Origin of the sequence: Pseudomonas extremorientalis (assembly GCF_024584605.1) — a bacterium.
Classification (GTDB): domain Bacteria; phylum Pseudomonadota; class Gammaproteobacteria; order Pseudomonadales; family Pseudomonadaceae; genus Aquipseudomonas; species Aquipseudomonas extremorientalis.
This window is the reverse complement of record NZ_CP089519.1, coordinates 2355251-2412514: the sequence shown is the minus strand read 5'-3', so window position 1 is coordinate 2412514 and position 57264 is coordinate 2355251. Positions and strand designations below refer to the sequence as shown.

The following is a 57264-nucleotide window of genomic DNA, read 5'->3' as shown; positions in this document are numbered from 1 at the left end:
GTCTTCCCAGTCGCGCTTGATGTCGTAACGGCCATCGGCGTTGATGAATTGTGGATCATGGGGGCGACGATCAGCCGTCAGGGTGAAGATCACTGACCAGCCATTGACCGATACCACCGTACCATCCAGTTCACGCAAGGGCATGGTGTCCCAGATAAAGACCGTGTCACTCATGACAGGAAAGTCAGGACTCACTAACGGCTGTGTCGTCGTCGGGTCATTCTCATTAACTTTCAGCGCATCGGCCCGTGTCCAGCGAGTGGGTGTGTGATTCGCATGTTTCATGATGATGTCCTTTTGCTTACGCTTAAGTGACAAGCGAAGATTAAATAGCACATGACAGCCAACAACTTGATAGTGGCTGAAAGAGCAAGGGATAGTTGGCTCTGCAAGTGCGAAACAAGGTTTAACATGGAAGCCTGCCTGTCGCAACATGAAGAATTATTTAGATTAGAAAGGCCATCACTGTATTTATATCCTTGATATAAATACAGTGGCACCGGTATTAAGTGACCACTAAGTAGAAAGCTAGCTAATCAACTACCAAAGACCAGTGCAACCGACTGGGCGCCGGCATTCTTCTGGGTAAAATCCTTGGCTTGTGCGGCGGTCTTCAAGGTATAGCCATAGTTGGATGAGGCCGTCCACTGCGCCTTGGGCGACTTCTGATTAGTAATTGGCGGCACACTGTTGATGTCGGTGAAGGTCCCGGTGCCCTTGTCATCCAACATGCCTTTATTCTGGCTGCCTTCGCCAAAGTAGTTACTTTCAGAAAGGATGTTGGCATTTTGTGCCAGGGTAAAACCGAGGTGGAAGTTATTGATGTAGTTGTTGTACACATGAAAATAACCGTAACGCATCAAGCCAGGCGCACGCACTTCCATGTTATCGAAGCGGTTATGGCACAGTGTCAGGCGTGGGTAACCATTGAACGCGGCATTATTATCATCCGCCGGGTGACCGAAGATCAGACCATACTTATGACTGCCAAAGAAGCAGTGACTGATGGTGGCATAATCGGCCTTTTCCCCGATATACAGCAGTTTATCTTCGCTGCCGTCAGTGGTGGACCAGCTGTGCCCGACGAAAGAGCAATGGTCGATCCAATACTTGCTGCCGTAGTTCAAGTAGACCTGGATATCGTCATTGGCCTTGATACTTGCCGAGTGCTTGAAGATAAGATTCTGCAGAATGATGTTCTGCGACTGCGCCGTTGCACGCAGGTGAATATTCTCCAGGGTGCGGTCCTGGAACGAGCCAATCAGGGTCTTGTTGGCACCCATGTTGACTTTGGTCAGGCTCGACGCCGAGATATTACTGTTGATCACCAGTACCCGTGGGGTGGTGTCGCCGATATTGGCCTTGAGTTGATCGAGCGTGGTGATACTGACCACAGGGCCGGACCAGCCACCTGTCACTTTTGCCGCTTGGGCGAAACCGATCAGACCGGTGAGTCTGCTTTCTGGGTAGGACATGAGTTCCCTCTCTATCAATAAAAATGGCTCGGTAAGACGAGCCTGTGCATCAAGTTAATCCGTTAACTTGCACACAGTGTCTGGCAGGACTGAGGTTGCCGGTGTTGGTCGATCAGCGCTTAAACACTGTGTTTATATACAGTATTGTGCATTCGCCCGACCGTCAACCCTGAAGTGGAAAACAATCGAAAGTGGGAGGGGGCAAGCCCCTCCCACATTTGCCCTGCTGTGTTCTTTTGGCCGTTATTTGGACACCGGCATCGCAAACTCCGCGCCCTGCTCGATGCTTTCCGACCAGCGCTGCATGATCGACTTTTGCTTGGTATAGAAGCGCACGCCCTCGGTGCCATAGGCGTGCATGTCGCCGAACAAACTCTTTTTCCAACCACCAAAGCCATGCCAGGCCATCGGCACCGGGATCGGCACATTGATGCCGACCATGCCCACTTCAATGCGCCGTGCAAATTCGCGGGCGATGTTGCCGTCGCGGGTAAAGCAGCTGACGCCGTTGCCGAATTCGTGGTCGTTGACCAGCTTGATCGCCTCGGCAAAGTCATTCACGCGCACGCACGCCAGTACCGGGCCGAAGATTTCTTCGCGGTAGATGCTCATTTCCTGGGTGACGTGGTCGAACAGGGTCGCGCCGAGCCAGAAGCCATTTTCCAGGCCGGCTTCGGTCGGCACATAGTCGCGCCCATCGAGCAGCAACTGCGCGCCCGCCTGCACGCCTTGTTCGATGTAGCCGCTGATGCGCTCCAGGGCGGCGCGGGACACAATCGGGCCCATCTCGGCCTTGAGGTCGCGGCCGTCGGTGATGCGCAGGTGCCTGGCGCGCTCGGTCAGCGCCGCGATGACTTTGTCGCCCACATCGCCCACCAGCACCGCCACGGAGATGGCCATGCAGCGCTCGCCGGCACTGCCGTAGGCGGCGCCCATCAAGGCGTCGACGGTTTTGTCGAGATCGGCGTCGGGCATTACCACCATGTGGTTTTTTGCGCCGCCCAGGCCTTGCACGCGCTTGCCGTTGCGCGCACCGGTCTCGTAGATGTACTGGGCAATCGGCGTGGAGCCGACAAAGCTCACGGCCTTGACGTCCGGGTGCTCGATCAGCGCATCCACCGATTCCTTGTCGCCCTGCACCACGTTGAACACGCCTTTGGGCAGGCCGGCTTCGCGCAGCAGTTCGGCCATGAACAACGAGGCGCTCGGGTCGGTGGGGCTTGGCTTGAGGATGAAGGTGTTGCCCGCCGCGATGGCGATCGGGTACATCCACATCGGCACCATCACCGGGAAGTTGAACGGCGTCACACCCGCCACCACGCCCAGCGGTTGGCGCATCGTCCAGTTGTCCATGCCGCGGGAAACCTGGTCGGAATGCTCGCCCTTGAGCAGGTTGGGGATGCCGCAGGCAAACTCCAGGATATCGATGCCACGATCCACTTCGCCCTGGGCGTCGGTGAAGACCTTGCCGTGTTCGGCGACGATGATGCGCGCCAGGTCGTCCTTGCGCTCACGCAGCAGGTGCAGGTATTCGAACAGCACGCGGGCACGGCGGATCGGCGGGGTGTCGGCCCAACCGGCGAACGCGGCCTGGGCGGCGGCGACGGCTTCGGACACGGTCTGGCGGCTGGCCAGGGCGACGCGGCCGGTCTTTTCGCCGGTGGCCGGGTTGTAGACGTTCTGATAGCGATCGTCGCGGGACACGCGCTGGTCGTTGATGTAGTGCTCGATGGTGGTGGTCATGGCAGTAGATCCCAGGTGGATAGCGTTGGGGACCACGATAGGCTTTCGATTTGTTCCAAACCAGAGCAGAATCCAGAACTTATTGTCCAGCACAGCGAACAATCCACCCATGGAAAAATCCGAGATCGAAGGGCTGTGGACCCATATCCACTGGCTGTCGGTGCTGGAGGAACAAGGCACCTACACCGCCGCTGCCGCACGCCTTGGCGTGAGCAAGTCGGCGGTGAGCCAGCGTATTTCCGACCTGGAAAAAGCCACCGGCACGCGGCTGGTCACCCGCACCACGCGCAGCGTCAGGCTGACCGATGCGGGGCTGTCGTTGACCCGTGAAGTGCGCAGCGCCTATGAGCAGATCGCCCGCAGCTTTTCCTCGGTACGCGACTCGGTTGGCGAGATTCGCGGGCTGGTACGGCTGACCGCGCCGGTGGCGTTCGCCCGTCAGCAATTGGTGCCGTACTTGTCGGAATTCCTGCAACAGTACCCGCAGGTGCGCATTCAACTGGACGTGTCCGACGCCCTGAGTTCACTGGCCGCCGAAGGCTACGACCTGGCCGTGCGCCACGGCTTCCAGGTGCCGGAAACCCATGTGGCCTGGAAGCTGTGCGATACCGGCTCGGTGCTGGTCGCCACCCGGGAATACCTGCAACGCCACGGCGAACCGCGTGAACCCGGTGATCTATGCGCACATAACTGCCTGTTCTACCCTCGCGGCGCCGACCAACCGGCCTGGACCTTCGAGCGTGGCACTAAAAACGTCGAACGCCTCACCGTGCCCATCGCTGGCAGCTTCGCCACCAACAACAGCGAAGCCCTGCGTGATGCGGCCCTCAATCACCTGGGCATCGCCCTGCTCCCCGACTTCAGCGCCCACGCCGCCCTGGCCGGCGGCAAGCTGGTGCAGGTGCTCAAGGGCTGGACGCTCAAGGGCGCGTTTGCCGACGAGATCTATTTGATACGACCGTATTCGCCCCATGTGCCTAAGGCGGTGAGTGCGTTGGTGGGGTTTCTGAAAACTGAATTGTCGGGTGGGTTTCGCTTTACGAGGTGATCTTTTACGCTTGCCCAACGAAACTAAAAGTCCATAATAGACAAATTAGTTTACTTGCGGAGAACCCCATGTCCAGCACACCCCATGTGATCCACCAGGCCCAGGCCCGCGAATTGCTCGGAAAAGTCGATGTGCCGCAGATCCTGCGCAAGCTGTTCCAGGACCTGGCGGCCGGGCAAGCCGTGCAGCCAGCGCAGCAACTGGTGGAGTTCCCGCACGCCGCCGGCGACTTTATCAACTACCTGGGTGTGCTGGCCGAGGATGGGGTGTACGGGGTCAAGACCTCGCCCTATATCGTGGGTGAGCAAGGGCCACTGGTGACCGCGTGGACCTTGTTGATGTCGATGCAGACCGGCCAACCCCTGCTGCTGTGCGATGCGGCCGAACTGACCACGGCCCGCACTGCGGCCACCACAGCGCTGGCGGTGGAAGCATTGGCGCCTTTACCAGCAAGGCGCCTGGCGATCATTGGCAGCGGCAAGGTGGCGCAGGCGCATTTGCACTACGTCAAGCAACTGCGTGACTGGCAGCACATCAGCCTGTTTTCCCCCAGTCTGGGCAACGCCAGCGCCGAGGCTATCGCCCACCTCAAAAACCTGGACCCACGGGTGGTCATCGCCGACAGCTGCGAGGCGGCCGTGGACGACGCCGATGTGATCCTGCTGTGCACCTCGTCGGCCGGGCCGGTACTCGACCCTGCCCGCTTGAGCAAACCGGCGCTGATTACCTCGATCAGCACCAATGCGCCCCGCGCCCACGAAGTGCCGCCCCACAGCCTGAACGCGATGCAGGTGTTCTGCGACTATCGCCAGACCACCCCGGGCGCGGCGGGTGACATGCTGATCGCCGCCGAGCAACACGGGTGGGACCCGCGTGCCATCGTGGGGGACTTGCCCGAACTGCTCAGCGAATGGGTGCAACCTCCGACCTACGACCGTCATGTATTCTTCCGCTCCATCGGCCTGGGCCTGGAAGACATCGCCCTGGCCAATGCCCTCTGGAGACAGCTATGAACCACGCAGATTTCATCATCATCGGCGGCGGTATTGCCGGCGCTTCCACGGGGTTCTGGTTGTCGCAGCACGGCAAGGTGCGGGTGCTGGAGCGCGAAAGCCACCCGGCCTATCACTCCACCGGACGTTCGGCGGCACTGTTTACCGCCGCCTACGGCACCCCGCAGGTGCGGGCGCTGACCCTGGCCAGCCGGGCGTTTTTCGACAACCCGCCGCCCGGTTTCTGCGAACACCCGTTGCTCACGCCCCGGGGCGAAATGACCGTGGACTTCATCGGCGATGCGGCCGAGTTGAACACCCAGTATCAGAGCGCCAAGGCCACCGTGGCCGAGGTCGAACTGCTCAGCGCCGACGAGGCCTGTGCGAAGTTGCCGATCCTGCGCCGGGAAAAAGTCCACGGTGCGCTGTATGACCCCACCGCCAGCGACATCGACACCGACGCCCTGCACCAGGGCTACCTGCGCGGTATCCGCCGCAACGGTGGCCAGGTGCATACCGATAGCCACGTACTCGGCTTGAGCCGCGACAGCGACGGCGTCTGGCAGGTGCAAACCCAGGACACAACCTACACCGCGCCGGTCATCATCAACGCCGCCGGCGCCTGGGCCGACCACATCGGCGGTCTCGCCGGGGCCGCGTCCATCGGCTTGCAGCCCAAGCGGCGTTCGGCGTTCATCTTCGCCGGCCCCGACGGCGTCGACAGCCACCGCTGGCCGATGCTGGTGGCGCTGGACGAATCCTTCTACATGAAACCCGACGCCGGCATGTTCCTCGGTTCCCCGGCCAACGCCGACCCGGTGGCGCCTCAGGATATTCAGCCCGAAGAGCTGGACATCGCCATGGGCATCTACCAGATCGAAGAAGCCACCACCCTGACCATCCGCCGCCCGACCCGCACCTGGGCCGGCCTGCGCAGCTTCGTGCACGACGGTGATCTGCTCGCGGGTTTTGATCCGGTGGTACCGGGGCTGTTCTGGGTCGCGGCACAGGGCGGTTATGGCATCCAGACCTCACCGGCCATGGGCCAGGCCAGTGCCGCACTGGTGCGCGGCGCAGCGCTGCCGGAGGCGCTGACACGCTTCGGCCTCGACGCTGGTATGCTTTCCCTTGCCCGCCTGGAGCCCCATTGATGAACACCGCTGAACAAGACACCGTCATGCAGAACTTCCGCGCGATGGCCGACGCCATCGCCACGCTGTTCTTCCCCCACGCCGAAGCGGTGCTGCATGACCTGCGCTCGCAAAAAGTCGATTACATCGCCAATAACCTGTCCAAGCGCAGCATCGGCGATGACTCGGCGCTGGAGGACATGCTCGACGCCGACGTCAGCGAGGTCAATATCGGCCCGTACGAAAAGCTCAACTGGGATGGCCAGAAAATCCGCAGCCTGAGCACCGTGCTGCACGACCACAAGGGCCGACGCCTGGCGGTGCTGTGCATCAACCTGAATATTTCACTGTTTGAAAACGCCAAGGCGGCGCTGGACCTGTTCCTGTCGCCGAGCAAGCTGATCCCGCAGCCGGACTCGTTGTTTCGCGATGACTGGCAGGAGCGCATCAACACGTTTTTGCATGCCTGGATGCGCGAGCGGCAGTTGAGCCTGAATGTGCTGACACGCGACCACAAGCGTGAGCTGGTGCTGGCCCTGCACGCCGAGGGGGCGTTCAAGGGCAAGAGCGCGTCGAACTATGTGGCCAATGTACTGGGCATGGGGCGGGCGACGGTCTACAAGCATCTGAAGGAACTGAAGGGCTGAGGTGCGCACGACCGCATTTTGTGGCGAGCGGGCTTGCCCCGCGTTGGACTGCGTAGCAGGCCCATCTTTGGGGTCGCTTCGCAACCCAGCGCGGGGCAAGCCCGCTCGCCACAGCAAGCCCGCTCGCCACAACAAGTCCGTTGGCCTCAGGGGTTCTAATTGGCCGCGCGACAGCGCGCGTGTACCTCTCAATCGCCGTAGATATCGGCCTTGAAGTACTGCTGCGAAATCTTCTGGTACTCGCCACTGGCGCGAATGCCGTCAATGGCCGCATTCAACTGGCTGACCAATTCAGTATTGCCCTTGCGTACCGCGATGCCCGCGCCCTCGCCCACGTATTTCGGGTCCTTGAGTTCCGGGCCGACAAAGGCATAGCCCTTGCCACGGGGCATCTGCAGGAAATCATTCAAGGGGATGGTGTCGGCAAAGATCGCATCCAGTCGCCCGGCAGCCAGGTCCATGTAGATCTCTTCGTTATTGCCATAGCGCTTGACGTTGATGCCCTTGGGCTCGAACACCTCGGTGGCGTAGCGATCCGTGGTGGTCGCACGCTGCACCCCCACCGTCTTGCCCTTGAGGCTGGCGTACTGGTCATCCACCACCGCCCCCTCCTTCATCACCAGGCGCGATGAAGTGAAGTAGTACTTGTGGGTGAAATCCACCGACTTCTTGCGGTCTTCGTTGATGGTCATGGACGACAGCGCCATGTCGATTTTCTTGACCTTGAGGGACGGAATCAGACCGTCGAACTCACCTTCGACCCACACGCACTTGACCTTCATCTGCGTGCACAGCGCATTGCCGATGTCGTAGTCGAACCCGACGATCTTGCCTTCCTGGGTCTTGGAGGCGAACGGTGGGTAAGCCGCCTCGATACCGATGCGCAGGGTTTTCTCGGCGGCGACCAAGGGGCCGGATGCAAGCAGGCTAAAGGCCAGGGCGGTAATGAGGGAGCGTTTCTGCATGATCGTGGTCTCGCAAGTTGTTGTTGGTTTGGCAAGAGTGAGAAAGAGATGAATCGCGCACTTTTGTACTTATAATTCCATCTTGGACTTTTACGTCTCAATCGTCAATCTCACCGCTGCCTGGCGCGACACCCATGACTTTTTTGCACAACGCACCGGTGTTTTTGGGCGTTCTGCTCTGATTTATGCGTGCCTATACTCGGTCTAGCCTCTCGGCTAAACCGAGGGTCAGTCCCCACAACAATAATTAAGGACAGCCACCATGACCCAGCCCTTCCTGGCCGCTCGGGATTTTCTGCTCGCTCACCGCACCGACTACGCCACTGCCGTCCGGGACTTCCGTTGGCCGCAACTGGATGCATTCAACTGGGCCTTGGACTATTTCGACACGATGGCCGAGGGCAATGCGGCGCATGCGCTGTGGATCGTCGAGGAAGACGGCAGTGAGCAACGCTACAGCTTCCAGCAGCTGGCCACGCGCTCCAACCAGGTGGCCAATCACTTGCGCGCGCTCGGTGTACGTCGCGGTGACCGGGTGCTGTTGATGCTCGGCAACGATGTGGCGCTGTGGGACACCATGCTCGCCGCGTTCAAGCTCGGTGCCGTGGTCATTCCTGCCACCGCCCTGCTGAACCCCGACGACCTGCGCGACCGCATCGAGCGCGGGCAGGTGCGCCATCTGGTGGTCGGCGAGGCTCACGTGCCTAAATTCGACGGGCTGGCAGACGGTTGCAACCGCATCTGCGTGGGCGCGGCACCGCAGGGTTGGGTCGCCCACAACGCCGCCTTTGAATACCCCGAACAGTTCGAGGCCGAAGGCCGCACCCTGGCCACCGACCCGATGCTGCTCTATTTCACCTCCGGCACCACGTCCAAACCGAAGATGGTGCTGCACAGCCACCAGAGTTACCCGGTGGGCCACCTGTCGACCATGTACTGGATCGGCCTGCAGCCGGGCGATCTGCACCTGAATATCTCCTCGCCCGGTTGGGCCAAGCATGCCTGGAGTTGCCTGTTCGCCCCCTGGAATGCCGGTGCGTGCATCTTTATCCATAACGTCGCGCGGTTCAGCGCGCCGGCCCTGCTCAGTGCCTTGGAACGCTACGGCGTGACCAGCCTGTGTGCGCCGCCCACGGTATGGCGCATGCTGATCCAGGAGGATCTTGCCAGCTATAAATCGCGCCTGAGCCTGCGCGAATTGGTAGGCGCCGGTGAGCCGCTGAACCCGGAAATCATCGAGCAGATCCAGCACGCCTGGGGCCTGCCGTTGCGCGACGGTTTCGGCCAATCGGAAACCACCGCGCTGGTGGGCAATACCCCAGGCCAGGTGCTCAAGCCCGGTTCCATGGGCCGCCCGCTGCCGGGCTACCAGGTGGCCTTGCTCGACCCGGATGGCATTCCCGGCAGCGAAGGCGAAGTCGCCCTGCCCCTTGACGTGCGCCCTCTCGGCCTGATGCTCTGCTACGAAGACAGCCCGGAGAAAACCGCCGAGGTCATGCGTGACGGCTACTACCGCACCGGCGACACCGCGCAGGTCGACGCCGACGGCTACATCACCTTCGTCGGTCGCGCCGACGATGTGTTCAAGGCCTCCGACTACCGCATCAGCCCGTTCGAGCTGGAAAGCGCCTTGATCGAACACCCGGCGGTCATGGAAGTGGCCGTGGTGCCGAGCCCAGACCCGCTGCGCCTGGCGGTGCCCAAGGCGTTCCTGATCCTGGCCCACGATGCTGCGGGCGACGCCGAACTGGCCCGGCACATCCTGGCTTTTGCCCGCGAGCACCTGGCGCCGTACAAACGGGTGCGGCGTATCGAGTTCGTCAGCGAACTGCCCAAGACCATCTCCGGCAAGATCCGCCGCGTGGAGCTGCGGCAGATGGAGGTGGTGCGGCGCCAAAGTGACACACGGGGTGAACAGGAGTATTTCGAAGAAGACTTTGTGGTGAATACGCCCACGGTTTAAATGACTGTTACGGTAAAAATGTGGGAGGGGGCTTGCCCCCGATGATGGCTTGTCAGCCACAAATGTGCTGACTGATACACCGCCATCGGGGTAAGCCCCCTCCCACATTGTAAGTGCCTCTGAGTTATCGGGTCAGAAGTCCACTGTCGCCGACAGCTGCAAGGTACGCGGATAACCCGGCGAAAATGCACCGTACGACGCCACGCCCGACCAGTACTCACGGTCAAACACGTTCTGCACCGTAGCCCGGAAGGTAGTGGGCCGGCCTTCGATCTTGGTCGCATACCGCGCCCCCGCATCGATGCGCGTCCATGAATCCAGTGCCTGGGTGTTGGCCTGGTTGACGTATTGGCTGTCGGTGTAGATCGCACCTCCCGTGAGGGTAAAGCCTTCCAGCCACGGCGTGTCCCACTCGGCCCAGAGGTTGGCCTGGATATCCGGCACGCCCACGGGTTTGTTGCCCCGGTTGGCGGCAGTGGCGGACTTGGTCAGTTCGCCATCGAGGAACGTCACGCCGCCCATCAAGCGGGTGCCGGGCGCCACTTCGCCGAACATGCTCAGTTCGAGGCCGCGGTTACGCTGTTCGGCCTGCACCGAATACACGCCGTTGGCGCCCAGTTCGCCGCTGGGCTTTTCGATCTGGAACAGTGCAACGGTGGTCATGAAGGTGCCGTGTTCATACTTCACGCCCACTTCGTGTTGCTTGGATTCATACGGGGCGAAGGTTTCGCCGGCATTGCTCGCCGTGCCCGGTGCCGCATCACCTTTGCTGAGGCCCTCGACGTAGTTGTAGTAGAGCGACACGTCTTCCCACGGTTTGATGACCACCCCCAGCAGCGGCGTATTGGCGCTGGCGTCATAGCGCGAGCTGACCCCGCCGGTGCTGTTGTAGTTGCGCGATTCGATCGACTGGTGGCGCATGCCCAGGGTCAATTGCAGGCGATCATCCAGAAAGCCCAAGGTGTCACTGAGCGCAACGCCGGACAATTCGGTCTCGGAAATACGCAGTACCTTCGGCGCATTGATGTATTGCTTGGGCGTGTCCACCGGGTGGTAGATGTTCGAACGGATCTCCTTGCCGTTGGTGATGCCCCGCGACAGTTCATCCTGGTAACGGGTCGCCATCAGCGTGGTGATGTGGGTCACCGGGCCGGTGGCGAACAGCCCGCGCAGGCCCACATCGGCGGTCGAGCGGTCGACGTTGAATTTGTAGTAGCCGGGAATATTGCTGGTGTCGCCGGCGTCATTGAGGATGCGTGGCACCTGGTCGGACATGCGTTTCACATCCGACCTGCCGCCACCGGCGTGGACGAACACGCTCAGGTTGTCGTTGAGGTCGTATTCACCGCCGAGCAACAGCGACTGTTCCCTGGTATCGGACCAACCCCATTTCTGCGGCAGGCTGGTGCGACCATTGGGCGCCGACGGCACCTCGACGCCCGGCGCAATCGTGAACGGCCGCGAGGCGCCCTCCCAGCTTTCCTTCTGGCTGATGTAATCGAGGTTCAGGCGCAGCCGCTCGCCATGGTAATCCAGGGCAATCGCGCCGATGCCGACATCGCGGTTCTGATTGTCCACGACGGTGTCGCCGCCCTGCAGGCTGCCGTTGAAGCGCACGCCAAACTGGTTTTCATCGCCGAAGCGGCGGCTGATGTCCAGGTGGCCGCCCACCTGCGTGTCCGCCGCATAGCTGCCGGTGAAGCGGGTCAGGTCCTGGTCCAGCGGGCGCTTGGGCACGATATTGATCACTCCGCCCACACCGCTGTTGGGGGAGATCCCGTACATCAGCGCCCCAGGCCCCTTGAGTACTTCGACACGTTCGGCGTACTCGGTGAACGCCCGGTAGTTGGGTGCCACGCCGTACACACCGTCGTAGGCCAGTTCACCCAGGTTGCCCTCGCCAATCGCAAACCCTCGGATGAAGAACGAGTCGACGATGCCACCGGCCTGCCCGGTGGAGCGCACCGAAGGGTCGCGCTCCAGGGCATCGGCCACGGTCACGGTTTGCAGGTCGGCCAGGGTCTTGGCGGTGTAGCTGGTGACGCTGAACGGTGTGTCCATCACGTCCTTGTTGCCCATCATGCCCAAGCGCGCGCCACGAGCGACCTGGCCACCGGCGAGCACCCCCGGCAGATCGGTGGGGCCGCTGTAGCGGGCGTTGACGTTCGTCGCATCAAGCGTCAGGCTCTGCGCGCTGTCGTCGCTCGCGTCCACAGTGGCGGCCCAGGCGGGCGTGCTGGCGGCGACCAGGATCAGGGCGGAACGAACAGCAAGGGTTAACCGGCTGGCAACGGGCATGACATCAGGGTCCTTTCATCGTGAGAAAATGAGAATTACTCCTGATGCCAGCCGACGCGGGAAAAAGTATCAGCGTCCCGCGCGTTTTTTTCATACCGAGGCCGTTTCATGCCACCGACCCGTGTCCTGATTTACCTGCTGTTCACGATCCAGCTTGTGTCGATGGGCGCCATGGAGATGAGCGGGCCGTTCTGGCCCATTCATCTGCGCGGCTTGACCGACTCCGACACGCTGTTCAGCTTCGCCAGCATCGCGGTGTACGTGGGGCCGATGCTCGGCATCCTGCTGACCAGCGCGTTCTGGGGCCGCATCGGTGACCGTTACGGCCACAAGTGGATGATGATCCGCGCACTGGTCGGGCTGACGTTGACCCAACTGGGCCTGGCGCTGTTCAGCGACCTGTGGGCGATCCTGGTCCTGCGGTTCCTGCAGGGCGCCTGCGCCGGTTACATCGCCCCGGCCCAGGCCTATGGGGTGAGCATCGAGGCGCCTTCACGGCGGGCACGGCTGTTTGCGCTGCTGCAGATTTCCACCAATGTCGGCTCGTTGCTCGGAGCGGTGCTGGGCGGCCTGATCCTCGACCATGCCACGTTTTTCTGGATCAACCTCAGCGCCGCCGCACTCTGCGCGGTGTGCACGCTGGTGGCGGCGGTGACCCTGCCGGATGTTGCGCCGGTCAAGAAAACCGCATCCACTGCCAAGGGCGGTGTGTGGCAAGGGTCTGCACTGCTGCCGCTGCTCAGTGTGATGGGCCTCCTGCTGCTGGCGCGGATGCTGCCGCAGACTTCGTTCTCGCTGTATGTGAGCACCACGTTCAACGTCAGCAATGCGCTGGTGGGCCTGTGCTACGGTTTGCTGGCGCTGGGGTTCATCCTGTCGGCCACCGCGTGGTCGCGGCATTTCGAGGGGCGCACACAAGCCGACACACTGCGGCGCATCGGCTACGTGGTGGTCGGCTGCATCGCCCTCACCGGGCTGGCCGGGGTCACCCACAACCCTGGGGTGTTTGTCGGCAGCTACTTCGTGTGGGGCGTGCTGCTGGGCGCGACCACGCCGGTGCTGATGGCGCTGATTTCGAAAACCGCCGACAGCGCCCGGCAAGGCCATGTGCTGGGCATTGCCCAGGGCACCGCGCAGTTCGCCTCGATTGCCGGTATCGCCCTCGGCGGGTTGCTCAGCCAGGTGTATGGCCTGGCGTATACCTACCTGTTCGTATGTCTCGCGTATGCGGTGACGTTCCTTGCGATTCTCGCATTGCGCTACCGCAGGGTTGTCCCTTAGCATTGGGAATACTTCTCAATTGCACGGATCCGCGCCATGAGCGAAATCCTCACCGCCGACAAGCACCAGCACCTGCGCGCGATCGAGGCCCTGTACTGCGGCCATCACGGCTGGCTGTACGCCACGCTCAAGCGCAAGCTCGGCAACGCCATGGATGCGGCCGACCTGGCCCAGGACACTTTCACGCGTATCCTCGCCTCCCAGGTCACGGTGATCGACCAGCCAAGGGCTTACCTGAGCTGCGTGGCCAAGGGCATCCTGGTCAACTGGTATCAGCGCAAGGCGTTGGAACGCGCTTACCTGGAAGCGCTCGCCAGCGTGCCAATCCAGGAAGTGCCTTCGCCGGAAGCGCATTTCGTGGTGCTGGAAACCCTGCACGAGATCGACGCGATGCTCGACGCCCTCCCCTCGCTGGTCAAGCGCACGTTCCTGCTGTCGCAGATCAACGGCCTCAAGTACCAGGACATCGCCGAGCAATTGGGCGTGTCGCTGATCACCGTCAAACGCTACATGAAACAGGCCTTTGTGCAGTGCCTGATGCTGGTGGAATAAGTGCTCAGCCTGCGCAAGGAACCCCCGTTGGCCCCTGAAGTCCTCGAAGAAGCCGCCGAATGGCTGATGCGCCTGAGCGAAAACGACCTCAGCGACCACGAGCGCGCCGAATGGGAGCGCTGGAAAATCAGCAGCCCCGAACGTGATCGCGCCTGGGCCCGTGCGCAATTGCTGCAAAGCAAGCTGGGCGGCCTGCCGCCGTCCCTGGCGATGTCGGCCCTCGACCGCCCGAGCCACCCGGAACGCCGCGCCGCCCTGGGCAAGCTGGCCCTGCTGCTGGCGGTGATGCCGGTGGGCTGGGGCAGTTGGAAACTGGCGCAGACCCAGCAGTGGACCGCCGACTACCGCACTCGCGTCGGCGAGCGCCGCGAACTGACCCTGGCCGATGGCTCGCGCATCACCCTCAACACCGACTCCGCCATCGACGTGCGCTACGACCGCCAGCAACGCCTGGTGCACCTGCGCGAAGGTGAAATCCTGGTGCAGACCGCGCAGGATCCGTCCCGCCCGTTCCTGGTCAGTACGCGCCAGGGCCGCATGCAAGCCTTGGGCACGCGCTTTACCGTGCGCGAACTGAGCGGGCGCACCCACCTGGCCGTGCTCGAAGGCGCCGTCAAAGTGATGCTGGCCGAGAACACTCAGACCGCGCCGCTGATCGTCAACGCCGGGCAACGCACGGACTTTTCCGCACAGACCTTTGGCACGCTCACCGCCACCGACCGCAACGTCGGCGCCTGGACCCGGGGTATGCTGATGGCCGACAAGATGCGCCTGGCGGATTTCGTCGCCGAACTGACCCGCTATCGCCGCGGCTTCGTGCGCTATGACCCGGCGATTGCCGACCTGCGCATTTCCGGCGCCTTCCCCATCAGCGACCCGCAGCGCACCCTGAACATGCTGGTGCAGACCTACCCGGTGCTCGTCAGCGGCCACCTGAACGGCTACTGGGTCACCCTGTCCCCCGCCTGAGTGGGCGTGAAAATAAAACGCCGGGCGGCTGATACTTTTTCCGATCTCGGCTGGCAAACACACGAATACCCTTTTTCCTCTCGTCCACAGGGCTCCCGTTCATGCTTGTGATTCGCAGCGCGCTGCTCAGCCTGGCCCTGGCTGGTGCCGCCATGGCCGCGCAGTTGGATGCGGTCGCGGTCCGTGCCTACCAGATCGCGCCAGGGCCGCTCGGCGCAACGCTGTCGAGCTTTGCCGTGGATGCGGGCATTGCCCTGTCGTTCGTCCCGGCCCTCACCGAAGGCCTGACCAGCCCCGGCCTGTCCGGCACTTACTCGACCCAGGAGGCGGTCACCCGCCTGCTGGCCGGCAGCGGCCTGGAGATGCTGCTGCGCAGCGACGGCACCTACACCCTGGTGCAACGCCAAATCACCCTGTCGGACACCACGGTCAGTGGCGCCGAACAGCGCGCCGACAGTTTGCCGCCGGTGTATTCGGGCGGCCAGGTGGCCGTCGGCGGACGCCTGGGCATGCTGGGCAACAAGGACGTGATGGACGCGCCGTTCAGCGTCAGCACCTACACCGCCTCGTTGATCAAGGACCAGCAAGCCACCACCGTCGGTGATCTGCTGGAACGCGATTCTTCGGTGCGCTCCACCGGGCAGACCGGCGGCATCGTCGACTCGTTTTTCATTCGCGGGTTTCCGGTGGGCGAAGGCAACCTCGGCGAGTTGGCCTTCGACGGCGTGTATGGCGTGGCGTCCAATTACCGGGTGTTCACTGAATACGCCGAACGCGTCGAAGTGGTCAAAGGCCCCGGTGCCCTGCTCTACGGCATGTCGCCCAACAGCGCGGTGGGCGGGGTGATTAACGTGGTGCCCAAGCGCTCGCTGGACGAGGACCTGACCCGCTACACCGCCAGTTATACCCAGGCTGCACACCTCGGCAATCGCATCGATATCAGCCGGCGCTTTGGTGAAGAGCGCCGCTTCGGCATGCGCTTCAACGGCGGCGTGCAGCAGGGTGACACCGTGATCGACAAGCAATCGCGCGAAGTCGGCATCGGTGCGCTGTCCCTGGACTATCAGGGCGAGCGCCTGCGCACCAGCCTGGACCTGATTTCCCAGGAAGAGACCTTCGACGCCGCCTCCCGACCGTTCCTGATCGCCTCAGGCGTAAAGATTCCCGACGCCGCCAATGGCCGCACCAGCGTAAGCCAGGACTGGGGCTGGTCGCGCACACGGGATAAGTCCGCCCTGCTCGGCGGCGACTATGACCTCACTGACAACCTGAGCCTGTTCGCCCATGCCGGTGGCGGCAAGTCGGCAGTGGCGCGCCTGTCGGACCAGACGCCGACCATTGTCAACACGGCCGGCGACACCTCGTCGATCCCCGGCTACTACCGCTTCGAAGTGCAGCGCTATACGGTCGACGCCGGTGCACGCCTGCGCTTCGACACCGGCCCGATCAGCCACAGCAGCACCGTGCAGGTCACGCGCTACCGCGATGAACTGTCACGCGGGATTATCTCCGGCGCGCCCGTGCTGTCGAACATCTACCACCCGGTCGAGCGCCCCAAACCGTCGATCGCCAAGCCCGACGCGCCGAAAGTCTCCGCCACCGAATTATCCGGCGTGGCCATTGCCGACACCTTGTCGATACTTGATCAGCGCGTGCAGGTCACCGTCGGCCTGCGCAAACAGAACATCCAATCCCACAACTACAACACCGACGGTGCAGTGACCACGACCTATAACGAGGGCAAGACCACGCCGCTGTTTGGCGCGGTGCTCAAGCCCTGGGAGCACGTAGCGCTCTATTACAACTACCTCGAAGGCTTGAGCAAGGGCGAAGTGGCGCCGTCCAACGCCTCGAATGCCGGGGAGATCTTTGCGCCTTACGTTTCCAGGCAGCATGAAGTCGGGGTCAAGCTCGACTACGGCACGTTCATGTCCACCCTGGCGCTGTTCCAGATCCAGAAACCCAGCGGCGAGCTGGCTGCCGGCCGCTTCTCGGTGCAAGGCGAACAGCGCAATCGCGGCGTGGAAGTGAGCGTGTTTGGCGAAGTCGCCCCAGGCACGTGCCTGCTGGGTGGCGTGACCCTGCTGGATGCGCAGCTGACCAAAACCGGCGTCGCCGCCAACCAGGGCAATACCCCAGTGGGCGTGCCCAAGGTACAAGCCAACCTCTGGGCCGAATGGGACGCGCCGTGGGTCGAAGGGCTGACGTTGACCAGCGGCGCGATCTACACCGCCAGCCAGTACGTCAACCAGGCCAACACCCAACAGCTCGATGCCTGGACCCGCTTCGATATCGGCGCGCGCTACAGCACGCGGATCGCCGAGCGGCCGACCACCTTCCGCGCCACGGTGCAGAACCTGTTCGACCGCGAATACTGGTCCGGCGTGGCCTCCTACGGCGCGTTTTCCCAGGGTTCGCCACGCACCCTCCTCCTGTCGGCCACGGTCGACTTCTGATACCTGCAAGGGCTTACTTGATGCTTTCGATTGTTCGTTGCGGCCACCGCCTGGCGGCACTGGTGTTGACCGGGTTACTCGCGCTGCCTGCGTTGGCGGCGCCCACCACCGTCACCGATCTGCTCGGGCGCCAGGTCAAGGTCAACCTGCCGGTGCAGCGAGTGATCCTCGGCGAAGGCCGCCAGCTGTACCTGGTGGCCGCGCTGGATACGCAGAATCCCATCGAGCGCATCGTCGGCTGGCGCAAGGACCTGATCCAGTCCGACCCGGACACCTACAACGCGTACCTGCGCATATTCCCAGGCATTGCCAACATCCCCACCTTCGGCGGGTTTGAAGACGGCACCTTCGATATCGAGCAAGCGATTTCCCTGCGGCCCGATGTGATCATCCTCAATATCGAAGCGCAACACGCGACCGAAGACGCACGCTACATCGAGAAACTCGACGCCCTGGGCATTCCGGTGGTGTACGTGGATTTTCGCAACCAACCCATGGCCAATACCGAACCGACCATGCGCCTGTTCGGCCAGTTGTTCGGCAAGGAAGACCGGGCCGAGGCGTTCATCGCGTTTCGCAAGCAGCAGATCAGGCGGGTGACCGATGTGATCGCAGCTCAAAAACCGAAGCGCCCGGCGGTGTTCATCGAGCGTATCGGCGGCTACTCCGACGATTGCTGCCTGAGCTTCGGCAACGAAAACTTCGGGCTTTTCGTCGAAATGGCCGGCGGTAACAACATCTCCAAGACCATCATTCCCAGCACCTTCGGCCAGTTGAACCCCGAGCAGGTGATCGTGGCCAACCCGGACCAGGTAGTGGTCACCAGTGCCAACTGGGAGGCGTTCGCGCCGGGCGGTCATTGGGTCGGCGTCGGCCCCGGTGCCGACATGGGCCAGGCCCGGCACAAACTCGCGTGGTACACCCAGCGCCCGGCCTACGCCGGGATCAAGGCCCAGCAAAACCAGGCCTTCCATGCCATCTGGCATCAGTTCTACAACAGCCCCTATCAGTTCGTGGCGATCCAGCAATTGGCCAAGTGGTTCCACCCGTCGCTGTTTGCCGACCTCGACCCCGAAGCGACGCTACGTGAACTGCACGCACAGTTCCTGCCCGTGCCCTACGCACCCGGCTACTCAGTGAGCCTCAAGCCATGAGCGCTTACCGCCGACTGGTGCTGCGCAAGCGCCTGATCCTTTGCGTGCTGGCCCTGCTGTTGTTGTGCAGTGTGCTGCTCGACCTGGCCCTCGGCCCGGCACGCTACAGCCTCAGTGAAGTGCTCGGCGCACTGCTGTCGCCGGACAGCGCGGCGCCGCAGGTGCGCGTGGTGATGTGGGATATCCGCCTGCCCGTCGCCCTGATGGCCGTGGCGGTGGGCGCCGCGCTGTCCCTGGCCGGCGCGCAGATGCAGACCATCCTCAACAACCCGCTGGCCAGTCCGTTCACCCTGGGGCTTTCCGCCGCCGCCAGCTTTGGCGCGGCCATGGGCCTGGCGTTCGGCGTGGCGCTGTTTCCGTTGGCGGCGCAGTACATGGTGCCGGTCAACGCGTTCATCATGGCGATGCTCTGCGCGCTGCTGATCCACTTCCTGAGCCTGCGCCGTGGCGTCACCGCCGAAACCATCGTGCTGCTGGGTATTGCCCTGGTGTTCACCTTCAACGCGCTGTTGGCGCTGGTGCAGTTTTTCGCCACCGAGCAAGCCGTGGCGGCCGTGGTGTTCTGGACCATGGGCAGCCTGACCAAGGCCACCTGGCCCAAGCTCGGCGTGATCTGCCTGGTGATCCTGATCACGCTGCCGATCTTCGCCAGGCGCGCCTGGGCCCTGACCGCCCTGCGCCTGGGCGACGACAAGGCCGCCAGCTTCGGCATCAACGTGCGCAGCCTGCGCTTCCAGACGCTGATCATGGTCAGCCTGCTCGCCTCGTTCCCGGTGGCGTTTGTCGGCACCATCGGCTTTATCGGTTTGGTCGGCCCGCACATCGCCCGCATGCTTATTGGTGAGGACCAGCGCTTCTTCCTGCCCGCCTCGCTGCTCACCGGCGCGCTGATCCTGTCGGCCAGTTCGGTGGTCAGCAAAACCCTGATTCCGGGCGCAATTTTCCCGATCGGCGTGGTCACCTCGCTGATCGGCGTGCCGTTCTTTATCTCCCTGATCCTGAGCGGGAAAAAACACCCATGGTAAGCATTCAGTTGCAGGACCTCGGCGCCAGCTACGGCCAACGCAGCATCATCAGCGGCGTGTCCACGGCGCACTTTGTCGGCGGCCAGGTGGTGGCGGTAATCGGCCCCAACGCAGCGGGCAAGTCCACCTTGTTCAAGCGCATGGCCGGGCTGATCGAAGGGCCGGGCCAGGTGATCCTCCAAGGTTCGACAAAGGGCACCCAAGCCATCAGCTACATGCCCCAGGGCCTGAATGCGAGTGCGCGGTTGACCGTGTACGAATCGGTGTTGCTGGCACGCAAGCAGCTGTCCCCCGCCTGGGCCGTGCAGGACGACGAACTGGCACTGGTCGATGAAATGCTCGCCGCGCTGGGCATCACCGAATTGTCCTTTCGCAACCTCGGCGAACTCAGTGGCGGCCAGCAACAGCTGGTGTCCATCGCCCAGACCCTGGTGCGCGAACCCGACGTGCTGCTGATGGACGAGCCCACCAGTGCCCTCGACATGCATCGCCAGGTGCAGGTGCTGAACTTCATGCAGGCCCTGGCACGCAAGCGCCAGGTGATCGTGTTCATCGCCCTGCATGACCTGAACCAGGCGTTGCGCTTTGCCGACCAGGTGCTGGTCATCGCCGACGGCACCGCCCAGGGCAGCGGGCCGAGCCATGAGGTGATCAATGAGGTGATGCTGCGCGAGGTGTACAAGGTCGAGGCGCGGATCGAGCGCTGCAGTCGCGGGCAGCCCCATATTTTGATCGACGATATTGTGTGTGCACGAGCGAAGGCTTGAATCGGTGGCAAGCCCAAATGCCAGTCAGTTAAGGGCGAACACTGTACCTGTGGCGAGGGAGCTTGCTCCCGTTGGGTCGCGAAGCGGCCCCAAAATGGGACTACTGCGACGATTCGACAAGCCCGCTCACTACAAGTGGCTGCGTAGGCGAGGTTCATAGCACTGGAACACGAACCATCTGCCAAGCGGCAAAGTCGCCAATAGCCCAAGCACCTCGACGCCTGATGCAATACCGCCGTATAGCCTTGTCTACAGCGCTTTCACCCGATCCTGTTGAATGCTTGCCCGATCCTCCGATTTGTCGACCATTGGGTATCTCCCCCCTTGCACTCTGGTCTAGAGTTCGACAATAAGCGGCCACTGCGTTCACACCTAAAACAGGCCGCACCTACCGATGATCAGCAGGTGAGCCATGGAATTACGAATCAACCAAAAGGCCTATCAGGTCGATGCCGACGCGGACACGCCATTGCTGTGGGTGATCCGCGATGACCTGGGCCTGACCGGCACCAAGTACGGCTGCGGCCTGGCCCAGTGCGGCGCCTGTTCGGTGCTGGTGGACGGCAATGTGGTGCGCTCCTGCGTCACACCGGTGGCCGGGGTGGTCGGGCGTGAAATCACCACCATCGAGGCGATTGAAGAGGACGAGGTCGGCAAGCGTGTGGTCGCGACCTGGGTCGAGCAACAGGTGGCGCAATGCGGCTACTGCCAGTCCGGGCAGGTGATGGCGGCCACGGCGCTGCTCAAACACACCCCCGCACCGAGCAAGGCGCAGATCGACGCCGCCATGGTCAACCTGTGCCGCTGCGGCACGTACAACGCCATCCATGCGGCCGTCGACGCCCTGGCCAAGCAGGAGGGCGCGTGATGAACATCCTCGACGAACTGCTCGACGCACCGGTCAACCTGTCACGCCGCCGCTTTCTGGCGAGTACCGCCGTAGGTGCGCTGGTCATCGGTTTCGGCCTGCCATTGGGCTCGGGCCGGGTACAAGCCGCCACTACCGCTGAACGCGGCACCCAGGTGCCGGCGTTTCTGGAGATTCGCCCGGACGGCACGGTGCGCCTGCTCAGCCCGTTCATGGAAGGCGGGCAAGGCACCCATACCGCCATGGCGCAGATCGTCGGCGAAGAGCTGGATGCCGACCCCGCCACCTTCATCGTCGAGGCCGCCCCGCCTGGCGAAGCCTATGTGGTGATGGAAAACGGTATGCGCATCACCGGCGGCAGCATGTCGGTACGCATGAGCTACCCGACCATGCGCCGCCTCGGCGCCCTCGCCCGCGCCATGTTGCTGCAGGCCGGCGCCAAACAATTGGGCGTGCCGGTGGGCGAACTGACCACCCAACCTGGCCGAGTCGTGCACGCGGCATCCGGCCGTTCGCTGGGGTATGGCGAACTGGCCAGCAGCGCCCTCGACATGCCAGTGCCCGATCCTGCCAGCATCACCCTGCGCGACCCGAGCCAGTTCCGCTGGATCGGCAAGCCGGTCAAGCGCCTGGACGCCTACGACAAATCCACCGGCAAGGCGCTCTACAGCATCGACCTGAAAGTCGACAACATGCTCCACGCCGCCGTCCAGCATGCGCCACGCCTGGGCATGACCGTGGGCAGCCTGCGCAACCAGGCGCAGGTCGAAGGCATGAAGGGCGTGCATTCGGTACACGTGCTGCCGGGCGCGGTGGCGGTGGTGGCTGAACGCTGGTGGCACGCCAAGCGTGCGGTGGAAGCGGTCCAGGTCGACTGGCAGGAAGCGGCGGCCGACTCGACGCTACGCGTGATGCCGGCGGACTTCTCCAGCGACAAGCATTTCGAGTTCCTCGCCGCCCAGCAGGGCCCGGCCCGTGATGACGAAAACGAAGGCGACGTGGCCGCCGCGCTGAAAGGCGCCAAGACCCAGGTCGAAGCGACGTATCACAACCAGTACCTCAACCACGGCCAGTTGGAGCCGCCCTCCGCGCTGGCCCGCTTCAACCCGGATGGCACCCTGGATATCTGGCTGCCCAACCAGGCGCCGGACATGTTCCGCGCCGATATCGCCAAGCGCACCGGCCTGGACCCTGCGCAGATCAACCTGCATTCACCGTTGCTCGGCGGTTTTTTCGGCCGGCATTTCCTGTATGACTCAGCCAACCCCTACCCGCAGGCCATCGCGCTCGCCAAGGCGGTGGGTCGTCCGGTCAAGCTGATCTGGAGCCGAGAAGAAGAGTTCCTGCGCGATGTATTGCGCCCGGTGGCCGTGGTCAAGTTCCGCGCCGCACTGGATGACAAAGGCCTGCCGGTGGCCATCGAAGCGGTAAGCGCCACCGAAGGCCCGACCGAAGCCCTCGCCGGCAAACAGGGCGACAAGATCGACCCTACGGCGCTGGAAGGATTGTCGGGCAAGTCCTACGCCATCCCCAACAAACGCATCGCGCAGATCTACGTCAAAGGCGCGCCCATGCTGGGTTACTGGCGTTCGGTGGGCAATTCGCTGAATGACTTTTTCTACGAGTCGTTCCTCGACGAACTGGCGGACAAGGGCAAACAGGACCCCTATGAACTGCGCCTGCACCTGCTGCGCGACAACCCACGGCTGACCACCTTGCTGCAAGCGGCGGTTGAACTGTCCGGCGGCTGGAAGCGCGGCCCTTTCATCGCCGAAGACGGCAGCCGGCGTGCACGCGGCGTGGCCATGGCCTCGCCGTTCGGTTCCCACACGGCGGCGATTGCCGAGGTGTCCATCGAGAATGGCAAGGTCAGGGTGCACGATATCTGGCAGGCCATCGACCCTGGCAGCATCGTCAACCCGGCGATTGTCGAGGCACAGGTGAATGGCGCGGTGGCGCTGGGCTTGTCCCAGACCTTGCTGGAAGAAGCAGTGTACGTGGATGGCAAGCCACGGGCGCGCAACTACGACCTGTACCCGATCCTGGCACCGGCGCAGATGGCGCGGGTGCATGTGCGGGTCGTCGAGAGTGGCGAAAAGATGGGTGGTATCGGCGAGCCGCCGTTGCCTGCCGTGGCACCGGCCGTGGCGAATGCGGTGGCGCAATTGACCGGCCAGCGTGTTCGCAGCCTGCCCTTGAGCCGACACACCTTCAGCTGACTTTCAGGAAATGCCCATGAACAACCGTCGATTCGCAAGAACCGCAGGCTGGCTGGCGCTGCCCTGCCTGGTCGCGGCAGGCCTGCTGGCCTGGTACGTCACCCGTGAGCCCGCCACACCGTTTGCACAAGCACCGGCCACCGCCACCTTCGAGCCGGCCCTGGTCAGCCGCGGTGAATATGTCGCGCGTCTCAGCGACTGCGTGGCCTGCCACAGTCTGCCGGGCAAGGCGCCGTTCGCCGGTGGCCTGGAAATGGCCACGCCGTTGGGGGCAATCCATGCCACCAACATCACGCCGGACAAAACCACCGGGATCGGCAGCTACAGCCTGGCCGACTTCGACCGTGCGGTACGCCACGGCGTGGCACCGGGGGGTCGACGGCTGTACCCGGCGATGCCCTACCCGTCCTACGTCAAGCTCAGCGACGATGACGTGAAAGCGCTGTACGCGTTCTTCATGCAGGGCGTGCAACCGGCCAACCAGGCGAATATCCCCAGTGATATTCCCTGGCCGCTGAATATGCGCTGGCCCATCGCGCTGTGGAACGGCGTGTTCGCGCCCACTGCAACTTATGCAGCCAAACCCAACCAGGACGCGCTGTGGAACCGCGGCGCCTACATCGTCCAAGGCCCCGGCCACTGCGGCAGTTGCCACACGCCACGCGGGCTGGCCTTCAACGAGAAGGCGCTGGACGAGTCCGGTACGCCGTTCCTCGCCGGTGCCCTGCTCGACGGCTGGTATGCACCGAGCCTGCGCCAGGACCCCAACACCGGGCTGGGCCGCTGGGATGAGGCGCAGATCGTGCAGTTCCTCAAGACCGGGCGCAATGCCCATGCGGTGGTCTACGGCTCGATGACCGAAGCGTTCAACAACTCTACGCAGTTCATGCAGGACGACGACCTGGCCGCCATCGCCCGCTACCTCAAGTCACTGCCCGGTGACCCGCAGCGCGACGGCACTCCTTGGCAGTATCAGGCGGCCGCCACCAACCCGGACGCCCCCGGCGCCCACACCTACGCCACCCGCTGCGCCTCCTGCCATGGCCTCGACGGCAAGGGCCAGCCCGACTGGATGCCGCCCCTGGCCGGCGCCACCTCGGCCCTGGCCAAGGAAAGCGCCTCGGCGATCAACATCACCCTCAACGGCTCGCAACGCGTGGTAGCCGCCGGCGTGCCGGACGCCTATCGCATGCCGGCGTTCCGCGAGCAACTGACCGACCAGCAAATCGCCGAGGTGCTCAGCTACGTGCGCGGCACCTGGGGTAACAACGGCGGTGCGGTGGATGTGAAGGCCGTGGGCAAGTTGCGCGGGCATACCGACCCGGCGAGCAGCAGTCCGATCATCTTGCATATGCGCTGAGTTCAGGACTTCAGGTTTTTCACACTGGCAAACGTTGCCTCGCCCCGCGCCTGCTCCAATACATTCATTGGCGCGGGCGCCGGCAATGTGTGCAACGCCGGCTTGAGCATGATGGACCGCTCGCTGTCCGTGACGGAACGCTCGTCACTGGGGGGCACGCCGAAGTACTCGCGATAGCACTTGGAGAAATGCGGCGTGGACACAAAGCCGCAGAGCACGGCCAATTCGACGATTGAAATGGGTGTCTGCTTGAGCAACTGCCGCGCGCGGATCAGCCGCAGCCGCAGGTAGTAGCGCGAGGGCGAACAGTGCAGGTACTTCTGGAACATGCGCTCAAGCTGGCGACGCGACAGCGCGACATACGCCGCCAGTTCATCCAGGTTGATCGGCTCTTCCAGGTTGGCCTCCATCAATGCCACGACTTCCTGCAGCTTGGGCTGCTGGGTGCCGAGCATGTGCTTGAGCGGTACGCGCTGGTGGTCCTGCTCGTTGCGGATGCGCTCGTAGACAAACATGTCCGAGATGGCCGCCGACAATTCGTGCCCGTGCTCACGGCCGATCAGGTGCAGCATCATGTCCAGGGGCGCCGTGCCGCCTGAACTGGTGAGCCGGTCGCGGTCGAGGGTGAACAGGCTGGAACTGACGGTCACCCGTGGAAACGCCTCCTGCATCGCCGCCAACCATTCCCAATGCACGCTGCATTCATACCCGTCGAGCAAGCCAGCCCGCGCCAACACAACGCTGCCGGTGCAAATCCCACCCAGTCGCTTGGCATAACGCGCCTGGCTGCGCAGCCACTTGACCAGTTCGCCGGTCACGGTGCCCTGGATGCCGATGCCGCCGCACACCATCACAATGTCGGCGGGCGGCACGCTGAGGATCGAACCGTCGGGCGTGATCGGCACACCGTCGCTGGCCCACACCGGGTTGCCGTCCGGGCTTGCCGTGTGCCACTTGTAAAGCTCCTGGCCCGACAACTGGTTGGCCATGCGCAACGGCTCCACCGCTGCCGCCAGCGACATCAGGGTGAACTGGTCCAGCAGCAGGAAAACAATACTGCCGACCGGGCGGCCACTCATGATTGCGAAACTGCGGCCACCGGTTTTTGCGTGGGTTCCGGGTGCCGGGCGGTGAGCAAGCCGATCAAGGAAATCATCAGGGCCAGGACGAGGGTCGAAGAGACTTCGAAACGGTGTTCGGGCGTGACCAGCATCACCGTCAAGGCCGCGCAGATGAACGCGATGACCAGCCAGGTCAGCCACGGAAACAGCCACATCTGGAAGCTCAGCGTGACCTTGCGCTGGCGCAGGGTCTTGCGCATGCGCAACTGCGAAACCGCGATCACCAGGTACACCAGCAAGGCGATGGCCCCCGAACTGGCCAGCAGGAACTGGAACAGCCCGGCCGGCATGAAGTAGCTGAGCAGGGTCACGCCCGCGCCCAGGATGGTGCTGGCGATCACCGCCGCCCTCGGCACACTCGCCGCCGAGGTCTTTTTCATCAGCGCGGGTGCATCTCCTCGCTTGCCGAGGGAAAACAGCATGCGCGAGGCAATGTAGATCGAAGAGTTCATGCAACTGGCCACGGCGATCAGTACCACCCCATCCACCAGCAGCTTGGCGTGGGGAATGTTCATCAATTCCAGTGCACGCTGATAAGAGCCAACCGAGGCCAGCAACGGGTCATCCCATGGCACCACGGAGATCACCACGAAGATCGACAGCAGGTAGAACACCCCGATGCGCCACATCACCGAGCGCGTGGCCCGGGCGATGTTCTGCGCCGGGTTGCTGGACTCGGCCGCCGCAATGGTGACGGCCTCCGTGCCGATAAAACTGAACATGATGGTGATAAAGGCGCCGACCACCGCCGACAGCCCGTTGGGCGCAAACCCGCCATGGTCCTGCATCAACTGGCCAAGCCCACTGGCCTCGCGTTCCGGCACCCAGCCCATCAGCACCGCAAAGCCCACGCCGATAAAACCGATGATCGCGATCACCTTGGCCATGGCGAACCAGAACTCGAACTCGCCGTACTTGGACACGCTGAACAGGTTGGTGACCACCAACAAAAAGATCGACAACAAGGCAAACAGCCAAGCGTCGATCTGCGGGAACCACTGGTTGAGGATATGCCCGGCGGCCAGGGCCTCGATGGGGATCACCAGCACCCAGAACCACCAGTACAGCCAGCCGATGGTAAAGCCGGCCCAGCGGCCGATGGCCTGGTCGGCGTAGGTCGAGAATGAGCCGGTATCCGGGTTGGCCACCGCCATCTCCCCCAGCATGCGCATCACCAGCACCACCAGCAGGCCGGAAAACAGATAGGCCAGCAGCACCGCCGGCCCCGCCGCCGCAATCGCATGCCCGGACCCGACAAACAACCCCGCGCCGATAATCCCCGCAATGGAAAGCATGGTGACATGGCGCGGCTTGAAGCCTTGCGCCAACTGGCCGTTCGAGTCGTTGGAATTGAGGCTATTCATTGTTTTTGTTGTTCTCGGTGACCGGCGTGAGGACTGACTGGAGGGTCAGGCGATCGTCATTTTTGAATGATGGGTCACCTTACGCGGGCTGACTGGCGCGAAAATAGCCTGAAAACGGCGGAGGTTGGTCTGATATCGACATAGTGTTTCGGAAATAGGTTATCCGGTACGTCAGGCCTTGCCGCTCTGCCGGTCGATCACGGGCGAATGATCTCTGCGGCAAGGGCACTTACCCTCCCAAATTCATCGTATCTGACGATAGAATCAGGCTACCCGATGGATCACTTGTTACATACAGAAATACCTTCTCAGTCTCAGCAGAATCATCCCTGGCTGATTAGTAGGGTTGTATCTATGACAGCAGGTTTGAACCATGAACGACGAATACGACTTCAGCTCCGGCAAGCGCGTTGCAGTCGCCAGCAACAAAGGCTAAACCCACTCCGCTGAGGTAATCACTTGCCTACACGCTCGATAAACATCCGCCAGGCCACGCCCGACGACGTGCACGCCCTGATCGAACTGGATGCTTACGCCACGGCCCATACCCACCGCCGCGTATTCATCCATGAAGCGGTGGTTCGCCAACACTGCCTCGTCGCCGTCGATAGCGCTGGCCGGTGTGTGGGATACCTGGTGCTGACCCATGATTTTTTCGATCATGGCTTCGTGGCACTGGTGGTTGTGTCGCCGGTTTATCAGCACCAAGGTGTTGCGCTGCGGTTGCTGACGGCGGCACAAGCAGCGTGCAAGACGCCCAAGCTGTTTACTTCAACCAATGCGTCGAACACCGCCGCCCAGGCGCTGTTTGCAAAGGCCGGGTTCGTGCCGAGCGGGCACATCGAAAACCTTGACGATCACGACCCAGAGCGGGTGTATGTGAAATTCATCCAACCCCTGTGAGTGCTGGCCTCATCAGCTCCACGCCGCCTCCATCGAACCTCCCGCAAACATCCACCCCCCTCGCGCACACTGGCACCTCCTGAAACCGCAAAAACGCTTCAGAGGTGCCCATGTTCCGAACCCTTGCGGCGAGTGTCCTGCTGATGTCCGCGCCCCTGGCGATAGCCACCCCGCTCACGGACGAACAACGCTCGGCCATCGACCGCTATGTCAACGCAGAAATAACCCGTCAGCAGTTGCCGGGCCTGGCCCTCGGGATCTTCCGAAACGGCCAGGCCGTGCTCGCCGAGGGCTATGGCCTGGCGAATGTGGAACTCAACGTGCCCATGAGCGCCGACAGCGTGTTACAGTCTGGCTCGGTGGGTAAATCCTTTACCGCAACGGCCGTCATGATGCTGGTGGAGCAAGGCAAGGTCGGCCTGGACGACAGCATCCGCCAGTACTTCCCCGAGGCGCCGGCAAGTTGGGCGCCGATCACGGTCGCCCATCTGTTGTCCCACACGTCCGGCTTGTCGGCCTACGACACGCCAGCGCTGCAAAAGCCTGGTGGCCCATTGGATATACGCCGCGACTTCACCGAAGCGCAGCTGGCCAAGGCGATTGCCAAGCTGCCGCTGGACTTCAAGGCCGGGCAGAACTGGGCCTACGAAAACACCAATTTCGTGCTGCTCGGCATCCTGATCCAGCGTGTCAGCGGGATACCTTATGGCGAGTTTCTCCAGCAGCATATCTTCACACCGCTGGGCATGCGCTCGACACGGGTCATCTCGGACCTCGCGATTGTGCCCAACCGGGCGTCGGGCTACGAAAGGGTCGACGGTGAGCTGAGGAACCAGGAATGGGTGTCGCCGACCTTCAATGCCACGGCCGACGGCACGCTCTATTTCAGCGTCCGCGACCTGGAGCGCTGGGACCGCGCCCTCTACGATGAAACCCTGCTGACACAAGCCTCGCTGCAACGGATGTGGACGCCCTACCCCTACGCCGGCAAACAGCGGGCGCAAGGCTACGGGTTCGGCTGGGAAATCCGCACAGTCAACGGCCACCCCGTGATCGAGCACGGCGGCTCCTGGCAAGGCTTTACCTCGTCCATCTCGCGCTACCTCGACGACCGGTTGACGGTGGTGGTGCTGACCAACCTGGATGCCGAACACAGCTACCCGGAAGTCATCGGACGTGGCGTAGCCGGCCTGATCGAACCCGGATTGAAGTGATCAGGGCCAACAAAAAATGCCGCTCTCCATCATTCCTCCACAAAACCTCCCCTGAATGCGCACGTTCGTTGCGCACAATGGCGTTCATCAGAGTGCCCGGTCGACCGGGTTCACACGGAGAACGGCATGATTCCAGCCCTGTACGTCGCAAAAACCGGCTTGTCGGCCCAGGACACGCAGCTGACGACAATTTCCAACAACCTGGCGAACGTCTCGACCACCGGTTTCAAACGTGATCGCGCCGAGTTCCAGGACTTGCTCTACCAGATCAAGCGCCAGCCGGGCGCGCAGTCGACACAGGACAGTGCGTTGCCGTCGGGGTTGCAACTGGGCACCGGCGTACAGATCGTCGGCACCCAGAAAAACTTCAGCGCCGGCAGCCTGCAAACCACCGGGCAACCGCTGGACCTGGCGGTGAACGGGCGCGGTTTTTTCCAGGTGTTGCAGCCGGACGGCACCACCGGCTATACCCGCGACGGCACCTTTCACCTGAACGCCAATGGCCAGGTGGTGACGGCCAGCGGCTTTGCACTGGAACCGGCCATCGTGGTGCCGGATAACGCCAAGACCTTTACCGTGGGCCAGGATGGCGTGGTGTCGATCACCGTGGCCGGCAACCCCGCTGCGCAAGTGATCGGCAACCTGCAAACCGCCGACTTCATCAACCCCGCCGGCTTGCAGGCAATCGGCAACAACCTGTTCCTGGAGACCGCCTCCAGCGGCGCGCCCCAGGTCGGCACGCCGGGGCTCAACGGGTTTGGCACCACCCTGCAACGGTCTCTGGAGACCTCCAACGTGAGCACCGTTGAAGAGATGGTCAATATGATCACCACACAACGGGCCTATGAAATGAACTCCAAAGTGATTTCCACCGCCAACCAGATGTTGGGCGCCCTCACCCAGAAGCTATGATCAACACTTGCAAGCGTGGCCAGGGAGCGGCAAACACGACAAGGCTTATTCACCGAGCAGACTATGAACGATTTTCCCGTTGCATCCTCGCCCCTTCCGAACAGCGTCCGAGACACCCAGGCGCTGATCCTGATCGCCGAAGACGAGCCCGAGATCGCCGACATCCTGATTGCCTATCTCAAGCGCAGCGGCTTTCGTACCGCTCACGCCCTCGACGGCCGGCGCGCCCTGGAATTGCACCAGGCCCTCAAGCCCGATCTGATGCTGCTGGATGTACTGATGCCCCAGGTCGATGGCTGGAAGGTCCTGGCCGAGGTGCGTCATCGCGGCAATACGCCGGTGATCATGCTGACCGCCCAGGACCAGGACATGGACAAGCTGATGGGCCTGCGCATCGGTGCCGACGACTACATCGTCAAGCCATTCAACCCGGCCGAGGTGGTGGCGCGTACCCAGGCCGTGCTGCGACGCTCCATCGCCTACACATATGCCGCCGGCGCCAATGTGTTGCGGGTCGATGGTTTTGAAATCGACATCGAAAGCCATCAGGTCACGGTGAATATCGAGGGCAAGGTCCTGCCGCTGCTACTGACCGTCACCGAATTCAAACTGCTCGCGCAATTGGCCCGGGCACCGAAACGCGTGTTCAGCCGCGCGGAATTGCTGGCGCTGTGCTCACCGGAAAGCGACAGCCTGGAACGCACGGTCGACAGCCATATCAGCAAGTTGCGCCGCAAGATCGAAGACCTGGGGCTGCAAGGCGTGCCGGCGAGCATTCGCGGCGTGGGCTATCGGTTCGGGAGTGGCGTGTGAAGAAGCTCAATGGCTTGAGCCGCCAGATCATTGCCGCCATGTCGGCGGTGGTGCTCTGCGTGATCGCCCTGGCCGTGATCGGCTCCTACGTGTTTTATGCGCTGTTATGGACCTATTGGCCGCTCTCGGACGAGCAGGCCGATGCCTGGCTGCCGGCCAATGTCGAGTGGGCGTGGATGGCCTTGACCACCTGCGTCAGCCTGGCGGTGGGTGCCTTCGTGGCCACGCGGCTGTCGCGGCGGATCCTGATGCCGCTGAACTCGGTGGCCGAGAACCTGCGCAAACTGGCGGATGGCGACCTCGATGTGCAAGCCGTCGCCGGTGACCAGTCCATCGGCGAAGCGGCGATCCTGGTGGATGATTTCAACAGCATGGCCCAGCGCTTGAAGCGCATGGCACAGGAGCAGGCATTCTGGAATGCGGCGATTGCCCATGAACTGCGCACGCCGCTGACCATCCTGCGCGGCCGCCTGCAAGGCTTGGCCGAGGGTGTATTCGAACCGGACACGGCGCAGTTCTACAGCCTGCTCGGTCAGGTCGAAGGGCTGGCGCGGATGATCGAGGACCTGCGGGTAGTCGGCCTGGGCGACAGCGGCTACCTCGAACTCAATGTGCAGGACGCCGACCTGGCCGCCGGCATTGAAGAGGATGTGCGGCTGTTCGAACCGAGCCTGGTCGCCGCCGGTTTTACCCTGCAACTGGACCTGCAACGCCGGACCCTGCGCTGCGACCCCGCCCGGATACGCCAGGCCCTGCTGGCCCTGCTCGACAACGTGCGTCGGCACGCCACGCCCGGCAACGTCAACGTGCACCTGAGCACCCGCGATGGCATGCATTACCTGAGGGTACGCGACGACGGCCCCGGCATCGATGAGAACCTGGCCACGCACCTGTTCGATGCCTTCCAGCGCGGCGAAAACTCACGTTCCCGCGCCCAGGGCGGCAGCGGCCTGGGCCTGGCGGTGGTGCGCGCGATTGCCCTCGCCCACGGCGGTGCGGTGACGTGCCGGAAAATGGAAAACGGCGGAACGCTGTTTGAACTCAGTTGGAATCTTTGAGTAACCCAGGCCCCACCATGCGCATCTTTTCCATGATGTTCAGAACAACCCGGCGCTATCGATGCTTTGTCTTATTGGACGCCGAGGGTACGTGCGTTGCATTCAAAAGCTGTGCAGCACTGCCCGGAAACGGGCACTGGATCGAAGTTGAATGCATCAACTTGTCGTGGCTGGGCAACCCCTTTCCCAGTCACGCCCGGATAGCTCAGCGAGCGTGAGAAATGAATTCGTCCTTATCACCCCTTGAAGAGTCGTTGAAACTGCACACTGCCCGGCTGAAACGGCTGCAGCGTTACTGGGTGCCGTTGCAACAGCGCGCGCCCAAATGGGTATTGGCGCTGTGGATCATCGGCGTAGCCGTGTCGCTGGCGACTCAATGCTGGTGCCATTGGTTCGTGACCGCGCCGCTGATCTGCGCGCTGATCATCGCGGAAATCGTGATCGACGAGGCGCAGATGACCCTGCTGTTGCGCACCGATGCCGTGCGCGATTTATTGAATACAGCCCGTGGTCGCTGCTTCTGAGCCTGCTCACCACAGCACGTCCACTCAGCACCACAAGCCCGCTCACTACAACCTGAACATTCCCTCAAACCGCGTGTTGTCCACCGTGCTCCCGCGCGCCTGCATCATTTGGAGAGCATCGGCAGGTCGAAATTAAAATGTACATGCGTGTCGAGATTTATTGACGCACATGTACATTTATCCTAATTTCAAATCGCCAAGCCTGATGATGGCCACGACGGAGCACACTCTGATGTCCAACGATCCCCTGCTGCAGCCCTATAAGATCAAGCACCTGACCCTGCGCAATCGGATCATGACCACGGCCCACGAACCGGCCTACCCGGTGGACGGCATGCCGCAGGCGCTGTACCGCGCCTACCACGTCGAACGCGCCAAGGCTGGTGTGGCCTTGACCATGACCGCAGGCTCCGCCGCGGTGTCGCGGGACAGCCCGCCGGTGTTCAACAATGTGCTGGCGTACAAGGATGAAGTGGTCGGCTGGCTGAAGGATTTGACCGACGAGTGCCACGAACATGGCGCGGCGGTGATGATCCAGTTGACGCACCTGGGCCGTCGCACACGCTGGGACAAGGCCGACTGGCTGCCGGTGGTGTCGCCTTCGCACCGGCGCGAGGCCTCGCACCGCTCCTTCCCGAAGAAGCTGGAAGACTGGGACATCGAGCGAATCATCAAAGACTACGTCGACGCGGCCGAGCGCATGCAGGCCGCCGGGCTGGATGGCCTGGAGCTGCAAGCCTACGGGCATTTGATGGACCAGTTCTGGTCGCCGCTCACCAACGAGCTGGATGGCCCGTACGGCGGCCCGCTGGAAAACCGCATGCGCTTTACCTTCGATGTCCTGCGCGGCATTCGCCAGCGGGTCGGTGAAGACTTCCTGCTGGGCGTGCGCTACACCGGCGACGAGGCGCTGCCGGGCGGGTTCAATGCCAGCGAAGGTTTGCAGGTGTCGCACCTGCTCAAGGACAGCGGCCTGGTGGACTTCCTCAACGTGGTGCGCGGGCATATCGATACGGATGCGGGCCTCACCGATGTGATCCCGATCCAGGGCATGCGCAACTCGCCGCACCTGGAGTTTGCCGGTGAGATCCGTGCGTCTACCGGGTTCCCCACCTTCCATGCGGCAAAAATCCCCGATGTCGCCACGGCGCGCTACGCCATCGCATCAGGCAAGGTGGACATGGTCGGCATGACCCGCGCCCACATGACCGACCCGCATATCGTGCGCAAGATCATCGAGCGGCGTGAAGAAGACATTCGGCCCTGCGTCGGCGCCAATTACTGCCTGGACCGCATCTACCAGGGCGGTGCGGCGTACTGCATCCACAACCCCGCCACCGGTCGCGAAACCAGCATGCCCCATGACATTCCCAAGGCAGCGGTGCCGCGCAAAGTGCTGATTGTCGGCACGGGACCTGCCGGGCTGGAAGCGGCGCGGGTCGCCGGTGAGCGCGGGCATGATGTAACGGTGCTGGAAGCGGCGGACCGGCCCGGTGGGCAGATCCGCCTGACCGCCCTGAGCGAGCGGCGCCGCGAAATGATCGGCATCATCGACTGGCGCATGAGCCAGTGCGAACGCCTGGGTGTCAAGTTCCACTTCAACACCTGGGCCGAGGCCGAGGCCGTGCTGGCGCTGGAGCCGGATGTGGTGATCGTGGCGACCGGCGGCCTGCCGCATACCGAGGTGCTGGCCCAGGGCAATGAGCTGGTGGTGTCGACCTGGGACATCATTTCCGGCGACGTCAAGCCGGGGCGCCATGTGCTGATCTTCGACGACGCCGGAGACCACGCCGCCCTGCAAGCGGCCGAGGTGATTGCGCAGAGTGGTGCCAGCGTGGAAATCGTCACGCCGGACCGCTCGTTCGCGCCGGAAGTCATGGCCATGAACCTGGTGCCCTACATGCGCAGCCTGCAGGACCTGGACGTGACCTTTACCGTGACCTATCGGGTCGAAACGGTGGAGAAACGCGACGGTCGGCTGCTGGTCACTTTCGGCAGTGACTACGGCGCGGTGCACAAGCAGCGGGTGGTGGACCAGGTGGTGGTCAACCACGGCACCCTGCCCCTGGATGACCTGTACTTCGACCTGCGGGGGCATTCCAGCAACGGCGGCGCGGTCGAGCAGCACGACTTGATCGCCGGCAACGCGCAGCACCTGGTGACCAACCCCGAGGGCCGCTTCCAACTGTTCCGCATCGGCGATGCAGTGGCCGCACGCAACACCCATGCGGCGATCTACGACGCGCTGCGGTTGGTCAAGGATCTCTAAAGCGGCTCAAACACCCCCGGTGCGGTCTCGGCGTAGCCAAACGCCCCAAAGAAGCGGTCCAGTTCGCGCCGCTTCAAGGCCTTGCCGGTGAACACGCTGACGTACTGGGGAATGCGCCGGAAGCGCACCACCACGTCCTCGCTGGTGTTCATCGAGATGTAGCCGATCTGCGTCAGGTAGATGGTCCGCGCGCGCACATCGGCGGCCTCGTCATCGTAGCCAAAGCGCCGGAACATGCCGGTCAGGGCGTTGATACGGGTGTCATCGGCCAGGGCGATTTCCGCGCTGACTTCTGCCGACTGCATGGCCCAACTGCGCACGGCAAATTCGAACTGCGAGTCGAACAGCTCCGGGTTCAGCCAGCATTCAAAGACGTTGAGAATCGCCTCGGAAATGCTTTCGGCGTAACGCTCGCACTGGAACACCAGGTTGCCGGTGTTCTTGTCGCGCCAGCGCGCCAGCAAGGCGGCGAGCAGTTGCTCGCGGTCCTCGAAAAACCAATAGAAACTGGTACGCGACAAGCCCAGCTGCTTGGCCAGCGGCAGCACGCGCACGGCGTCGATGCCGGACTCTTTCAACGCCGCGTAGGCGGCGTCCAGCCACACATCGACCGAGCCTCGCCAGCCCGTGTCCTGGTTCTTGCCTCGCGGTTTTGCCGATGGAGCCATCCGGGGGTCACCTTTGCCTGGGAAATGCCGGTCACTTTACACGCCCCCTTCCCTGCGTGCAGTTCGTCGGTAAAACCGCACAAAGAAAAAATCCAGACTACTGTACATGCATACAGCAACGTAGTTGAGGATGAGCATCATGAATGACGATTTGAAGCAGGCAGGTTCTACCACCACCGCACAGCCGACCACCTCATTCGAGCAGGCTAAGACCGGTCGAGCACTGGATTTCACCTGGGCGCCTGACGCCAACACGACGAACACCATCGTCTCGGCGGATTGTGTCGACTATCGGGTCGATACCTCCCGGGGCAGCCCCACCGGTGACAGCCACTCCATTGCACGGCTGACCTACGTCCAGGGGAATGGGGGTGGCCAGATCGGCACGCTGTTTCTCGAAGAAGTGCGTGCCGGCGTAGGCGCCAATACCCAGATAGGGCTGATGGTAGGACGCAAATGGGCAATGGACGCCGACACAGCGAATACCGGCAGCATCGGCACCTACGTCGTGGAACAGTTCGATGACATGCGTGCCAGCGTCAACTACGTCGGGGCCTTCGCCCGTGTCTTCGCCGACCCCAGGATGGTCAGTTATCACGCCGGGGGCCATGTACACACCAATATCTCGATCACCGGCAGCAGGGCCCTGAGCATGGCGGATTCAGGCAAGTCGATTCTGGTCCTGAGCAACACGGACGTGACCCTGACGCTGGGTGATGATGTGACGGAAGGGTTCAGGGCCACGTTGATCCAGGCGGCGGCAGGCAAGATCAACATCGTCGCATCGGGCAACCACACGCTCTACAGTAATGCGGGAAGCCGTACACGCACGCTGAGCCCCCTGGATGAGCTGGAACTCAGCACGTTTCCAGGCGGCCCGGTGTTCCTGGCCTTCCGGGTGAGGCCGGCAGCCTGAGGTAGCAGGCCAGGCCCCGGGGATTCGGCAGCAAGCAGCCTTGAAGATCAACGCGGTCAACGAGTTCCCTAGGAACACTCAGGCGCAAGTTCCCTGAGGAATGCCCAAACCAATGCGTTGAACACCTCGCCCTGGTCGTCATGCACATAGTGACTCGCGTCGGCCACCTCCACGGTCCGAATATGCGGGTTGCTCGCGGTCATTGCTTCCAACGTTGCTGCCGGCAGGAAGTCCGAGCGACCGCCGCGAATAAACAGGGTCGGGCAATCCAATGCACGCACCGCCGGCCACAAATCCGTCGGCTCGATGCTCAGGCGCGCCTGGGCAATCCCCTGCTGATCATGGCGCCAGGTGATCCCTGCGTCGTTTTCCTTCATCGAATGCGCCAGCCTGGAGTTCAGGCCCTGCTCCGACAGACCGGGGCGTGACGCCTGCCAGAAGGCACGGGCCAGCTCCCAGTTCTCGAACTGCAACGGTGTCTGGCTCATCTCGCGACGGATACGCGCAGCGCCATCGCCCTGGCTTGAAGAACCGGGGCCGATGTCTTCAATCATCAGCCCCATCAGCCGACCAGGGTGCTGCCGCGCATATTCAAGGGCGTTGGCGCCGCCCAATGAATGCCCCAGCAAGACAAACCGCTGCAAGCCCACATGGGCGACGAAGTCAGCGAGGTCTTCGACATACGACTGCGTGTGGTAGGTGTCGGGCGCGGCCCAATCACTCAGGCCCCGCCCGCGTTGGTCCAGGGCATAGATGCAATAGCCTGCGCCCAGGGACTGCACCAGCGAATCCCAGGTTTGCGCATAAGCGCGCAAACCATGCAGCAGCACCAGCGGCACGCCACCCGGCTTGCCCCAGCGCAAAAAATGCAGGCGCAGGCCGCAACGGTTGGTGAAGAAACAACTGTCAGCAAGCATCGGTGTGTTCCTCTAGAAACGATCGAAGCGATAAGGGCTTGGGTCGATGATCGGTGTATGCCCGCTGACCAGGTCTGCCGCGAGATGACCCGCTGCAGGGGACGTACCAAAGCCATGCCCGGAGAAACCCGTGGCCACGGTCAGCCCGGGGATCTGCGCAACCGGCCCGATCACCGGGTTCGAATCCGGCGTGACATCAATCGTACCGGCCCAGGCCTGGGCGATGCGCGCCTGCTCGAACACCGGCCAGGCGGCGATGAGGTTGTTCATCGCATCGCCGTTCAGCCGTGGGTTGGCCGGAGGGTCCTGCACCCGGACGCGCTCGAACGGGCTCACACTGCTGGAGTGCCAACGCCGTGCAAGCTTCAGGTCGTGCAGGAACGGCTTGCCCAGCGATACATCGAGCACATGGCGCTGCGCCCGGAACTGCGGCATGTACTGCTTGGCGAGTAACAGGTGATCAAGGGTCAGGAAGGCGTCCAGCTTGCCGCGCTGGGTGACGATGAAACCGCCGTCCTTGTGCTTGCGGAACGAAAAGTCCGGCGCGCCGACGGCAATCTGCGTCGGCCCTTCCATGGGGTGGGTGCGCAGTACCGAGCAGGTCAACGGCAGGGTCGGCAACGACACCCCCAGGTTACCCAGGAAGCGCCGCGACCACATGCCACCCGCCAGCAATACGTGGTCGCAGCGGATTTCACCTCGCTCGGTGACCACGCCACTCACGGCCCCGGCAGACATTTGCAACGTACGCACCGCACACTGCTCGACAATCACCACGCCCAGCGCCATGGCCGCCTTGGCGATGGCGCTGCTGGCCAGGGTCGGTTCGGCGCGGGCGTCAGACGGCGTAAAGATGCCACCCGCCCAATCGCCCACGCCGCCGGGCACCAACCCATCGATCTCACGCTTGCTGAGCAGCCGTGAATCCAGGGACAGATGCTCCACGGACCTGAGCCAGCCTTCATGCATCGCCATCTGCGCCGGGGTGCGGCCGACAAACATAATGCCTTCCTGGCGATAGCCGACATCCGCGCCAACCCGCTCGGGCATCTTGGCCCATAACCGGTCGGCCGCGAGGGCCAGGGGAATATCGGCGGCGTGGCGGCTGGTCTTGCGTACCCAGCCCAGGTTGCGCGACGACTGCTCGGCGGCGATGCGGCCTTTTTCCAGCACCACCACCGCGATGTTGCGTTCGGCCAGGGTCAATGCCGCCGTCAAGCCAATAATCCCGCCACCAATGATGACAACGCTGGTGGCGGCAGGAAACGCGGCGGATGTGTTCACGGGCGCAATAGTCGGTGCCATGATCAAGACTCGCTGATGGGCAAATAAGAGCAACCGCTGGCGGTCACTGCGACAGACGAATGACTTCGACCTGCGCCTTGGATGCGTTGCGATAGGCCGTCACTTCCAGCTCCACCTTGTAGACCGTCGACCCCAGTGGCGGGCACGTGACGGTGCTGGCCGGGTCGACGCCGCGAAACTTCTCGCCGATCAGGCCCATCACCGCCGGCACGTCCTTGGGGTCCTGGATGAACACCCGCGAACACACCACATCGGCCAGGCTTGCATCCACCGCCGCCAGGGCGGTTTCGATGTTGGCGAAGACCTGGCGGGCCTGCTCCAGGACGTCTTCCGGGATCAGTTTGGTCTGTGGGTTGCGACCTGCGGTGTTGGACACGTAGATCCAGTTGTCGACGACCACCAGGCGCGAATAGCTGGCCTGGTCTTCGAACGGCGAGCCGGTCTTGAGCTTGATGATGTTTGTCATGTCGAATGCCTCGTCAGAATAGGGGTTGAGTGACTTAACGCAGTACCGGGGTTTCCCACAGGTTCAGGCTGACGCCGATGCCTCGCCTGATCGCATTGCGGTACACCACCGTGCCCCAGGCCACGTCTTCCACGGGCATGCCGCCGACCGACATGATGATGATTTCCTCATCGGTCCTGCGGCCAGGGGCGGCGCCGGCGATGATCTTGCCGATGTCCTCGACGTCTTCCAGGCGCAAGGTGCCTTCGGCAATCATGTCCATGAAGCGCACGCCAATCACCGGCACGCAGTGATGCGCAGGCTTGGGCAACTCTTCAAACCAGGCCTGGTAAAGACCGGTGTTATCCAGCACCTTGCGCACGTCCGCCTGCTCCATGCCTTCATCGAGCGAGCAGGCCGCCGGCATCGCCAGAAATGCGCCCGGCTTGACCCATTCACGCCGCACAATTGGGTAGTTCGAGGGGTCGCCCGTTTCGCCGGAGCTACAATAAGTAACAAGGTCCGAATCGCGGACCACCTCTTCCAGGGTGTCCACCACCTTTATCGTGGTGATTTGCGGATAGGTCGCTTCAACCCACGCAATAAAATCGGTCAGGCTCTTCTGGCCACGGCCTTTGATTTTCAGCGTCTCGATGTGCGGGCAGACCGCGATGAACGCCGCCAAGGTGGTCTTGCCCATCACGCCCGGCCCCAGCAGGCCCACGACTTTCGAGTCCTTGCGCGCCAGGTGGCGAGCGCCCACACCGGGAATGGCCCCGGTGCGATACGCCGACAGCAGGTTGGCCGACATGTGTGCCAACGGCGCACCGGTGTCGGGATCATTCAGGGTGAACATCAGGATCGAGCGCGGCAGCCCCTTTTCGCGGTTGGCGATATTGGAGCCGTACCACTTCACGCCAGCGGTGCAGAAGCTGCCGCCCAGGTAGGCCGGCATGGCCATCATGCGCCGGTCGGCCGTGGGCTTGGGCATGTTCGGGAACGGCGAATCCTTGGGGAAAATCACCATCGCACCATGGGAATCATTGTTCGGCCCGGCCATGCGGTAGTCGCCGGCGTACAGCAGGCTGAACATCTCTTCCATGGTATTCACGCACGCCAGCATGTCGGTCACGCCCGCGCGGATCATGTCCGGCTCGGAGAGGTAGATAAAGTCGATTTTTGTAGTCGTAGACATAGTTATTCTCGGGTCGAAGGTGATACCGCTGCGGTAGGCGCAGCGCCACGCTGTCGAGGTCGAGTATCGAGGGCACGGGGCCGGGTCGTATTGTAGTTTTCGGACACGCCAGGCCTTGTGTTACCGCCAGAGTTGGCGCGAATCCTGCGTGAAAAATCGCGCCTCTGAGCCTCTCGACAGTGCACCTATGATCTCGACTCCACGGCACCACACGGCAAACGAACAACCCTGGTTCGTTCTCAATTCGTCACGGTATTCGGTCATGCCCTCCGACCACCCGGCGATCTCGCATTTCTATGCGTTCGATGCGGCTCAATCGACTCAGGTACTGGCCGTTCCGGATGGGTGCGTGGACATCGTCTTCGACTGTGATGCCGTGCGTCCGAGCGCCAAGATCTGCGGGACGCCGCTCGCCGCCAAGGCGGTCGAATTGAACCCGAACCACCATTACTTCGGCGTGCGTTTTTCACCCGGCGTCATTCCCGGTTTCATCAATGTGCTGGCGGAGGAATTGACCGAGCGGGAGCTCGACTTGCTGGAGGTTTCGACGTTTGCCCGGCGCATCTTCGACAACATCGTGCAGGCGCCGCAGTTGAGCGAGCAAATGCGCCTGTTCAATGACTATCTTGCACCCCGCCTGATGGGCAAGGCATCACCGCTGACCGCCCTGGTCATTCAACAAGCCATGCGGCATCGCGGGTCTATTCGCATCCACCAGCTTGAAGACCTCAGCGGTTACACCAGCCGCACGCTGCACCGCCAGTTCAGCCAGGACACCGGCATGTCGCCCAAGGCCTTTTGCCGGATCATCCGCTGCCAGGCCGCCCTGGACACCCTCAATACCTGCCGGGACGTGTCGTTCTCGGCGTTGGCGCTCGACCTGGGTTTTGCCGACCAGTCGCACTTCCAGCGCGACTTCAAGCAACTGGTCAGCACCACGCCCTGCGACTACCAGCGCAAAATGCTGCAGAACGCCTACGCCGAGCGGATCAGCTACGCCTGAGAATGGGCGCCCTAGCGGGTCGCCCTGAGGGTTTCGGAGGGTGACTCGCCAAACAGTTCCCGGTAATGCCCGGCAAAATGGCTCAGATGAAAAAAGCCCATCGCCACGGCAATTTCGCCAACGTTCTGGGAGCAGGCAGAGGTGCTGTTCAAGCGGCGGCGCACGGCATTCAGGCGCAGGTTGCGCAAGTATTCGACCGGGCGCATACCGGTCACGGCCTGGAAACTGTTCTGCAGGGTGCGCCGGCTGACCCGCAGGTGTTCGCACAGATCAAGAATGCTCAGGGGCGTGTCGCCACTGGCGTCGATCAACTCCTGGCAACGCTTGACCAGGTAAGCACTGACAGTGACATTGCCACGCCGGCAACGCACCTCATCGGTGGCGTTGCTGAACAGATCGAGGAAGGCGTTGAGCAATTCGTCTTCAAGCATTTTTTCAGCCGCTGGGCTGACCGCCTCGGACTGTTCCACCAGGTGACAGAACAGGGGATGGATACGCTGGCGAATGCGCAAGAGTAACGCATCGTCCACGCTCAACTGAGAAGTGGTCTTCAGCCGCTTGAGCTGCTCGTTGGACAATTCGAAGGCCGCCAGTTTGGCGAAGCGCACCGCGTCGATATTGAACGCAAAAAAGTGCGTGCCCTCGGGCGCATGCAACACAAACTCCTCGCCATCGCGCAACAGCACCACGCTGTGGGTGCCCACCTGTTGGCCTTGCACCACCGGCGCGGGGCCCAGCGACATGGCTGCGCACAGCCGCCCTTTCGGGGCGTAACCGCGCTGGACCACGCGTTTGTCCAACACCTCCTGGAACACCTGGAAGCGATCGGCGGACAATTGCCGCAGCTCACTCGTCAGGCAACCACGGCCAAGCTGGTCATACACTTGGCGCCAGCCGTGGATAGACCCGGCGTGTTGTTGAGGGTCATTGAAGGTTCGCGCTTCAGCGAGCATGGTTGTCGTTCCTCGGTGGCCTGGTGTCTTCATCGACCTGAAAGGGACGCTGTCATCCTTGACCGCACGTGGGTTTACACCGGCACGGTGTCAGCGGTGAAAACCAAAGCCAGTTCCGTGCCAAACATCTGCAGGCGATAGGTGGTCGGCTGGATGCTCAGGGGCGCCAGCAACGCCCCGGACAGCACGACCTGTCCCGCCTCCACCGGTTGACCGTCGGCCAGCAGGCGCCGGATCAGCCAGCACAGGTTGGCCAGCGGTGTGTCTTCGCGCTCCAGGGTATTGCCGTCGCCGTACAGCGCACCGGCGCACTCCAGGCGGTAGGTTGCATTGAGGTGCAGGGCTGGATCAAACGGCGTCCGTGGCCCGATGCAATAAAGCCCCGCCGCGGCGTTGTCGGCCAGGAACGCGCCGGCGCCAAAGGTCCAGGCTTGCCAGCGGCAGTCGGCGATTTCGAAGGCGGGCGCGACGTCACGGATGGCCGCCAGGATGTCCTCGTCGCTGTAGTCACCGGGCGCCAGGGTGCGCCCGATGACCACCGCCACTTCAATCTCCAGCTTGGGCTGGATCAACCGTGACAGGGCCACCGCCGTGCCCGGCTTGACGCTCATGTTCTCGGTCAACGCGCCGTACACCGGCTGATCGAGGCCAAAACGCTGTTGCGCGGCGCTGCCGGCGAAGGCGATCTTCCACCCGCTCAGGCGCTCGCCGGCCGCCAGGCGGGCGTCCAGCCCCAGGCGTTGCAGCGCGTACCCGGAATATGGGTCCAGCGTCTCGGCGGGCAACGGCGGCAGGGCCTGCCGGGTCAGGGTGGCCTGGTGCAAGCGGTTGAGCAGTTCGTTGTTGTGGCTCATGACAGTTGCTCCGCCAGTTTGCGCAGTACCCCATCCAGTCGCTCGGGCGTGGTGATCGCGGCGACAAAACGGTCCGGCCGCACCACCACGATGCAATCGCGCACCTTGGAGAACCACTCGCCCAGGCGGTTATCCACGTCTTCCACGCTGATGGCGTCCGTGGCGGTCAAGGGCTGCCCACGGCCGACACCACTGCGCGAACGATTGACCTGGATGAAACGCGCATCCCAGCGTGCCCAATAGCCGGCCATTTCCTCGCTGAGGTGCCCGCGCGGGTTCACGCGATACCCCAGCACCGCGTAGCCGTTGCCCAATACATCGTCCAGGCGGCGGCGCTGGCCCTGGGCATCTTCGATATAGGGTTGCACGAACAATTGCCCGACCAGGTCATCCTCGCGCAACTCGGCCCGCTCATGATGGACCAGGCCTTTGGTGATGGTCGCCTTGGGTTTGAACTTGAACTCCAACAGGTGCGAGCGCAGGTTGTCGACGCTGTTCACCGCCTGGAACAACCAGTCGCGTACGCCGGCCATCAAGGGGTTGGTCAAGCCCAATACCGCGCCCATGTTGTCGGCCAGCGCCACCAGCTCGGTGGCGTGCCCGCGACGCTCCTGGTCGTAGCTCACAAGAATCCCATGGGCGGCACGCCCCTGGATGATCGCCGCGAGTTTCCAGGCCACGTTGGCCACGTCGCGCAGTCCGGAGTTGAGCCCTTGCCCGGCCCAGGGCGGCGAGATGTGCGCCGCGTCGCCCACCAGCGCCACGCGGCCCTGGACAAAGCGCGCCGCTACCCGTGAATGGTGGGTGTAGGCGCGGATACGGATGATGTCCAACTGGTCGACCGCATCGCCGATATGCCCACGGATCAGGTCGCGGATGGTGCTTTCGTCGCACATCTTCGCCTCGTCCTCGCCCTCCATCAGCATGAACTCCCAACGCCGCTGCTGGTAAGGCAGGTAGATGCACACGAACGGGCGCTGCGGGTCGGCATGCAGTGCGGTGTAGGGGGCATCCAGGGTGTCATTGGCGGTGTCGACCACCACCCATTTGCGCGGATGGGTCAGCCCCAGCAGTTCAACACCGACCTTTTTGCGTACGGTGGAGCGCCCGCCGTCGGCACCGATCACATAATCGGCGCGCAATTCATAGACCTCGCCCCGGGCATCGCGCACCTGCAAGGTCACGCCCTCGCCGTCCTGCTCCAATTCGAGCATTTCGTGGCCTTGGCGCAACTCGACACCGGCATGCCGGCCGAGGGTTTCGCGCAGCGTGCCTTCGAGCAACTGCTGCATGAAGATGTTGCGCATCGGCCAGCCGTAGTGGGCGGTGCTCGGCTTGACCTCGGCGAAACACACACCGCGTGCGTTGTAATAGCGCAACGGCACGTCGCAGATCATGTCCCGCGCGGCCAGTTCGGCAACGCCGATGCCCTGCAACACCCGCAGCGCTTCATCGTCCATGCCCACCGCACGCGGGTAAGGCAGGATGCAATCAGCCAGTTCAAGGACGACGCAGTCGACACCGTACATCCCCATATAGTGTGCGGCCGTGATCCCGTTGGGACCGCCGCCGACAATGACAACTTGGGTCTTCTCCTGCTTCATCGCTCATCACCGCTTTCTTGTTGTGGTTGTAATCCGGTACAGCTCAAGGCGCACGCCTGCTGTCAGTGCAGCCCATCCAGGCCTTTGACGTCCTTAGCCTGCAGGCCGCCCAGGCGCGCATGCAAGCGTCCACGCGTAGCGAAGGCCCAGATGATCACGACCTCGTCGGGCGCCGGCCCGTCGCCAAACATCAGCGATATGCTGTCGTAGTGGGAACGGACGTACAGGGCATCCTTGTGCGCCAGCGGTACGTCGATGGTCGACCCCGGCCCGCCACGCTTGCCGGTGGACGGTACCCAGGATTTGCCGCCGCCCAGCGCGACGCGGATCGGGTCGGCTGCCGGGTTGGTCAGGAATGCATTACCGTGCTCGTACTCGCCCTCGCTGCCCACCAGGATCGCCTTGCCATAGCTGACAATCTCACGGGCGCCGGCCAGTGCCTGGATGCGCCGGCCAAACTCTTCGCCCAGCAGCGGCGAAGGGTCGACCAGTTCGGCGAGCGACTCGCTGTAGCGACCGGCATAAGGGTTGGCGATCACGGCGGCAATCGCATATTTGAACAGTGGCTCGCCATCGGCCAGTTGGCCGGTTTCGTTGGCCAGGGTTTCTTCGACAAAGCTGTACCATTTGCGGATGTGATAGCTAGCAAAATTCGCGGTTTTCATCGGGGTTGCCTCAAAGTGGGTCCAGTGGGTCCAGGTTGAAATGTCGGCTCGGTGCGCCAGCGGCCTTGAACCGGGCCTTGCCGCGCGCATCGTCATGCTCGGTCTCGAGGAAGAATTCCATGCGGTTGCCGTCGGGGTCGTTGAAGTACACGCCATGGCCGATTTCGTGGTCGGTGATCTTGACCACCTCGACACCCTTGCCCAGCAACATGCCGTAGAGCTGGCGCAGGGTGGTCATGTCTCCGTCGATTTCCAGGCCGTAGTGTTGCAACCCCAGCCCACCCTGATGGGCGCCAGGGTCGGCGCGGATCAAGGCGATGTCGTGGTGCTTGCCGCCAAACGCCATCATGACCCAGCTCTCGCCCCGGGCACTTTCGTGCATGCCCAGGATGTCGGCGTACCAGCGCGCCGACACGTCCGGGTCACTGACCCAGAGCGATAAGTGAGTACGCAGGATCTCGACTTTCATGGCGATATACCTCAGTGCTTCTTGACGATGGATTGATGCCCGGCCTTGATCTGCGCCACGGCCGGCGTCCACAGCACATCGGCGATCTCGCTGAAGTCGCGCCACTGTTTCTGCCAGCCGTCGCCGCCGTTGTCGGAGGTGAACAGGTGCCCGTACTTGGTGCCCGCCACGATCTGCCGGGGGTTGGCCGGGTTGAAGGCAATCGCCCACACGCAGGAATTGGGCTGCTGGGAAAGCGGCAGCACTTCCCAGCTGAGCGCCGCATCGCGGGACACCAGGATCTTGCTGGTGGTGCCCGGCGTGCCATCGGAAATGCTCAGGTACAGGTCGCTTTGCGAGCCCAACGGCGCGTTCATGGCGCGGATGTAATACAGGCCGAAGGCTTCGCGGCCGATGATGCCAGTCCAGGTCAGCCCTTCGTCCAGGCTGCGGTAGACCGCGTTGACGCAGACCACCACGATGACTTTCTGGCCATGGTTGGGCAGTACCAGGATGTTGTGCACGTCCGAGTTGAACTCCCACAACAGGCGGTCATCGACGCGGGTCCAACTGTCGCCGCCGTCGCGGGAGTGGAACAACCCACCCTCTTCAAGGCCGAACCACAGCTGGTCGGGGTCGGTCGGGTCGTAGGCAAACGCCAGCAGGCGTGGGCGACTGACGCCGTCGCAAAACTCCGGAATTTCCACCGGTGCCCGATCCCAGCTCAGCCCACCGTCCAGGGTGCGCCACAACACAGCGCGGGAAGGTGCACCGGTGCCGACGAAAATCCGTTGTGCGTTCCGTGGGTCCACCGCGACTTTCCACACCGTCTGCCCGTTGAACGGCGAATCGACGCGCTGCCAATGGCCGCCGGTGTCACGGCTGACGCACAAGCCCACGTCGGTGCCGGCATAAATCACCTCGGGCGCGTCGGGGTGCAGGCTCAGTGAGCGAGTGATCGCATCGAATTCCAGGTCCTGCCCCAGGCCCAGGCGATGCCAGGTACGGCCATCGTCGGCACTGCGGATCACCGCTTGCCCGACGGTGGCCACCAAAAGGGTTCCGTTACTCATCACAGATGCTCCTCAGATATAGATACCACGGGTCAAACCGCCGTCGATGCCGATGGACTCGCCGGTCACCGCGCCAGCCTTGGGCGACGCCAGGAAACCAATCAGCCAGCCCATTTCAATCGGTGCGAGGGTGCGGCGAATCGGCGTCGAGTCGATATAAGCCTGCTCGACCTGCTCCGCGGTCTTGCCTTGCTTGACCGCTTCGCGGTCATACAGCTCCTGGATATGCGGGGTATCCACAACGCCTGGGTGAATCAGGTTGACCGTGATGCCCGAGGGGCCAAGCTGGTCGGACAGAGTCTTGGTCATGTGGGCGATGGCCAGGTTGCGCATGCCCGACAGCACCTTGCTGCTGCGTCCGGTGAGGCCACCGATGTTGATGATGCGACCGAAGCCAGCGGCCTTCATGTGCGGGGTCACGGCCTTGGCGCAACGGAAGTAGCCGATCACTTTGGTGTTGAGGTCCGACAGCAGTTCATCGTCACCGGCGTGTTCGATGTCATTGCGCACTACGCCAGACGGCGCAGCGGCACCGTTGACCAGGATGTCGATGCGGCCGAAGTGCTTGTAGGCGGCTTCGACCATTTCCGACACGGCGGACATCTCATTGGTGTCGCAGAACAGCGGCAGTACTTCGTTGCCGGTCTGGGCGCTGATCTCTTCGGCGGCCAGTTGCAGGAACGCCATGCGGCGCGCGCAGATCACCACCTTGCAGCCTTCTTCGGAGAGAAAACGTGCGACTTCCTTGCCGATGCCCATGCCGCCACCGGTAACGATGGCCACGCGGCCTTTCAATTCCAGATCCATAACAATTACCTCGTGTGATTATTCAGTTCAGGCCAGATCGACAAACACGCTTTTGGTCTCGGTGTAGGCATCGATCACGTTCTTACCCATTTCCCGGCCCCAGCCGGATTGCTTGTAGCCGCCGAATGGCGAGGCCGCATCGACCACGTTCCAGCAGTTGACCCACACCGAGCCCGCCTTGAGTTGCGCCGCCACGCGGTGCGCCGAGCGCAGGTCGCGGGTCCACAGGCCGGCCGCAAGGCCATAGGGCGAATCGTTGGCGCGCAGCACCAGGTCATCGATTTCGGTCCAGCTCATTACCGTCAGCACCGGGCCGAAGATTTCTTCGCGGGCGACGCAGGCCGCCTCGGCGCGATCCAGGAACACACTGGGCGCAATGAAGTGGCCACGCTCCAGATGAGCCGGACGCCCGCCACCGCAGATCAGTTCGGCGCCCTCTTCCTGGCCGCGTTGCAGGTAGCCCTTGACCGTCGCCAGCTGGCGCCCGGAAACCAGCGGGCCCATGCTGCTGGCCGGGTCCAGGCCATTGCCGAGGACATGGGCGGCGGCGTGCCGTTCGAGTTCTTCGAGGACCTGGTCCAGCACGCTGGCGTGCACGTACAACCGCGAAGCGGCGGTGCACACCTGGCCCTGGTTATAGAAAATGCCATCGGCGGCGCCTTTGGCGGCGCGCACGATATCGGCGTCGGGCAGGATGATGTTCGGCGACTTGCCGCCCAGTTCCAGCGAGACCTTTTTCATGTTGCGCGTGGCCGCTTGCGCGATCAGCCGGCCGACCTGGGTCGAGCCGGTAAAGGCGATCTTGTCCACATCGGGATGCTCCGCCAGCGGCGCACCGGTTTCGGCGCCAAGGCCGGTGACCAGGTTGACCACGCCGGCCGGGAACCCCGCCGCCTCGATCAACTGCACCAGGCGGATCGCAACCAGCGGCGTTTGTTCGGCAGGCTTGAGCACCGCGACGCAACCGGTGGCCAGCGCCGGGCCGAGCTTCCACACGCACATGTTCAGCGGGAAGTTCCACGGCACGATCAGCGCGCAGACCCCCACCGGTTCACGCAGGGTGTAGTTGAGCATCGGCGCGCCGCTGGCCGGTGAAACGGGCAAGGTGCTGCCTTCGATCTTGGTCGGCCAGCCGGCGAAGTAGCGCAGGATGGTGGCGGCGCTGGCCGCTTCACCGCGCGCTGCAGCAATCGGCTTGCCGTTTTCCAGGGTGATCAGCTGCGCCAGTTCTTCGCGGTGCTGGTCCAACAGGTCCGCCAGGCGGAACAGCAGCAAGCCGCGCTGGGCCGGTGACTGCAACGACCAGGCGCCGTTGAACGCCGAACGCGCGGCGGCAACGGCGGCGTCCACGTCCCGTGCACCGCCCTGGGCCACTTCGGTCAGGGTGTCTTCGGTGGCCGGGTTTTCTACCGCAAAACGGCGGCCATCGGCAGCATCCTGCCAACTGCCACCGATAAACAGGCGACCCGGCTGGGACAGAAAAGCCTGGACGGCGGGTAGTACTTCAAACAGCTTCATGGTCGACTCCTTCACAGCGCCATTTCGATCAGGCAAGGCCCGCCGTCGGCATTTGCATTGGCCAGCGCCCGTTGCAGTTCGGCATTGGTGTGCACCGTGCTGGCTGGCACGCCGTAGCCTTTGGCCAGGGCTTTCCAGTCAATGCGCGGGCTGTCGAGCACCGTCAGCTTCAGGGCTTCGGGTCCCAGTTCGGTCATGCCGAAACGACGCAACTCGTTCTGCAGAATCGCGTAGCGGTGGTTGGCGGCAATCAGGATCACCACTGGCAGTTGCTCGCGGGCAATGCTCCACAGGGTTTGAATGGTGTACTGGGCACTGCCGTCCGATTGCAGGCAGTACACGCGGTTGCCGCGCTCGGCCAGGGCGGCGCCGAAGCCCACCGGGATACCCTGGCCGATCGCGCCACCGGTGTTGGTCAGTACCCGGTGCCGAGCGGCGCGGGCCGAAGCGGTGAAGAACGGATAGCCGCAGGTGCCGCCTTCCACGGAGACAATGCTGTCGTCCGGCAGGGCGGCAGCCAGCAACTGGCCCACCGACTGTGGGGTCAGCTCGGCGTGACCGGGCGGCAGTTCGATGCCCTGGGGCGTTGGCACATACGCGGGTGCATCCAGGGCGTCGGCCAATGCCGTCAGCGCGCCGGCCACATCGTCACCGACATCGGCCAACGCCAGCAGGCGCTCACGTTCGGCCAGGCGCGACGGGATGCCTTCGTAGCCGAAGTAGCTGATGGGCTCCGGCACGCCGGCGCACACCACCCGGTCGTATTGTTCGAGGATTTCAATCGCCACTTCCGGGAAGTACGGCAGGCGGTCCAGGTCCGGCAGGCCACCGCCACGGTAGCTCAGGCGTGGAAAGGTCTCGGCGAACAGACGCACGCCCGGCAGTTGCGCCAGGCGCCCCGCCGCTTCCAGGCCGGCAACCGACAAGCCTTCGTCGCCGACGATAAACACCAGGCGCAGGCCGTCACGCAGGGCCTTGGCCACGCTCTCGATGCGGTCGCCGGCAAAGCGCCGGACCGGCGGGCGGATCGGGGCGAATACACCGCTGTGGGTCACGGCATGGGCTTGCAGGTCCATGGGCAGGATCAAACTGGCGATCTGCCCCTTGGCCTGCCAGGCCGCGCGCATGGCTTCCTGCAGATCCTCGCCCACCCCCGACGCCGTGCGCGAGGTGCGCACCCAGCCGGAGACCGCGCCTGCCAGGGCCTGGATGTCACTGGCCAGCGGCGGGTCGTAGTTGACGTGCCACGAGGCGTGATCGCCGATCACGTTGACGATGGGAGTGTTGGCGCGACGTGCGTTGTGCAGGTTGGCGATGCCGTTGGCGAACCCGGGCCCCAGATGGGTCAGGGTCATGGCCGGTTTGCCGGCAATCCGGCCATAGCCGTCCGCCGCGCCGGTGCAGACCCCTTCAAACAACGACAACACCGGCTTGAGTGCAGGTGCGCTGGCCATCGCCGCCACCAATGGAATTTCGGTGGTTCCGGGATTGGCGAAGCAGTACTCGATACCGCTTGCCGCAGCCGCATTCACTATCAGTTGCGCACCATTCATTTTCAGCCCTCTTGCTTGAGCGTTTGCAGTGATGAGATTTATCACACACAAAAATTCAATCAACAAGCATTTTATTTTGATTTGTCTCATTTAGTGAGATTTATGTGGCTTTTTGACGACCTCAAAAGCACAAAAGATTGCGTTTTTCTTTCACTGCGGTAGTGTTGCGCCAGCGGAACGCAGCACGTGCCCCTCCCCTTTTTAGGAACGAAATGAGCAGCCTGAGCAAATTGCTGAGCGTCCTGGACCTGTTCGGCCCACAGACATTGAAGATCGACCCCGACACCATCGCCGAGCGCATGGGCCTGTCACGGGCCACCGTGTACCGCTACGTCAAGGACTTGTGCGATGCCGGCCTGCTGACCCGCGTGGATGCCGGCAGCTATGGCCTGGGCCCACGGGTGATCGAGCTGGACTGGAAGATGCGCCAGTACGACCCGATCCTGCTCGCCGGGCGCGAGCTGATGCACGAGTTGTCCGCGCAAACGGGCCTGGCGGTGTTTGCCAGCGTGTTTTATGACGGGCGCATCATCAACACCTACATCGCCGAGCCCACCGACACCTATCACTTTGCGTTCGGGCGTGGGCAACCGTTGCCGTTCTTTCGCGGCGCGCAGTCGAAGGTGTTGATCGCCTACCAGAAAGGCCGTCGCCTGCAACGCCTGTTCGACGAGCACCTGGCCAACGACCCCGCCAGCCCCTACGACTGGGCGGGGTTCAACAAGGCCGCGAAAAAGATCCGCAAGGACGGCTACTGCCTGACCCACGATGAGCTCAACATGGGCCTGACCGGTATCGCCGCGCCCATCATCCAGACCGACCTGGACGAAGTGGTCGGCAGCCTGTCGGCCGTCGGCAGCACGCAAAGCTTCAAGCTGCTGCGCCAGGAAACCGTGATCGAGATGGTCATGGACACCACGCGACGGATCGCCGACAACATGCGCAACCCGCCTACCACCAGAACGGCATAGGTATCCCAACGCCGTACCCAGCCATGCTCAGAACGGTACGGCCACGGTCACCTGGCTGTACACATTGGTGCCATTGCCCCCCACCTGATTACCGCCCGTGGTCGCGTCCTTCTCGGGCTTGTACAGGCCGACCAGCGGGGTGACGATCAGGTGCGGGTTGACCGCCCATTCGGCATACAGGTCCAGTTCCCGGGCATTGAGGTTGATTGCATCGCGCTTGCGCACGGTGTCGAAATCGAAGAACAGCGCGCCAAGGCTCAGGGTTTCCAGCGGGGTCGCCTTCAACCCGACATGCTGGACCCGTGTATTGCTGTTGAACGGCCCCGAGTAGTTGCTGGCGACTTCGCCTTGCAGCCAGGTGCCGTACCCCAGGCTCTGGCCGGTGAACAACGAGTCCCACTTCTGTGAGTAGCGCGCATAACGGTACGTGAGTTTGGGCGACCAGGCGCTATCGGCAAAGGTATAGCCTGCCTCGCCGTACCAGGCGTTTTGCGGGCCGGCGTCCTTGTCCTGCCAGGCGTACTCGAATGCCAGGCTGACGTTCTTGACGCCCGCATCGCCCTCACCGCGCACGCTGTAGACATTCATGCCCTTGCGCTGGCGCTGGAAGTCACTGGCCCATTGATCGTTCACGTTGATGCCGTGGATCCAGGTCAGCCCGATCGTCCCCCGCTGGGCGGTGTAGTCCAGCGTACCGGCGGCCAGTTCGGTTTCAGCCTGGGCACGGTTGTCGGACTTCAACCACAGCAGGCTGCCATGCAGGCCGTCCTGCCCACCCAGGCGCACATACGCGGTCTGGTCGAACGCATGCCGCGCCGCCAGGTAGAACGCCCCCCCGCGGTTCAGCTTACCATCGGCGGGGCCCTTGCCCAGGTTCGGCCCGTCATCGTTGATCAGGAACCCACGACCCAGCTTGACCACCTGGCGCCCAGCGGAAATATCCACGCCGTTCTTGCCCAGCGCCGGGAACAGATCGTCGGACCGCCAGCCGAGGTACGCGTCTTCAATCTTGGTGGTGCGCTCGGTGCCCAGGGTGTTGCCTGCCGGGTCGCCATCGCCCCAGGTAGCGGAACTGAGCAGTGCAAAGGCACCGTACGCGGTGCCGTTGCCGGCGAGGGCCTGGTCGCCACTCAAGCCATACTTGATAAAACCCTCGCGCCAGGTAGAACCGCCGGGCGTGCCGTCGTAGTTCTTGCGGCTGTTGAATTGCCCGAACACCGCGGTCATGTCGGCGTTGAGGTGACGACTGTCATCGCTGTACAGCTCATAGGCATGCGCGGACGGGAAGGCGCAAAGCACCAGGGTGCACGCCAGCGCGGAGCCGATAAGTGGAGGGTGCATGGCTCAGGCTCCTTGTGGTGGCTTGCGAACAAACAGCAATTGCTGACCGGTGAACTCCAGCAGGCCTTCCAGGCCGAACTCGACGCCAAAGCCGGACATCTTGCTGCCGCCAAACGGCGTGTTCGGCTGGATCTGCGCATGGCAGTTGACCCACGCCACCCCACTCTCCAGGCGGCTGGCCAGGAGCTGGGCCTGTTCGACATCCGGCCCCCACACCGAGCCACCCAGGCCCATGTCACCGGCATTGGCGCGCCGCAGCACGTCTTCCACGTCGCGGTAGGCGATCAGCGGTAGCACGGGGCCGAACTGTTCTTCATCGACCAGGCGCTGACCGTCGGTGACGTCGGCCACCAGGGTGGGCGGGTAGAAAAAACCGGGGTGATCCAGGCGTGCGCCGCCGCACAGCACCCGCCCGCCGTTGGCCCGTGCGTCGTCGACCAGGGCTTCCACCAGCGCCAGCTGTTCCAGGTTCTGCACTGGACCGAAGGTGACCCCGGCCTCCAGGCCGTCCCCCACCACCTGGCGCGCCGCGATCTGCGTCAGCGCCTCGGCGAAGGCTTGGTATTGCGACTCGTGGATATACAGGCGCTTGAGGGCGGCGCAGGTCTGCCCCATGTTGAGAAACGCCGCCTGGAAGATCGCCTCGGCCACCTCTTGCACCGGCGTGCCCGGCAGGATGATGGCCGCGTCGTTGCCGCCCAGCTCCAGGGTCAGGCGCTTGAGGTTACTGGCAGCGCCGCGCATCACGCTTTGCCCGGTGGCGGTGGAGCCGGTGAAGACAATCTTCTGGATGCCTGGATGCGCCGTGATTGCGCTGCCGAAGCCTTGCTCGCCCGTCACGCAATTGATCACGCCGTGGGGCACATGGCGGGCGATGATATCGACCAGGCCCAGGGTGCTCAGCGGCGTCAGGCTCGACGGTTTGCTGATCACGCAATTACCGGCCCGCAATGCCGGCATGATGTGCCACACGGCGATCATGAACGGCCAGTTCCACGGCGTGATCGAGGCCACTACGCCCAAGGGTTTGCGGTGCAACTCGATGCGTTGGGTGGGGGTGTCTTCCACCAGCTCCACGGCAATGTCTTGCCCCGCCGCGTAGCGGGTCCAGGCGGCCGCTCCCATGACTTCGGAAAACGCCAGTTCCAGCGGTTTGCCTTGTTCCTGCACGATCAGCCGGGCCAGTGCATCGGCCTCCCGTTCGATATCCGCCGCAATCGCCAGCAGGCGTGCGCTGCGGTCGGCGTGGCTGCTGTGGCGCCAGCTTTTGAACGCCGCCTGCGCGGCCTCCACCGCCTGGTCGAGTTGCCCCAAAGAACCTGCCGGGCAGTGGGCGAACACCGCCCCGGTGGCCGGGTTGACCACTTCGAACCGCCCCTGCTCACCGGCCACCAGGGCCCCGTTGATAAGCATCTTGTAGTTGTGCATTTGCAACCTTCCTTTCACACGCTGGCGGGCCTGGCCGAAGGACGGCAGGCCGGTTTTATCTGGATGATCGGGTGTGGCTCAGAGCTTGTGGCTGCCCAACGCGTGGAAGCGCTGCGGCGAGAGTTTGCGCAAGCGTGCGGCGAGGTAAACCCCGATGATCAGGGCTACGGGGATGATCGCGCACAGGCCATAGGACAGGAGCTTGCTGGCCCCGGTCAGCACGTCGAAGTGCACCACCGCCAGCACCAGCACCGACACCAGGGCCAGGCTGGAGAAAACGGGGAGGATACGCCCACGCCAGAGCCCGACGTCCAGTTCGGGATGACGCTGGAAGTACACGCACACCGCCACCGACGTCAGCGCCATCAGCAGGATGACGCACAGGGTCGCCAGGTTGGACAGCCAGGCGAACAGTTGCAGGATCGGATCGGCATCCATGGCGGCGAAAATCAGCACCACCACTGCCGCGATCAGGCTCTGCAAGGCCGAGCCCATGTGCGGGCTCTGGTGCACGCGATGGGTGGTGCCCAGCAGGCTGTGCAGCAACCCATCGCGGCCAATCGCATAGAAGTAACGCGCGGCGGCGTTGTGGAACGCCAGCAGCCCGGCATAGATACTCACCATGAACAGCACGCGGATGACCTGGGTCAGCTGCGGGCCGACAAAATGGTCGGACATGCCGTAGATAAAGGTCGTCGGGTCCTGCAAGGACTGCAACAGCGGCACGATCTTGTCCGCGCCGACGCCCACCACCATCGACCATACCGACAACGCGTAGAACCCGCCGATCAGCAGCACCGAACAGTAGGTGGCAATCGGAATGGTGCGTTGCGGGTTCTTCGCCTCTTCGCCGTAGATGGTCGTGGCCTCGAAGCCGATGAACGCCGCGAAGCAGAACAGCAGGCCAATGGACGGCGTGCCGCTGAATACGTGATGGCTGCTGAACGACGCCAGGTTGACGCCACTGTCACCGCCTGACCTGAGGATCGCGAAATCCAGGATCAGGATCGCCAGGTACTCGGCAATCACCACCACCGACAACACCCGCGCCGACAGGTCGATCTTGCGATAGCCCAGTATCGCCACGCTGGCCATCGCCAGCAGCGAGTACGCCCACCACGGCAACTCCAGGCCGAACACACTGGCCATGGTGCCGCTGACCACCCCGCCGAACATGCCATACAAGCCGACCTGCAGGATGTTGTAGGCAAACATCGCCAGCACCCCCGCCGCCCCGCCGGCCAAGCCACCCAGGCCACGGGAGGTAAAGGCATAAAAGCCGCCTGCATTGGTCAGGTGCTTGGACATGGTGGTGTAACCCACCGAGAACGCCAGCAGCACCAGCAGGGCCAGGATCAGCAATGCCGGGGTACCGGCGCCGTTGCCAAGCATGATGCCAATCGGAAAGCCACCGGCGATCACGCTCAACGGGCTCGCCGCCGACACCACAAAGAAAATGATGAAGCCCACGCCCAGGGCGCCACGCTTGAGCTCCGTGGAGCTGTTGACCGGGAGAGATACGCTCATGTTGTTGACCTTATTGTATGAGGCAGTCGCTGTTGGATTGGGCCCGATCAAACGGCATCGGTGCCCTCTGGCGTTGTTGTTTTGGTTGCACGCTGAATTTGATCCTATGCCCGCGCCTGAGCCGCTCGCTATCCCAAATCGGTAGCATCCGAAGCGCCGCCCCAAAACAGGTCAAGCCACCCATGGCGTGCCCACAGCGTTTGCCGATTCGGGATAGCCGCTTATCGCGTCCCGCCGCATGCTCGCGTCACCCCGCCCTTCTCCCGGATGCCTTGCGTAGGAACCTCAGCCATGCGTTCAATTCACCTCACCCTCCAATGGCGCATCACCCTGCTGAGCGGGCTGTGCCTGCTGATGGTGGTCGGCGCGCTGATCGGTGCCGGCCTGTACCAGAATCAACAGAGCGCCGATCTGCTCAAGCAGCAGAGCAGTCACCTGCTGCGGCAAGCCGCCGAGGCGCGCCTGCAGGCCCAGGCCGTTGCCCATGGCCAACACGTGGAGCGCTTTTTCAATGACAGCGCCCTGGTAGGCGAAGGGTTCGCCGAGCAGGTCCTGCAACTGCGCGAGCAAACTCTCGAGGGCCGCCTCAGCGCCGCGCAATTGCGCGAAACGCTGGTCAGCGTGACCCGCCAGGCCCTGCTCAAACAGCAGCACGTGCTCGGCCTGTACGTGGTGCTGTTGCCTGGCGCGCTGGCCGGCGCAGACGCCGAGTTTGTCGGGCAACGCGCCCTGGCCGGCAATGAAACCGGGCGCTTTGCGTTGTACTGGTCACAGAGCCTGCCGGGGCAGCTGGTGCAGGATGTGCTGACCGAAGAACAGATCACCGCCAACCATGCGCTCCCCGGCGCCGACCCGGACACCGATTGGTACCGCTGCCCCCAGACGCAACGGCGCACCTGCGTGGTGGAGCCCTACACCAGCCAAGTGGAAGGCCGCGATGTACTGATGAGCAGTATTTCCGTGCCGCTGATCGCCAACGGCCA

At 63.1% G+C, this 57264-nt stretch carries 49 protein-coding genes and 1 pseudogene (2 of these 50 only partly in view); 26 read left to right on the top strand and 24 right to left on the bottom strand.

The annotated features are described in order from the left end of the window. The 3 genes from LUU92_RS10980 to LUU92_RS10970 all read right to left on the bottom strand — a co-directional run. On the bottom strand, positions 1-285 hold the start of the coding sequence (locus tag LUU92_RS10980) for a glycoside hydrolase family 68 protein (protein WP_071491491.1). It extends 966 nt beyond the left edge of the window; 285 of the gene's 1251 nt are visible here — the first part of the coding sequence; its start codon is at positions 283-285; its stop codon lies beyond the left edge, outside the window. A 251-nt stretch (positions 286-536) separates the two neighbouring features. Beyond that, positions 537-1475: a pectate lyase family protein gene (locus tag LUU92_RS10975; RefSeq protein ID WP_257103600.1), complete on the bottom strand. Its 939-nt coding sequence runs from the start codon at positions 1473-1475 to the stop codon at positions 537-539. 243 nt (positions 1476-1718) lie between these two features. Beyond that, positions 1719-3218, bottom strand: a complete 1500-nt coding sequence (locus LUU92_RS10970; RefSeq protein WP_257103599.1) for a CoA-acylating methylmalonate-semialdehyde dehydrogenase — start codon at positions 3216-3218, stop codon at positions 1719-1721. Between the two features lie 109 nt (positions 3219-3327). Here LUU92_RS10970 and LUU92_RS10965 point away from each other — a divergent pair, with 109 nt between their 5' ends. The 4 genes from LUU92_RS10965 to LUU92_RS10950 all read left to right on the top strand — a co-directional run bounded on the left by LUU92_RS10965 (position 3328) and on the right by LUU92_RS10950 (position 7035). Continuing rightward, positions 3328-4266 (top strand): LysR family transcriptional regulator, encoded by a 939-nt coding sequence (locus LUU92_RS10965; RefSeq protein ID WP_071491494.1) that lies wholly within the window; start codon positions 3328-3330, stop codon positions 4264-4266. A 68-nt stretch (positions 4267-4334) separates the two neighbouring features. Then, positions 4335-5279, top strand: a complete 945-nt coding sequence (locus LUU92_RS10960; RefSeq protein ID WP_071491495.1) for an ornithine cyclodeaminase family protein — start codon at positions 4335-4337, stop codon at positions 5277-5279. Further along, positions 5276-6409 carry an NAD(P)/FAD-dependent oxidoreductase gene (locus LUU92_RS10955; RefSeq protein ID WP_257103598.1) on the top strand — a complete coding sequence of 378 codons (1134 nt, stop codon included), beginning with the start codon at positions 5276-5278 and terminating at the stop codon, positions 6407-6409. Before LUU92_RS10960 ends, LUU92_RS10955 begins: the two co-directional genes overlap by 4 nt. Continuing rightward, positions 6409-7035 (top strand): helix-turn-helix transcriptional regulator, encoded by a 627-nt coding sequence (locus LUU92_RS10950; RefSeq protein ID WP_071491497.1) that lies wholly within the window; start codon positions 6409-6411, stop codon positions 7033-7035. The genes LUU92_RS10955 and LUU92_RS10950 overlap by 1 nt, the downstream gene beginning before the upstream one ends. 188 nt (positions 7036-7223) lie before the next feature. On the opposite strand, the gene aotJ is transcribed toward LUU92_RS10950, so the two are convergent. Continuing rightward, complete coding sequence (aotJ, locus tag LUU92_RS10945; RefSeq protein ID WP_257103597.1) at positions 7224-8000, bottom strand: L-arginine-binding protein AotJ; 777 nt, start codon at positions 7998-8000, stop codon at positions 7224-7226. Between the two features lie 262 nt (positions 8001-8262). On the opposite strand from aotJ, the gene LUU92_RS10940 reads away from it, so the two are divergent. Further along, positions 8263-9963 carry an AMP-binding protein gene (locus tag LUU92_RS10940; RefSeq protein WP_257103596.1) on the top strand — a complete coding sequence of 567 codons (1701 nt, stop codon included), beginning with the start codon at positions 8263-8265 and terminating at the stop codon, positions 9961-9963. Between the two features lie 132 nt (positions 9964-10095). On the opposite strand, the gene LUU92_RS10935 is transcribed toward LUU92_RS10940, so the two are convergent. Further along, positions 10096-12261, bottom strand: a complete 2166-nt coding sequence (locus tag LUU92_RS10935) for a TonB-dependent receptor (RefSeq protein ID WP_257103595.1) — start codon at positions 12259-12261, stop codon at positions 10096-10098. A 108-nt stretch (positions 12262-12369) separates the two neighbouring features. On the opposite strand from LUU92_RS10935, the gene LUU92_RS10930 reads away from it, so the two are divergent. The 10 genes from LUU92_RS10930 (at position 12370) to LUU92_RS10885 (ending at position 24912) form a co-directional block, all read left to right on the top strand. Continuing rightward, positions 12370-13542, top strand: a complete 1173-nt coding sequence (locus LUU92_RS10930; RefSeq protein WP_179029025.1) for an MFS transporter — start codon at positions 12370-12372, stop codon at positions 13540-13542. A 36-nt stretch (positions 13543-13578) separates the two neighbouring features. Further along, positions 13579-14094: a sigma-70 family RNA polymerase sigma factor gene (locus LUU92_RS10925; RefSeq protein ID WP_071491502.1), complete on the top strand. Its 516-nt coding sequence runs from the start codon at positions 13579-13581 to the stop codon at positions 14092-14094. Next, positions 14095-15063, top strand: coding sequence for a FecR domain-containing protein (locus tag LUU92_RS10920; protein ID WP_071491503.1), 969 nt, complete (start codon positions 14095-14097; stop codon positions 15061-15063). A 101-nt stretch (positions 15064-15164) separates the two neighbouring features. Beyond that, positions 15165-17519, top strand: a complete 2355-nt coding sequence (locus tag LUU92_RS10915; protein WP_257103594.1) for a TonB-dependent receptor — start codon at positions 15165-15167, stop codon at positions 17517-17519. A 20-nt stretch (positions 17520-17539) separates the two neighbouring features. Then, positions 17540-18673: an ABC transporter substrate-binding protein gene (locus LUU92_RS10910; RefSeq protein WP_257103593.1), complete on the top strand. Its 1134-nt coding sequence runs from the start codon at positions 17540-17542 to the stop codon at positions 18671-18673. After that, entirely contained in the window at positions 18670-19698 is a 1029-nt protein-coding gene (locus LUU92_RS10905; RefSeq protein WP_071491506.1) for a FecCD family ABC transporter permease, read from the top strand. The genes LUU92_RS10910 and LUU92_RS10905 overlap by 4 nt, the downstream gene beginning before the upstream one ends. After that, on the top strand, positions 19692-20465 hold the full coding sequence (locus tag LUU92_RS10900) for an ABC transporter ATP-binding protein (RefSeq protein WP_071491507.1): 774 nt from the start codon (positions 19692-19694) through the stop codon (positions 20463-20465). The genes LUU92_RS10905 and LUU92_RS10900 overlap by 7 nt, the downstream gene beginning before the upstream one ends. Positions 20466-20877: 412 nt before the next feature. After that, complete coding sequence (locus LUU92_RS10895; protein WP_257103592.1) at positions 20878-21333, top strand: (2Fe-2S)-binding protein; 456 nt, start codon at positions 20878-20880, stop codon at positions 21331-21333. Continuing rightward, entirely contained in the window at positions 21333-23552 is a 2220-nt protein-coding gene (locus LUU92_RS10890) for a xanthine dehydrogenase family protein molybdopterin-binding subunit (protein WP_222541445.1), read from the top strand. The genes LUU92_RS10895 and LUU92_RS10890 overlap by 1 nt, the downstream gene beginning before the upstream one ends. Before the next feature lie 16 nt (positions 23553-23568). Then, positions 23569-24912, top strand: a complete 1344-nt coding sequence (locus tag LUU92_RS10885; RefSeq protein WP_222541444.1) for a c-type cytochrome — start codon at positions 23569-23571, stop codon at positions 24910-24912. Between the two features lie 2 nt (positions 24913-24914). Here the strand turns inward: LUU92_RS10885 and gbdR are convergent, their stop codons facing one another. Further along, positions 24915-25991: a choline metabolism transcriptional regulator GbdR gene (gbdR, locus tag LUU92_RS10880; RefSeq protein ID WP_092246113.1), complete on the bottom strand. Its 1077-nt coding sequence runs from the start codon at positions 25989-25991 to the stop codon at positions 24915-24917. Beyond that, positions 25988-27397, bottom strand: coding sequence for a GABA permease (gene gabP, locus LUU92_RS10875; RefSeq protein ID WP_093513763.1), 1410 nt, complete (start codon positions 27395-27397; stop codon positions 25988-25990). Before gabP ends, gbdR begins: the two co-directional genes overlap by 4 nt. A 459-nt stretch (positions 27398-27856) precedes the next feature. Here gabP and LUU92_RS10870 point away from each other — a divergent pair, with 459 nt between their 5' ends. The 7 genes from LUU92_RS10870 (at position 27857) to LUU92_RS10840 (ending at position 35090) form a co-directional block, all read left to right on the top strand. Next, entirely contained in the window at positions 27857-28300 is a 444-nt protein-coding gene (locus LUU92_RS10870; RefSeq protein ID WP_222541443.1) for a GNAT family N-acetyltransferase, read from the top strand. Between the two features lie 110 nt (positions 28301-28410). Further along, positions 28411-29514 carry a serine hydrolase domain-containing protein gene (locus LUU92_RS10865; RefSeq protein ID WP_222541442.1) on the top strand — a complete coding sequence of 368 codons (1104 nt, stop codon included), beginning with the start codon at positions 28411-28413 and terminating at the stop codon, positions 29512-29514. A 126-nt stretch (positions 29515-29640) separates the two neighbouring features. Continuing rightward, a complete protein-coding gene (flgG, locus tag LUU92_RS10860) occupies positions 29641-30426 on the top strand; it encodes a flagellar basal-body rod protein FlgG (RefSeq protein ID WP_071491515.1) in 786 nt (261 codons plus the stop codon). A gap of 63 nt (positions 30427-30489) precedes the next feature. Next, complete coding sequence (locus tag LUU92_RS10855) at positions 30490-31239, top strand: response regulator (protein ID WP_071491516.1); 750 nt, start codon at positions 30490-30492, stop codon at positions 31237-31239. Continuing rightward, positions 31236-32297, top strand: coding sequence for an ATP-binding protein (locus LUU92_RS10850; RefSeq protein WP_071491517.1), 1062 nt, complete (start codon positions 31236-31238; stop codon positions 32295-32297). Before LUU92_RS10855 ends, LUU92_RS10850 begins: the two co-directional genes overlap by 4 nt. A gap of 221 nt (positions 32298-32518) precedes the next feature. Further along, the gene (locus LUU92_RS10845; protein ID WP_071491518.1) at positions 32519-32821 is read left to right on the top strand and encodes a hypothetical protein; all 303 of its coding nucleotides are present in this window, start codon (positions 32519-32521) and stop codon (positions 32819-32821) included. A gap of 232 nt (positions 32822-33053) precedes the next feature. Then, complete coding sequence (locus tag LUU92_RS10840) at positions 33054-35090, top strand: NADH:flavin oxidoreductase (protein ID WP_257103591.1); 2037 nt, start codon at positions 33054-33056, stop codon at positions 35088-35090. Here the strand turns inward: LUU92_RS10840 and LUU92_RS10835 are convergent. Beyond that, entirely contained in the window at positions 35087-35758 is a 672-nt protein-coding gene (locus tag LUU92_RS10835; protein WP_071491520.1) for a TetR/AcrR family transcriptional regulator, read from the bottom strand. The two genes, LUU92_RS10840 and LUU92_RS10835, sit on opposite strands and share 4 nt — an antisense overlap. Before the next feature lie 139 nt (positions 35759-35897). Here LUU92_RS10835 and LUU92_RS10830 point away from each other — a divergent pair, with 139 nt between their 5' ends. Continuing rightward, positions 35898-36674 carry a hypothetical protein gene (locus LUU92_RS10830; RefSeq protein ID WP_173668604.1) on the top strand — a complete coding sequence of 259 codons (777 nt, stop codon included), beginning with the start codon at positions 35898-35900 and terminating at the stop codon, positions 36672-36674. A 68-nt stretch (positions 36675-36742) separates the two neighbouring features. Here the strand turns inward: LUU92_RS10830 and LUU92_RS10825 are convergent, their stop codons facing one another. Genes LUU92_RS10825 through LUU92_RS10810 form a run of 4 tightly spaced genes read right to left on the bottom strand, consistent with a single transcriptional unit; the run spans position 36743 to position 40536 of the window. Continuing rightward, the gene (locus tag LUU92_RS10825) at positions 36743-37591 is read right to left on the bottom strand and encodes an alpha/beta fold hydrolase (protein WP_093513769.1); all 849 of its coding nucleotides are present in this window, start codon (positions 37589-37591) and stop codon (positions 36743-36745) included. Positions 37592-37603: 12 nt separating this feature from the next. After that, complete coding sequence (locus LUU92_RS10820) at positions 37604-38896, bottom strand: NAD(P)/FAD-dependent oxidoreductase (protein ID WP_257103590.1); 1293 nt, start codon at positions 38894-38896, stop codon at positions 37604-37606. 43 nt (positions 38897-38939) lie between these two features. Then, the gene (locus tag LUU92_RS10815) at positions 38940-39362 is read right to left on the bottom strand and encodes a RidA family protein (RefSeq protein WP_071491524.1); all 423 of its coding nucleotides are present in this window, start codon (positions 39360-39362) and stop codon (positions 38940-38942) included. A 34-nt stretch (positions 39363-39396) separates the two neighbouring features. After that, positions 39397-40536 carry an ornithine cyclodeaminase family protein gene (locus LUU92_RS10810; protein ID WP_257103589.1) on the bottom strand — a complete coding sequence of 380 codons (1140 nt, stop codon included), beginning with the start codon at positions 40534-40536 and terminating at the stop codon, positions 39397-39399. 187 nt (positions 40537-40723) lie between these two features. On the opposite strand from LUU92_RS10810, the gene LUU92_RS10805 reads away from it, so the two are divergent. Continuing rightward, on the top strand, positions 40724-41539 hold the full coding sequence (locus tag LUU92_RS10805) for a helix-turn-helix domain-containing protein (protein WP_222541440.1): 816 nt from the start codon (positions 40724-40726) through the stop codon (positions 41537-41539). An 11-nt stretch (positions 41540-41550) separates the two neighbouring features. Here the strand turns inward: LUU92_RS10805 and LUU92_RS10800 are convergent, their stop codons facing one another. The 9 genes from LUU92_RS10800 to LUU92_RS10760 all read right to left on the bottom strand — a co-directional run bounded on the left by LUU92_RS10800 (position 41551) and on the right by LUU92_RS10760 (position 51014). Beyond that, positions 41551-42492: a helix-turn-helix domain-containing protein gene (locus LUU92_RS10800; RefSeq protein ID WP_071491527.1), complete on the bottom strand. Its 942-nt coding sequence runs from the start codon at positions 42490-42492 to the stop codon at positions 41551-41553. A 74-nt stretch (positions 42493-42566) separates the two neighbouring features. Next, on the bottom strand, positions 42567-43346 hold the full coding sequence (locus tag LUU92_RS10795) for a 2-keto-4-pentenoate hydratase (protein WP_257103588.1): 780 nt from the start codon (positions 43344-43346) through the stop codon (positions 42567-42569). Continuing rightward, entirely contained in the window at positions 43343-44950 is a 1608-nt protein-coding gene (locus tag LUU92_RS10790; protein ID WP_257103587.1) for a bifunctional 3-(3-hydroxy-phenyl)propionate/3-hydroxycinnamic acid hydroxylase, read from the bottom strand. Before LUU92_RS10790 ends, LUU92_RS10795 begins: the two co-directional genes overlap by 4 nt. Before the next feature lie 62 nt (positions 44951-45012). Then, positions 45013-45615, bottom strand: coding sequence for an amino acid synthesis family protein (locus LUU92_RS10785; protein ID WP_071491530.1), 603 nt, complete (start codon positions 45613-45615; stop codon positions 45013-45015). 10 nt (positions 45616-45625) lie between these two features. Next, positions 45626-46084 carry a VOC family protein gene (locus LUU92_RS10780; RefSeq protein WP_071491531.1) on the bottom strand — a complete coding sequence of 153 codons (459 nt, stop codon included), beginning with the start codon at positions 46082-46084 and terminating at the stop codon, positions 45626-45628. A gap of 11 nt (positions 46085-46095) precedes the next feature. Then, positions 46096-47136, bottom strand: coding sequence for a beta propeller repeat protein (locus tag LUU92_RS10775; protein WP_071491532.1), 1041 nt, complete (start codon positions 47134-47136; stop codon positions 46096-46098). Positions 47137-47148: 12 nt separating this feature from the next. Further along, positions 47149-47943 carry an SDR family NAD(P)-dependent oxidoreductase gene (locus LUU92_RS10770; RefSeq protein WP_257103586.1) on the bottom strand — a complete coding sequence of 265 codons (795 nt, stop codon included), beginning with the start codon at positions 47941-47943 and terminating at the stop codon, positions 47149-47151. 27 nt (positions 47944-47970) lie between these two features. Then, positions 47971-49461: an aldehyde dehydrogenase family protein gene (locus tag LUU92_RS10765; protein WP_092246166.1), complete on the bottom strand. Its 1491-nt coding sequence runs from the start codon at positions 49459-49461 to the stop codon at positions 47971-47973. Positions 49462-49472: 11 nt separating this feature from the next. Next, entirely contained in the window at positions 49473-51014 is a 1542-nt protein-coding gene (locus tag LUU92_RS10760; RefSeq protein ID WP_071491535.1) for an acetolactate synthase large subunit, read from the bottom strand. Positions 51015-51226: 212 nt separating this feature from the next. On the opposite strand from LUU92_RS10760, the gene LUU92_RS10755 reads away from it, so the two are divergent. After that, complete coding sequence (locus LUU92_RS10755) at positions 51227-51985, top strand: IclR family transcriptional regulator (protein WP_257103585.1); 759 nt, start codon at positions 51227-51229, stop codon at positions 51983-51985. A gap of 27 nt (positions 51986-52012) precedes the next feature. Here the strand turns inward: LUU92_RS10755 and LUU92_RS10750 are convergent, their stop codons facing one another. The 3 genes from LUU92_RS10750 to LUU92_RS10740 all read right to left on the bottom strand — a co-directional run bounded on the left by LUU92_RS10750 (position 52013) and on the right by LUU92_RS10740 (position 56281). Then, a complete protein-coding gene (locus tag LUU92_RS10750; protein WP_257103584.1) occupies positions 52013-53326 on the bottom strand; it encodes an alginate export family protein in 1314 nt (437 codons plus the stop codon). Positions 53327-53329: 3 nt separating this feature from the next. Next, positions 53330-54754: an aldehyde dehydrogenase family protein gene (locus tag LUU92_RS10745; protein ID WP_071491537.1), complete on the bottom strand. Its 1425-nt coding sequence runs from the start codon at positions 54752-54754 to the stop codon at positions 53330-53332. Between the two features lie 78 nt (positions 54755-54832). Then, positions 54833-56281 carry an APC family permease gene (locus LUU92_RS10740; protein ID WP_257103583.1) on the bottom strand — a complete coding sequence of 483 codons (1449 nt, stop codon included), beginning with the start codon at positions 56279-56281 and terminating at the stop codon, positions 54833-54835. A 267-nt stretch (positions 56282-56548) separates the two neighbouring features. Between LUU92_RS10740 and LUU92_RS29180 the strand changes: the two are divergent. Beyond that, a pseudogene (locus LUU92_RS29180) lies at positions 56549-57264 on the top strand (PDC sensor domain-containing protein) (its annotated part continues 502 nt past the right edge of the window); the annotation flags it as partial.

What these genes read in the sequence shown, in the direction of transcription:
- LUU92_RS10790 (WP_257103587.1), bottom strand. Translation starts at nt 44,950, where the DNA reads ATGAAGCAGGAGAAGACCCAAGTTGTCATTGTCGGCGGCGGTCCCAAC.
- LUU92_RS10855 (WP_071491516.1), top strand. Translation starts at nt 30,490, where the DNA reads ATGAACGATTTTCCCGTTGCATCCTCGCCCCTTCCGAACAGCGTCCGA.
- LUU92_RS10955 (WP_257103598.1), top strand. Translation starts at nt 5,276, where the DNA reads ATGAACCACGCAGATTTCATCATCATCGGCGGCGGTATTGCCGGCGCT.
- LUU92_RS10940 (WP_257103596.1), top strand. Translation starts at nt 8,263, where the DNA reads ATGACCCAGCCCTTCCTGGCCGCTCGGGATTTTCTGCTCGCTCACCGC.
- LUU92_RS10890 (WP_222541445.1), top strand. Translation starts at nt 21,333, where the DNA reads ATGAACATCCTCGACGAACTGCTCGACGCACCGGTCAACCTGTCACGC.
- LUU92_RS10765 (WP_092246166.1), bottom strand. Translation starts at nt 49,461, where the DNA reads ATGAAGCTGTTTGAAGTACTACCCGCCGTCCAGGCTTTTCTGTCCCAG.
- LUU92_RS10975 (WP_257103600.1), bottom strand. Translation starts at nt 1,475, where the DNA reads ATGTCCTACCCAGAAAGCAGACTCACCGGTCTGATCGGTTTCGCCCAA.
- LUU92_RS10835 (WP_071491520.1), bottom strand. Translation starts at nt 35,758, where the DNA reads ATGGCTCCATCGGCAAAACCGCGAGGCAAGAACCAGGACACGGGCTGG.
- LUU92_RS10760 (WP_071491535.1), bottom strand. Translation starts at nt 51,014, where the DNA reads ATGAATGGTGCGCAACTGATAGTGAATGCGGCTGCGGCAAGCGGTATC.
- LUU92_RS10825 (WP_093513769.1), bottom strand. Translation starts at nt 37,591, where the DNA reads ATGCTTGCTGACAGTTGTTTCTTCACCAACCGTTGCGGCCTGCGCCTG.
- LUU92_RS10915 (WP_257103594.1), top strand. Translation starts at nt 15,165, where the DNA reads ATGCTTGTGATTCGCAGCGCGCTGCTCAGCCTGGCCCTGGCTGGTGCC.
- LUU92_RS10805 (WP_222541440.1), top strand. Translation starts at nt 40,724, where the DNA reads ATGATCTCGACTCCACGGCACCACACGGCAAACGAACAACCCTGGTTC.
- LUU92_RS10785 (WP_071491530.1), bottom strand. Translation starts at nt 45,615, where the DNA reads ATGAAAACCGCGAATTTTGCTAGCTATCACATCCGCAAATGGTACAGC.
- LUU92_RS10910 (WP_257103593.1), top strand. Translation starts at nt 17,540, where the DNA reads ATGCTTTCGATTGTTCGTTGCGGCCACCGCCTGGCGGCACTGGTGTTG.
- LUU92_RS10810 (WP_257103589.1), bottom strand. Translation starts at nt 40,536, where the DNA reads ATGTCTACGACTACAAAAATCGACTTTATCTACCTCTCCGAGCCGGAC.
- LUU92_RS10930 (WP_179029025.1), top strand. Translation starts at nt 12,370, where the DNA reads ATGCCACCGACCCGTGTCCTGATTTACCTGCTGTTCACGATCCAGCTT.
- LUU92_RS10885 (WP_222541444.1), top strand. Translation starts at nt 23,569, where the DNA reads ATGAACAACCGTCGATTCGCAAGAACCGCAGGCTGGCTGGCGCTGCCC.
- gabP (WP_093513763.1), bottom strand. Translation starts at nt 27,397, where the DNA reads ATGAATAGCCTCAATTCCAACGACTCGAACGGCCAGTTGGCGCAAGGC.
- LUU92_RS10815 (WP_071491524.1), bottom strand. Translation starts at nt 39,362, where the DNA reads ATGACAAACATCATCAAGCTCAAGACCGGCTCGCCGTTCGAAGACCAG.
- LUU92_RS10895 (WP_257103592.1), top strand. Translation starts at nt 20,878, where the DNA reads ATGGAATTACGAATCAACCAAAAGGCCTATCAGGTCGATGCCGACGCG.
- LUU92_RS10770 (WP_257103586.1), bottom strand. Translation starts at nt 47,943, where the DNA reads ATGGATCTGGAATTGAAAGGCCGCGTGGCCATCGTTACCGGTGGCGGC.
- LUU92_RS10775 (WP_071491532.1), bottom strand. Translation starts at nt 47,136, where the DNA reads ATGAGTAACGGAACCCTTTTGGTGGCCACCGTCGGGCAAGCGGTGATC.
- LUU92_RS10830 (WP_173668604.1), top strand. Translation starts at nt 35,898, where the DNA reads ATGAATGACGATTTGAAGCAGGCAGGTTCTACCACCACCGCACAGCCG.
- LUU92_RS10965 (WP_071491494.1), top strand. Translation starts at nt 3,328, where the DNA reads ATGGAAAAATCCGAGATCGAAGGGCTGTGGACCCATATCCACTGGCTG.
- gbdR (WP_092246113.1), bottom strand. Translation starts at nt 25,991, where the DNA reads ATGAGTGGCCGCCCGGTCGGCAGTATTGTTTTCCTGCTGCTGGACCAG.
- LUU92_RS10845 (WP_071491518.1), top strand. Translation starts at nt 32,519, where the DNA reads ATGAATTCGTCCTTATCACCCCTTGAAGAGTCGTTGAAACTGCACACT.
- LUU92_RS10840 (WP_257103591.1), top strand. Translation starts at nt 33,054, where the DNA reads ATGTCCAACGATCCCCTGCTGCAGCCCTATAAGATCAAGCACCTGACC.
- LUU92_RS10905 (WP_071491506.1), top strand. Translation starts at nt 18,670, where the DNA reads ATGAGCGCTTACCGCCGACTGGTGCTGCGCAAGCGCCTGATCCTTTGC.
- LUU92_RS10900 (WP_071491507.1), top strand. Translation starts at nt 19,692, where the DNA reads ATGGTAAGCATTCAGTTGCAGGACCTCGGCGCCAGCTACGGCCAACGC.
- LUU92_RS10970 (WP_257103599.1), bottom strand. Translation starts at nt 3,218, where the DNA reads ATGACCACCACCATCGAGCACTACATCAACGACCAGCGCGTGTCCCGC.
- LUU92_RS10795 (WP_257103588.1), bottom strand. Translation starts at nt 43,346, where the DNA reads ATGAGCCACAACAACGAACTGCTCAACCGCTTGCACCAGGCCACCCTG.
- LUU92_RS10755 (WP_257103585.1), top strand. Translation starts at nt 51,227, where the DNA reads ATGAGCAGCCTGAGCAAATTGCTGAGCGTCCTGGACCTGTTCGGCCCA.
- LUU92_RS10950 (WP_071491497.1), top strand. Translation starts at nt 6,409, where the DNA reads ATGAACACCGCTGAACAAGACACCGTCATGCAGAACTTCCGCGCGATG.
- LUU92_RS10780 (WP_071491531.1), bottom strand. Translation starts at nt 46,084, where the DNA reads ATGAAAGTCGAGATCCTGCGTACTCACTTATCGCTCTGGGTCAGTGAC.
- aotJ (WP_257103597.1), bottom strand. Translation starts at nt 8,000, where the DNA reads ATGCAGAAACGCTCCCTCATTACCGCCCTGGCCTTTAGCCTGCTTGCA.
- LUU92_RS10800 (WP_071491527.1), bottom strand. Translation starts at nt 42,492, where the DNA reads ATGCTCGCTGAAGCGCGAACCTTCAATGACCCTCAACAACACGCCGGG.
- LUU92_RS10745 (WP_071491537.1), bottom strand. Translation starts at nt 54,754, where the DNA reads ATGCACAACTACAAGATGCTTATCAACGGGGCCCTGGTGGCCGGTGAG.
- LUU92_RS10925 (WP_071491502.1), top strand. Translation starts at nt 13,579, where the DNA reads ATGAGCGAAATCCTCACCGCCGACAAGCACCAGCACCTGCGCGCGATC.
- LUU92_RS10750 (WP_257103584.1), bottom strand. Translation starts at nt 53,326, where the DNA reads ATGCACCCTCCACTTATCGGCTCCGCGCTGGCGTGCACCCTGGTGCTT.
- LUU92_RS10820 (WP_257103590.1), bottom strand. Translation starts at nt 38,896, where the DNA reads ATGGCACCGACTATTGCGCCCGTGAACACATCCGCCGCGTTTCCTGCC.
- LUU92_RS10960 (WP_071491495.1), top strand. Translation starts at nt 4,335, where the DNA reads ATGTCCAGCACACCCCATGTGATCCACCAGGCCCAGGCCCGCGAATTG.
- flgG (WP_071491515.1), top strand. Translation starts at nt 29,641, where the DNA reads ATGATTCCAGCCCTGTACGTCGCAAAAACCGGCTTGTCGGCCCAGGAC.
- LUU92_RS10935 (WP_257103595.1), bottom strand. Translation starts at nt 12,261, where the DNA reads ATGCCCGTTGCCAGCCGGTTAACCCTTGCTGTTCGTTCCGCCCTGATC.
- LUU92_RS10740 (WP_257103583.1), bottom strand. Translation starts at nt 56,281, where the DNA reads ATGAGCGTATCTCTCCCGGTCAACAGCTCCACGGAGCTCAAGCGTGGC.
- LUU92_RS10865 (WP_222541442.1), top strand. Translation starts at nt 28,411, where the DNA reads ATGTTCCGAACCCTTGCGGCGAGTGTCCTGCTGATGTCCGCGCCCCTG.